20 protein-coding genes and 12 pseudogenes (1 of these 32 running past the window's edge) are annotated in these 42,721 nt (G+C 65.9%); 14 read left to right on the top strand and 18 right to left on the bottom strand.

Going from position 1 to position 42,721, the window contains the following annotated elements; all coding sequences use genetic code 11:
- The 4 genes and pseudogenes from BAY1663_RS04030 to BAY1663_RS04015 all read right to left on the bottom strand — a co-directional run.
- Window positions 1-694: TolC family protein (locus BAY1663_RS04030; protein WP_037038115.1), on the bottom strand; the 694-nt coding region annotated here is incomplete at its 3' end.
- A pseudogene (locus tag BAY1663_RS04025) lies at window positions 691-3,860 on the bottom strand (efflux RND transporter permease subunit). The gene BAY1663_RS04030 and the pseudogene BAY1663_RS04025, both read right to left, overlap by 4 nt.
- A gap of 98 nt (window positions 3,861-3,958) precedes the next feature.
- Window positions 3,959-5,188 carry a multidrug efflux RND transporter periplasmic adaptor subunit MexE gene (gene mexE / locus BAY1663_RS04020; RefSeq protein WP_037038114.1) on the bottom strand — a complete coding sequence of 410 codons (1,230 nt, stop codon included), beginning with the start codon at window positions 5,186-5,188 and terminating at the stop codon, window positions 3,959-3,961.
- Between the two features lie 295 nt (window positions 5,189-5,483).
- Window positions 5,484-6,401, bottom strand: coding sequence for a LysR substrate-binding domain-containing protein (locus tag BAY1663_RS04015; protein ID WP_037038113.1), 918 nt, complete (start codon window positions 6,399-6,401; stop codon window positions 5,484-5,486).
- A 263-nt stretch (window positions 6,402-6,664) separates the two neighbouring features.
- Here BAY1663_RS04015 and BAY1663_RS04010 point away from each other — a divergent pair, with 263 nt between their 5' ends.
- The 4 genes and pseudogenes from BAY1663_RS04010 (at window position 6,665) to ligD (ending at window position 10,562) form a co-directional block, all read left to right on the top strand.
- Window positions 6,665-7,681 (top strand): zinc-dependent alcohol dehydrogenase family protein, encoded by a 1,017-nt coding sequence (locus tag BAY1663_RS04010; protein WP_037038111.1) that lies wholly within the window; start codon window positions 6,665-6,667, stop codon window positions 7,679-7,681.
- Between the two features lie 106 nt (window positions 7,682-7,787).
- Window positions 7,788-8,643 (top strand): annotated as a pseudogene (locus BAY1663_RS04005) (SDR family oxidoreductase).
- A 32-nt stretch (window positions 8,644-8,675) separates the two neighbouring features.
- Window positions 8,676-9,629 (top strand): Ku protein, encoded by a 954-nt coding sequence (locus BAY1663_RS04000; protein ID WP_037038109.1) that lies wholly within the window; start codon window positions 8,676-8,678, stop codon window positions 9,627-9,629.
- Between the two features lie 12 nt (window positions 9,630-9,641).
- On the top strand, window positions 9,642-10,562 hold the full coding sequence (gene ligD, locus BAY1663_RS03995) for a non-homologous end-joining DNA ligase (protein WP_051497065.1): 921 nt from the start codon (window positions 9,642-9,644) through the stop codon (window positions 10,560-10,562).
- Between the two features lie 18 nt (window positions 10,563-10,580).
- On the opposite strand, the gene BAY1663_RS24395 is transcribed toward ligD, so the two are convergent.
- A complete protein-coding gene (locus BAY1663_RS24395) occupies window positions 10,581-10,745 on the bottom strand; it encodes a hypothetical protein (protein WP_164838424.1) in 165 nt (54 codons plus the stop codon).
- A 365-nt stretch (window positions 10,746-11,110) separates the two neighbouring features.
- Between BAY1663_RS24395 and BAY1663_RS03990 the strand changes: the two genes are divergently transcribed.
- The 3 genes and pseudogenes from BAY1663_RS03990 (at window position 11,111) to glgB (ending at window position 18,790) form a co-directional block, all read left to right on the top strand.
- A complete protein-coding gene (locus BAY1663_RS03990) occupies window positions 11,111-13,123 on the top strand; it encodes an alpha-1,4-glucan--maltose-1-phosphate maltosyltransferase (RefSeq protein WP_037038107.1) in 2,013 nt (670 codons plus the stop codon).
- A gap of 134 nt (window positions 13,124-13,257) precedes the next feature.
- Window positions 13,258-16,581: pseudogene (gene treS, locus BAY1663_RS03985) on the top strand (maltose alpha-D-glucosyltransferase).
- On the top strand, window positions 16,574-18,790 hold the full coding sequence (gene glgB, locus BAY1663_RS03980) for a 1,4-alpha-glucan branching protein GlgB (RefSeq protein WP_037038104.1): 2,217 nt from the start codon (window positions 16,574-16,576) through the stop codon (window positions 18,788-18,790). The pseudogene treS and the gene glgB overlap by 8 nt, the downstream one beginning before the upstream one ends.
- A gap of 116 nt (window positions 18,791-18,906) precedes the next feature.
- Here the strand turns inward: glgB and BAY1663_RS03975 are convergent, their stop codons facing one another.
- The 6 genes and pseudogenes from BAY1663_RS03975 to BAY1663_RS03950 all read right to left on the bottom strand — a co-directional run bounded on the left by BAY1663_RS03975 (window position 18,907) and on the right by BAY1663_RS03950 (window position 25,264).
- The gene (locus BAY1663_RS03975) at window positions 18,907-19,824 is read right to left on the bottom strand and encodes a lysylphosphatidylglycerol synthase domain-containing protein (RefSeq protein ID WP_371257580.1); all 918 of its coding nucleotides are present in this window, start codon (window positions 19,822-19,824) and stop codon (window positions 18,907-18,909) included.
- A gap of 73 nt (window positions 19,825-19,897) precedes the next feature.
- Entirely contained in the window at window positions 19,898-21,139 is a 1,242-nt protein-coding gene (gene clsB / locus BAY1663_RS03970) for a cardiolipin synthase ClsB (protein WP_037038102.1), read from the bottom strand.
- Window positions 21,136-21,938: pseudogene (locus BAY1663_RS23270) on the bottom strand (endonuclease/exonuclease/phosphatase family protein). Before BAY1663_RS23270 ends, clsB begins: the two are co-directional and overlap by 4 nt.
- A pseudogene (locus tag BAY1663_RS03960) lies at window positions 21,935-22,854 on the bottom strand (DUF72 domain-containing protein). Before BAY1663_RS03960 ends, BAY1663_RS23270 begins: the two co-directional pseudogenes overlap by 4 nt.
- Window positions 22,855-22,866: 12 nt before the next feature.
- Window positions 22,867-24,121 (bottom strand): annotated as a pseudogene (locus tag BAY1663_RS03955) (zinc-dependent alcohol dehydrogenase).
- Between the two features lie 223 nt (window positions 24,122-24,344).
- Window positions 24,345-25,264 (bottom strand): annotated as a pseudogene (locus BAY1663_RS03950) (LysR substrate-binding domain-containing protein).
- A gap of 104 nt (window positions 25,265-25,368) precedes the next feature.
- On the opposite strand from BAY1663_RS03950, the gene BAY1663_RS03945 reads away from it, so the two are divergent.
- Window positions 25,369-26,196 (top strand): class III extradiol ring-cleavage dioxygenase, encoded by an 828-nt coding sequence (locus BAY1663_RS03945; protein WP_037038098.1) that lies wholly within the window; start codon window positions 25,369-25,371, stop codon window positions 26,194-26,196.
- Between the two features lie 41 nt (window positions 26,197-26,237).
- A complete protein-coding gene (locus tag BAY1663_RS03940) occupies window positions 26,238-26,528 on the top strand; it encodes a DUF2218 domain-containing protein (RefSeq protein WP_037038096.1) in 291 nt (96 codons plus the stop codon).
- A 2-nt stretch (window positions 26,529-26,530) separates the two neighbouring features.
- On the opposite strand, the gene BAY1663_RS03935 is transcribed toward BAY1663_RS03940, so the two are convergent.
- Window positions 26,531-27,376 (bottom strand): M23 family metallopeptidase, encoded by an 846-nt coding sequence (locus BAY1663_RS03935; protein ID WP_037038095.1) that lies wholly within the window; start codon window positions 27,374-27,376, stop codon window positions 26,531-26,533.
- Window positions 27,377-27,634: 258 nt separating this feature from the next.
- Between BAY1663_RS03935 and BAY1663_RS03930 the strand changes: the two genes are divergently transcribed.
- From BAY1663_RS03930 to BAY1663_RS03915, 4 genes are read left to right on the top strand one after another with little or no spacing between them, the layout of a single operon-like run.
- Entirely contained in the window at window positions 27,635-28,243 is a 609-nt protein-coding gene (locus BAY1663_RS03930; RefSeq protein ID WP_037038118.1) for a TetR/AcrR family transcriptional regulator, read from the top strand.
- Window positions 28,240-29,391, top strand: coding sequence for an efflux RND transporter periplasmic adaptor subunit (locus BAY1663_RS03925; RefSeq protein ID WP_037038093.1), 1,152 nt, complete (start codon window positions 28,240-28,242; stop codon window positions 29,389-29,391). The genes BAY1663_RS03930 and BAY1663_RS03925 overlap by 4 nt, the downstream gene beginning before the upstream one ends.
- Window positions 29,388-30,593, top strand: coding sequence for an FtsX-like permease family protein (locus BAY1663_RS03920; RefSeq protein WP_037038091.1), 1,206 nt, complete (start codon window positions 29,388-29,390; stop codon window positions 30,591-30,593). The genes BAY1663_RS03925 and BAY1663_RS03920 overlap by 4 nt, the downstream gene beginning before the upstream one ends.
- A 1-nt stretch (window position 30,594) precedes the next feature.
- The gene (locus tag BAY1663_RS03915) at window positions 30,595-31,305 is read left to right on the top strand and encodes an ABC transporter ATP-binding protein (RefSeq protein WP_037038089.1); all 711 of its coding nucleotides are present in this window, start codon (window positions 30,595-30,597) and stop codon (window positions 31,303-31,305) included.
- A gap of 52 nt (window positions 31,306-31,357) precedes the next feature.
- Here the strand turns inward: BAY1663_RS03915 and glgX are convergent.
- The 6 genes and pseudogenes from glgX to glgA form a co-directional block, all read right to left on the bottom strand.
- Window positions 31,358-33,507: pseudogene (gene glgX, locus BAY1663_RS03910) on the bottom strand (glycogen debranching protein GlgX).
- Window positions 33,508-33,600: 93 nt separating this feature from the next.
- Complete coding sequence (locus BAY1663_RS03905) at window positions 33,601-33,936, bottom strand: DUF2934 domain-containing protein (protein ID WP_037038087.1); 336 nt, start codon at window positions 33,934-33,936, stop codon at window positions 33,601-33,603.
- Window positions 33,933-36,745, bottom strand: a pseudogene (locus tag BAY1663_RS03900) (malto-oligosyltrehalose synthase). Before BAY1663_RS03900 ends, BAY1663_RS03905 begins: the two are co-directional and overlap by 4 nt.
- Window positions 36,745-38,816: pseudogene (gene malQ, locus BAY1663_RS03895) on the bottom strand (4-alpha-glucanotransferase). Before malQ ends, BAY1663_RS03900 begins: the two co-directional pseudogenes overlap by 1 nt.
- A pseudogene (treZ, locus tag BAY1663_RS03890) lies at window positions 38,806-40,580 on the bottom strand (malto-oligosyltrehalose trehalohydrolase). Before treZ ends, malQ begins: the two co-directional pseudogenes overlap by 11 nt.
- 12 nt (window positions 40,581-40,592) lie before the next feature.
- Window positions 40,593-42,145, bottom strand: a pseudogene (gene glgA / locus BAY1663_RS03885) (glycogen synthase GlgA).
- A 298-nt stretch (window positions 42,146-42,443) separates the two neighbouring features.
- On the opposite strand from glgA, the gene BAY1663_RS03880 reads away from it, so the two are divergent.
- Window positions 42,444-42,721 carry the 5' portion of a CinA family protein gene (locus tag BAY1663_RS03880; RefSeq protein ID WP_037038085.1) on the top strand. It continues 214 nt past the right edge of the window, so 278 of the gene's 492 nt are visible here — the first part of the coding sequence; it begins with the start codon at window positions 42,444-42,446; its stop codon lies off the right edge, out of view.

Genomic DNA, 42,721 nt, shown 5'->3' with positions numbered 1-42,721 from the left:
CCTGCAGTTGCGGCAGGCTGGCCTCGGTGGCGGCCAGCCGCGCGTCGGCACGCAGCACGTCCAGCTCGCTGCCCAGGCCGGCGTCGCGCAACTGCTCGGTCAGTTCGTGGGAATCGCGTTGGTTCGCCAGGTTGTCGCGGGCGATGCGTTCGCGCAGCTGGGCGCCGCGCAACTGGCCATAGGCGTCGACCAGCTCGGCGATCAGGCTGACCTGCAGCTGGTAGAGCTCGGCCTCGGCGGCCTCGGCCTGGGCTTCGCTGGCTTCCAGGCGGCGCTGGATGCGGCCGAACAGGTCCAGCTCCCAGGCCATGTCCAGGCCCAGGTCGTAGCGCTCGGCGTTGATGCGCCGCTCGGTGACGCCGGGCTGCTGTGCCTTGCCGATGTCGGCGCTGGCGCCAGCGGTGACCGTGGGGAAGCGATCATTGGCATCGTCGTCGCGAATCGAGCGGGCCGCGCGCAACCTGGCGAAGGCGATGCGCAGCTCGCGGTTTTCCGCCAGTGCCCGACTGACCAGTACATCCAGCGTCGGGTCCTCGAACTGGTGCCACCAGGCCGCTTCGAAGCGCGAACGGTCGTAGTCGCTGCCTTCGGCAAGGGCGATGCGCGCCGGTTCGGGCTGCGGTGCGCGGTAGTCCGGGCCGACGGCGCAGCCGGTCACGGCCAGGGCGAGCAGGGATAGGGCAAAGAACTTCATGCGCGGGCCTCCTTGAATACCGCCTTGCGCGCTTCGCGCTTCTCGACGAAGGCGCGAATCACCAGATAGAACACCGGGGTCAGCAGCAGCCCGAAGAAGGTCACCCCGAGCATCCCGGAAAACACCGCGACGCCCATGGCATGACGCATCTCGGCGCCGGCGCCGCTGGACAGCACCAGCGGCACCACGCCCATGATGAAGGCGAAGCTGGTCATCAGGATCGGCCGCAGGCGCAGGCGGCAGGCTTCCAGCACCGCGGCGAGGCGGTCCATGCCTTCTTCCTGTTTGTCCTTGGCGAATTCCACCAGCAGGATGGCGTTCTTGCAGGCCAGGCCCACCAGCACGATCAGGCCGATCTGGGTGAACACGTTGTTGTCGCTGCCGGCCAGGATCACCCCGGCGATGGCCGAGAGCAGCGTCATCGGCACGATCAGGATCACCGCCAGCGGCAGGCTCCAGCTCTCGTATTGCGCAGCCAGCACCAGGAACGCCAGCAGCACGCAGAGCGGGAAGACGAACACCGCGGTATTGCCGGCGAGGATCTGCTGGTAGGTCAGCTCGGTCCACTCGAAGCTCATGCCGTTGGGCAGTTCGGCGCGCAGCAGGCGTTCCATGGCGGCCTCGGCCTGGCCGGAGCTGTAGCCCGGTGCGGCGGCGCCGTTGATCTCGGCGGTGAGGAAGCCGTTGTAGTGCATCACCCGGTCGGGGCCGGCACTGTCGCTGACCTTGACGAAGGTCGACAACGGCACCATCTCGCCGCGGTTGTTGCGTACCTTCAACTGGCCAATCTGCTCGGGTGCCAGGCGGAACTTCTGGTCGGCCTGGACGTTGACCTGATAGGTACGGCCGAAGCGGTTGAAGTCGTTGGCGTACAGCGAGCCCAGGTAGACCTGCATGGTGTCGAAGATGTCGTCGATGGCCACGCCGTGGGTCTTGGCCTTCTCGCGGTCGATATCGGCATCCACCTGCGGCACGTTGACCTGATAGCTGGTGAACAGGCCGGCCAGCTCCGGATAGTCGGCACTCTTGGCGATGACGTTCTGCACCTGCTTGTACAGCTCCTCGTAGCCGAGGTTGCCGCGGTCCTGCACCTGCACGCGGAAGCCGCCGATGGTGCCCAGGCCCTGTACGGGCGGCGGCGGGAAGATGGCGATGAAGGCATCCTGGATCTGCGCGAACTGGCCGTTCAGGTCCGCTGCGATGGCGTTGGCCGACAGCGCCGGGTCCTTGCGCTCATCGAAGGGCTTGAGCGGGGTGAAGACGATGCCGCTGTTCGGGCTGTTGGTGAAGCCGTTGATCGACAGCCCCGGGAAGGCCACGGTGTTCTCCACGCCCGGGTGCTTGCCGGCGATTTCCGACATGCGCTTGATCACGTCCTCGGTGCGATCCAGGGTGGCGGCGTCCGGCAGTTGGGCGAAGGCGACCAGGTACTGCTTGTCCTGCTGCGGGACGAAGCCGGTCGGGGTGCTGGCGAAGCCCAGGTAACCCAGGCCCACCAGGCCGACATAGACCACCAGCGCCACGGCACTGCCGCGCAGGATGCGCCGCACCACGCCGACGTAGCCGTGGCTGGCACGGTCGAATACGCGGTTGAACGGATGGAACAGCCAGCCACCGAGCAACCGGTCGAGCAGCCGCGAGAAGCCGTCCTTCGGTGCGTCATGCGCCTTGAGCAGGGTGGCCGCCAGGGCCGGCGACAGGGTCAGCGAGTTGAACGCCGAGATCACCGTCGAGATGGCGATGGTCAACGCGAACTGCTGGTAGAACTGCCCGGTCAGGCCGGAGATGAAGGCGGTCGGATGAACACCGCGCAGAGTACCAGGGCGGTGGCGATGATCGGCCCGGTGACTTCCTTCATGGCCTGGCGGGTGGCGTCCACCGGCGACTTGCCGAGGCCGATGTTGCGCTCGACGTTTTCCACCACGACGATGGCGTCGTCCACCACGATGCCGATGGCCAGCACCAGGCCGAACAGCGACAGCGCGTTGAGCGAAAAGCCGAGCAGGTGCATCACCGCGAAGGTGCCGATCAGCGACACCGGCACGGCGGCCAGCGGAATGATCGAGGCGCGCCAGGTCTGCAGGAACAGGATCACCACCAGCACCACCAGCACGATGGCCTCGAGCAGGGTGTGCACCACCGCCTCGATGGAGCCGCGGACGAAGATGGTCGGGTCGTAGACGATCTCGTAGTCCACGCCCTGGGGGAAGTCCTGCTTCAGCTGGGCCATGCGCTCGCGCACCAGGTCGGAGATGGCGATGGCGTTCGAGCCCGGACGCTGGAAGATCGGGATGGCCACCGCCGGCTGGTTGTTGAGCAGCGAACGCAGGGCGTACTGGCTGGAGCCCAGCTCGATGCGGGCAATGTCCTTCAGGCGGGTGATCTCGCCGTCCTCGGCGGCGCGCACCACGATGTTCTCGAACTCCTCCTCGTCGACCAGGCGGCCCTGGGTGTTGATCGACAGCTGGAAGTCGGTGGCGCCCGGCGCCGGCGGCGCGCCCAGGGCACCGGCGGCGACCTGGCGGTTCTGTTCGCGGATGGCGGCGACCACGTCGCTGGCGGTGAGGTTGCGCTGGGCGACCTTGTTCGGGTCGAGCCAGACGCGCAGCGAATAATCGCCCATGCCGAACAGCTGCACGTCGCCCACGCCGTCCAGCCGCGCCAGCTCGTCCTTGACGTTGAGCGCGGCGTAGTTGGACAGGTAGAGCATGTCGTAGCGGTTATCCGGCGAGGTCAGGTGCACCACCATGGTCAGGTCGGGGGAGGCCTTGTCCACGGTCACACCGAGGCGCTGCACCTCGGTGGGCAGCGTCGGCATGGTGCGCGTCACGCGGTTCTGCACCTGCACCTGGGCGTTGTCCAGGTCGGTGCCGAGGGCGAAGGTGATGGTCAGCGTCAGCTTGCCGTCGGCGGTCGCCTGGGACGACATGTAGAGCATGCCCTCGACGCCGGTGATGGCCTGTTCCAGCGGCGAGGCGACGGTTTCGCCGATCACCTTGGGGTTGGCGCCGGGGAAGTTGGCGCGCACCACCACGGTGGGCGGCACCACTTCGGGGTATTCGCTGATCGGCAGCTGGAACAGCGAGATGGCGCCGCCGATGAGGATCACCAGCGACAGCACGGCGGCGAAAATCGGCCGCTTGATGAAGAATTGCGAGAAATTCATGGCGCACTCCGGGGGAGGGCGCGGCGGGCGCGCCCTGGCGGATCGATCGGATGGGCGCGCCTGGCGCGCCGGGGTTCAGGGCTGCTGTCGAGTGATGGTCAGCTGCTCGGGCGCTGGGCCAGCGTGCGCTCGTCCACCTGCGGTTTCATCGCCTCGCTGATCGCGCGGTTCTGCTGCTTCAGCGTGGCCAGCGTCTCGGCGTCGGCCATGGGCACCGATTCCGGCTGCACTGGGCTGCCCGGGCGCACGCGCTGCAAGCCGTTGACCACGATGCGCTCGCCCTTGGCCAGGCCGTTGCGCACGATGCGCAGGCCCTCGAGCTTGGGCCCGAGCTCCACCGGCCGGTAGGCCACGGTGCCGTCCTCGGCCAGGACCAGAACGAACTTCTTACCCAGGTCGGTGCCGACCGCCACGTCCTTGATCAGCACCGCGTCGTAGGTGGCGCTGCCGACCAGCTTGAGCCGCGCATAGAGCCCTGGGGTGAAGCTGCCGTCGCGGTTGTCGAACACCGCCCGGCCGCGGATGGTGCCGGTGCGCGGATCGACCTGGTTGTCGACGAAGTCCATGCGGCCCAGGTGCGGATGACCGTCCTCGCTGGACAGCCCGAGGTACACCGGCGTCGCCTCGCCACGCGCGCCCTCGCGGGCCAGCTCGCGGTACTTCAGGTAGGTGCGCTCGTCGGCCTCGAAGTAGGCGTAGACCTTGTCGGTGGAGACCAGCGTGGTCAGCAGCGCCTCGCCAGCATTGACCAGGTTGCCGGCGGTGATCAGCGCACGGCCGGCGCGACCGTCGATCGGCGCAGTGACGCGGGTGAAGGATAGGTCCAGCTGCGCCTTGTCGAGCTGCGCCTGGATCGCCGCGACCGCCGACTTCGCTTCGCTGGCGGCGCTGATGCGGGCATCGGCCAGTTCGGCGGAAATGGCGTTTTTCTGCCGCAGACGCTCGCCGCGCTCGGCCTCGGCGACGGTGCGCTGCTGGGTGGCGCGCGCCTGTTGCAGCTGTGCCTGAAGGCGCTTGACTTCGGCCTGGAACGGGCGCGGGTCGATCTGGAACAAGAGGTCGCCTTTGTTCACCAGGGCGCCTTCCTCGAAGGCCACCTGGTCGATGAAACCGGAGACGCGCGGGCGGATTTCAACCGATTCCGGCGCTTCCAGGCGGCCGGTGAGCTCGTCCCACTCGGTCACTCGCTGCTCGATCACTTCGGCGACACTGACGGCCGGCGGCGGCATCCCTGACTGGGTGGCCTCCGGCGCCTTGCCACAGGCGGCCGTGATGACGACCGCCAAGGCTATAAGGGGAAAACGCAAGGCGTTGAGGGAACGTTCCATGCTTGACTCCGCAAGTCGGGTTTTATCGAGGTTGTGGAGTCTGCGCGGCTGCCCCGTCCGGCGGAAATCGAATGGGGCGAAGGTGAATATCATTGGCGATGATGATTGCGTATCGATCATCAGCAGCAGGCAATAACGGTAGGGTAGAAAACGACCGCCAGGTCTTTTCCACCGATTCGCGGCGTCGAGCGGCTGCGTCAGCAGGCGGTCAGGGTACTGGGCCGTGAAGTCGAGAAAGGTGTGACGGCGTGCTGGGGCGGGAATACGCGTGGAAAAGGCTGCGCCGTTTTCCACCCTACGGGCTGTCCGGATCGCCGACGAACATCTGGATGCGCGAGCGCAACCAGCGCTCGGCGGGGTCGTTGTCCTGGGCGCCGCGCCAGGCCATGGAGAGTTCGAAGTCCTGGCTGGTCTCGAAGGGCAGCGGTTCGGCCCGCACGCCGCCGTTGGCGGCCAGGGCGGCGGCTGCGTAGTCGGGAACCGTGGCGATGATGTCGGTGCCGGCGAGCAGGCTGGCCAGGCCGTTGAACTGCGGCACCGCCAGCACCACCTTGCGCTTGCAGCCATGCAGCGCCAGCTCCTCGTCGATGTAGCCGTTGAGGTCGCCGGCGAAGGACACCATCGCGTGCGGCCGGGCGCAGTAGTCCTCCATGCTGATGCGCCCGGGAATGCTGTCGGCGCGCAGCAGCATCGGCTTGGGCCGGCGCAGCACCTTGCGCTTGGCGTTGGCTGGCAGCTCCTCGGTGTAGCAGACGCCCACGGAAATCTCGCCCGAGGCCAGCAGCCCGGGCATCAGCAGGTAATTGGCGCGGCGCACCACCAGCACCACGTCCGGCGCCTCGGCGCGCAGGCGGCGCAGCAGCGGCGGCAGCAGGGCGAATTCCACCTCGTCGGTCAGGCCGATGCGAAACACCTGGGTGCTGGTCGCCGGGTCGAAGGTCGAGGCGCGACTGACCGCCGTGGAAATCGAGTCGAGCGCCGGCGACAGCAACTGCGCGATTTCCTGCGCGCGGGCGGTGGGCTCCATGCTCCGTCCGGTGCGCACGAACAGCGGATCGTCGAACAGCGTGCGCAGCCGTGCCAGCGCGGCGCTGATCGCCGGCTGGCCGAGGAACAGCTTTTCCGCGGCGCGGGTGACGCTGCGTTCATGCATCAGCGTTTCGAAGACGATCAGCAGGTTGAGGTCGACGCGGCGAAGGTCGTTGCGATTCATGCCTGGTTCACTTCGGGCCTGGGGCCGGACGAAAGGTGCCCGGCGCTGGAGGTGATCTGCATTCTAGACAGCTTCGCCTGACGGCGGCATGCCCAATTCCGCTTTCAAACTGCACAAACCTGCAATGGGGCCGGCGCGGATACATACGGTTGTCCATCATTCCCGTGCATGGCAACTATCGACCGGAATCCATGCTGCTGGCTGGAGTTGTGACGATACTGACGATAGAGTCCGTTTGCACAGTAGTAAGGCGAGGAGTCGCCATGTCCCGCATCATCCGTTTTCACCACTTCGGCCTGGCCGATGTGCTGCGTTATGAAGAACGCACGATACCCGTTCCCGGCCCCGGCGAGGTGCTCATCGACGTGCACGCCATCGGCGTCAGCTGGAACGACGTGCTCTGGCGGCAGGACTTGGCGCCGCGGCATGCGCGCCTGCCGGCCGGGCTCGGCAGCGAGGTGGCGGGTGAAGTGCTGGCAGTGGGCGAGGGCGTCCAGGGTTTCGACGTCGGCGATCGAGTGGCCGGCTTTCCGGCGCACGACCCGAACCAGTATCCGCTGTACGCCGAGCATGCGCTGCTGCCGCAGCAGGCACTGGTGCATTACCCGGACATGCTCAGCGCCAGCGAGGCGGCGATCCACTACACGCCGATGCTGGTGAGTTATTTCGCGCTGGTCGAACTGGCGCAGCTGGAGCCCGGCCAGTACGTGCTGATCAACCAGGCGGCGCACTGCACCGGCCCGGCGGCGGTACAACTGACCCGGGCGCTGGGTGGGCGGGTCATCGCCACCTGCGATACCGCGGCCGATCGCGACTACCTGCGCGAACTGGGCGCGGATACGGTGATCGTCAGCGAGGAAGAGGATCTGGTTGGCCGCCTGCAGAAGATCACCGAGGGCCGTGGTGTCGAGGTGGTGCTCGATGCCTGCGGCGGTTCGCAGATGAAACTGCTGGGCGACGTGATGGCGCCGCGGGGCAAGCTGATCCTGTATGGCATGAACGGTGGCAACGAGACGGCTCTTCCGGTCTGTGCGGCGTTCAAGAAGAACTTCAAGTTCTTCCTGCATTGCCTGTGCGACTTCACCGGCCAGCCGGAGCTGGGCATCGAGCAGAATCGCGAAGCGGTGGAGCGGGCGCTGCAGCATATCAACCAACTGACGGCCGACCGCCTGATCAAGCCGCAGGTCGATCGCGAATTCCGCTTCGAGCAGGTCGTCGAAGCCCACGAATACGTGGAAAGCGGCATCCCGCGCGGCCGGGTCGTGCTGACCCTGGAGTGATGCCCCGAGGCGTTCGCCAAGCCCCTCTCATCGCGCCATAGAAACTTTTCCCGCGCCCTCCAAGTCCTCCGAAGACAGGTTATCTACCTTGACGGAGGATTCTTGCATGGCCGACGACAACCAGACCCTACCGCCCCAGGAGCAGGCCGAACCCGGCAAGGAAGCTGATGCACCCGCGCCCGGCGTATCGCGGCGAGGACTACAAGGCCGCCGGCAAGCTCGAAGGCAAGGTCGCCATCATCACCGGCGGCGACAGCGGTATCGGTCGCTCCGTGGCGGTGCTGTTCGCCCGTGAGGGTGCCGACGTGGCCATCCTCTATCTCGACCAGCACCAGGATGCCGAGCAGACGCGCAAGGAAGTGGAGCAGCACGGCCGGCGCTGCCTGACCTTCGCCGGCGACGTCGCCGAGCGCGATGTCTGCCGCAAGGTCGTCGACGAGACGCTGGCGCAGTTCGGCAAGCTCGACATCCTGATCAACAACGCCGCCGAGCAGCATCCGCGTGAGCGCTTCGAGGACATTCCGCCGGAGCAATGGGAAAAGACCTTCCGCACCAACATCTTCGGCATGTTCCAGATGACCCAGGTGGCGCTGCCGCACCTGCAGGAGGGCGCGGCCATCGTCAACACCACCTCGGTGACCGCCTACAAGGGCAACCCGATGCTGATCGACTATTCCTCGACCAAGGGCGCCATCGTCGGCTTCACCCGGGCGCTGGCGATGCACCTGGCCGAGCGCGGCATCCGCGTCAACGGCGTGGCGCCGGGGCCGATCTGGACGCCGTTGATCCCATCCACCTTCGATGCCGACAAGGTGGCCGAATTCGGCGCCAACGTGCCGATGAAGCGCCCCGGCCAGCCCGAGGAGGTGGCGCCGGCCTACGTCTACCTGGCCAGCAGCGATGCGGCCTATGTCAGCGGCCAGGTGCTGCACGTCAACGGCGGCACGGTGGTCAACGGCTGAGCGCCCACCGCAACCCACGCTGGAGAACGACCATGCCCCGCACGATCTGGAAAGGTGCCGTCAGTTTCGGCCTGGTACACATCCCGGTGGCGCTGGTGCCGGCCACCACCCGCCAGGGCATCGACTTCGACTGGCTGGACAAGCGCAGCATGGACCGGGTCGGCTACAAGCGCATCAACAAGACCACCGGCAAGGAAATCGACAGCGAGAACATCGTCAAGGGCGTCGAGTACGAGAAGGGCCACTACATCGTGCTCAGCGACGAGGAGATCAAGGCCGCGCATCCCAAGGCGACGCAGACCGTCGATATCGTCGCCTTCGTCGATGCCAGGGACATTTCCTTTCTCTACATCGACACGCCGTACTACCTGACGCCCGACCGCCGTGGCGAAAAGGTCTATGCGCTGTTGCGCGAAACCCTGGTGCGCACCGGCAAGGTCGGCATCGCCAACGTCGTGTTGCGCAACAAGCAGCACCTCGCAGTGGTGATGCCGCTGGGCAAGGCGCTGGTGATGAACACCCTGCGCTGGGCCGACGAGGTGCGCGGGGTCGATTACCTCGGCCTGAAGGACGAGGCGCTCGATCCCGACCTGGCCGAGCGCGAGCTGGACATGGCCCGGCGCCTAGTCGAGGACATGAGCGAGAAGTGGAAGCCGGAGCAGTACAAGGACACCTTCCAAGACCAGATCATGGCATTGGTCGAGCAGAAGGCACACGAAGGCAAGCTCGAAGCGGTTGGCGGGCCGGAGGAGGCGCTGGATCGCCGCTCGGCGGACGTCATCGACCTCACCGAGCTGCTCAAGCGCAGCCTCGCGGCCAAGCCGGGCAAGGCCCGCACGGCGAGCGAGGAGGACGAAGCCGACGAGGCGGAAAAGCCCGTCGCCAAGGGCAAGACGGCCGGCAAGGCCAAGACGGGCAAGAGCACCGCTTCGCGAACGCGCAAGGCGCCAGCGAGCGGCGGCAAATCGAGCAAGAAGGCCAGCTGATCGGGGGTCCCTATGCCAGCACAGCGCAAGAGCGGCAACCGGCCGCTGGTGGCCGGTATCGGCATCAGCAACCCGCAACGGGTGATCGACGCGGCCAGCGGTGCGACCAAGCTGGCGCTCGCCGAATACTACCTGTCGGTGGCCGACTGGCTGGTGCCGCAGCTCGCCGGCCGGCCGCTGTCCATTGTCCGCGCGCCGGAGGGCGTTGCTGGCGAGCGCTTCTTCCAGCGCCATTGCGGCCGGCTGAAGATGCCACACATGCGCGCGCTGCCGAAGGACCTCGATCCGGAGCATGCGCGGCTGATCCAGGCCGACGGCATCGCCGCGGTGATCGAGGCGGTGCAGATGGGTACCGTGGAATTCCACACCTGGAACGCCCGCAGCGACCGGATCGAGCGGCCCGACCGGGTGATCTTCGACCTCGACCCCGATCCAGCGTTGCCCTGGTCGAGCATGCTCGAGGCCACCGGGTTGACGCTGCAACTGCTCGATGCGCTGGGCCTGCAGGCCTTCCTCAAGACCAGTGGCGGGCGCGGCATGCACGTGGTGGTGCCGATCGATCGGCGCCATGGCTGGGAACAGGTCCGCCAGTTCGCCCGCGCCGTCACCGAGCGCCTGGCCCGGCAGACGCCGGCGCTGATCGTCGACAAGATGGGGCCGCAGAATCGTATCGGAAAGATCTTCGTCGACTACCTGCGCAACCAGAAGGGTGCCAGCACGGTGGCGGCCTACTCGGCCAGGGCCCGCCCGGGGCTGGCCGTCTCGGTGCCGATCGGCCACGACGAACTGGAACGGATCGAAGCCGCCGATCAATGGAACATCCACAACCTGCACGAACGCCTGGCCACACTGCCGGGCGATCCCTGGGCGCGCTACGGCGCGACCCGGCAGGGCATCGGCCAGGCGTTGCTCAGGCGCCTGCGCGAAGCCTGACGGGATCGTCGTTCGCCCTCAGCTCTGCTGCTCCTCGTCGGTATCCGCCACGGTCTGGTTGCCGTAGGGCGCGCCGGGCTTGAACTCGTCGAGTTCTTCGGCGCAGGGCACCTGCGGCACGTCGCCGGGTTTGTCGTGGACGATCGGGTCGGGTTGGGGCACATCGGGGCGTGCATGGGGCATCGTCATCCTCCTGCCTGTCCGGGCAACCTGCGGAGTATCGGCTAAGGTTCTGGATTGAGAGGGGACACGCAGGCTTAGTTCCAGCCTGCCGTCGCCTGCGATCGAGTAGGCGACAGCCGGATACGTCCGTCCAGCGGCATCGCGAGCGACGAAAAGCCACATGTCGCCGCGCCTGCAGCCACTCGGGTATCCAGCTGCACGAGCCGCTCCGCGGCTGAACTTTCCCCGGCCCGCTGGCTCGGAAGAAAGAGCCCGATCAAAGCCTCGCCAGGGGGCCGACGACCACCTGAGCCGCATGTTCGACGCCTCCGAAAACGGCCCGGGCAAACCGAGCCTTTTATGCCTGCGCTTCAGGAGCCTGTTCGATGAACGATGCACAGCCCCTTGCAACGATTCACCCTCGCCTCGAAGAAGCCCTGCAGATGCCCCGCATCGCCATCGAATCCACCCAGCCGGTGGTGGATTCCGGCCGTTTCGCGGCCAAGGCGATCATCGGCCAGCCGGTGGTGGTCAGCAGCAAGATCTTCGCCGACGGCCACGATCAGCTCGCCGCCGCGGTGTGCTGGCGCGAGCAGGGCGAAAGCGGCTGGCGGCGGGCACGGCTCAAGCTGCTTGGCAACGACGCCTGGCAAGGCCAGTTCACCCCGACCCAGGTCGCCAGCCACGAGTTCATGATCGAGGCCTGGTGGGACGTGTTCGAAACCTACCGCTACGAGCTGTCGAAGAAGCATGCCGCCGGCGTGCCGGTCCAGCTCGAACTGCAGGAAGGCCGGCTGCTGCTGGAAAAGGCCGTCGCCCGCGCCCAGGGCGAAATACGGGCGATCCTCGACGACCTGCTGCACCGCCTGGGCTCGGCGCACCTGGATGACGAGCGGGTGTCGTTGCTGCTGGCGCAGGAGACGGCGGCAGCGATGGCCGCCGCCGATCCCCGCGAGCATTGCAGCCAGAGCCCGCTGTTCCCGCTGGACGTGGAGCGGCCACTGGCACAGTTCGCCAGCTGGTACGAGCTGTTCCCGCGCTCGGAGACCGACGACCCGAACCGCCACGGCACCTTCCGCGACGTGCACAAGCGCCTGCCGGCGATTCGCGACATGGGCTTCGATGTCCTCTACTTCCCGCCGATCCACCCGATCGGCCGCAAACACCGCAAGGGCCCGAACAACAGCCTGCAGGCCGGGCCGAACGACCCCGGCAGCCCCTACGCCATCGGCAGCGAGGAGGGCGGGCACGATGCCGTGCACCCGCAACTGGGCACGCTGGAGGATTTCCGCGAGCTGGTCGCCGCCGCCGCCGAGCACGGCCTGGAAATCGCCCTGGATTTCGCCATCCAGTGCTCGCAGGACCATCCCTGGCTGGCCGAGCATCCCGGCTGGTTCTCCTGGCGCCCGGACGGCACCATCAAATACGCCGAGAACCCACCGAAGAAATACCAGGACATCGTCAACGTCGACTTCTACGCCGACGACGCCAAGCCCGACCTCTGGCTGGCATTGCGCGACGTGGTCTGGCACTGGGTGGAGCAGGGCGTGAAGATCTTCCGCGTCGACAACCCGCACACCAAGCCGCTGCCGTTCTGGGAATGGCTGATCGCCGACATCCGCGAGCGCGACCGCGACGTGATGTTCCTCTCCGAGGCCTTCACCCGTCCGGCGATGATGGCCCGGCTGGGCAAGGTCGGCTTCAACCAGAGCTACACCTACTTCACCTGGCGCAACACCAAGGCCGAACTCAGCGAATACCTGGTCGAACTGAACGAGCCGCCGCTATGCGACTGCTATCGGCCGAACTTCTTCGTCAATACGCCGGACATCAACCCGTTCTTCCTGCAGGACTCCGGCCGCGCCGGCTTTCTCATCCGCGCCGCGCTGGCCACCATGGGCTCCGGGCTGTGGGGCATGTATTCGGGCTTCGAGCTGTGCGAGGCGGCCGGTATTCCCGGCAAGGAGGAATACCTGGATTCGGAGAAATACCAACTGCGTCCACGCGACTACCACGCCCCCGGCAACATCGTCGCCGAGATCGCCCAGCTCAACCGCATCCGCCGGCAGAACCCGGCGCTGCAGACCCATCTGGGCTTCAAGCCCTATCTGGCCTGGAACGACAACATCCTCTACTTCGGCAAGCGCACCGCGGACCTGAGCAACTTCATCCTGGTCGCCATCAGCCTCGATCCGCACAACGCCCAGGAAGCGCATTTCGAACTGCCGCTGTGGGAACTGGGGCTGCCGGATGACGCCCATACCCAGGGCGAGGACCTGATGAACGGCCATCGCTGGACCTGGTACGGCAAGACCCAGTGGATGCGCATCGAGCCCTGGCACCTGCCGTTCGGGATCTGGCGGCTGACGGCCCAGCAGGTCGATCCAGACCTGAAGTGATTTCTAGAATATAGGTATTTATTTGATAAATATCAGTTAGTTGAGAGAAATAAATAAAGTGCTTTCGAATAGCAGGCAAGCGATCTGAAGCCGCAAAACAGACGGAGCCCCGGCGCCGCAAAAGGAACGAAGAAATGGCAAAACCGCGCAAACCCGCCGCTTTCATCAAGGACCCGCTCTGGTACAAGGATGCGGTGGTCTACCAGGTTCACCTGAAGTCCTTCTTCGACTCCAACAACGATGGGGTCGGCGATTTTCCCGGGCTGATCGCCAAGCTCGACTACATCGCCGACCTCGGCGTGAACACCATCTGGCTGCTGCCGTTCTACCCCTCGCCACGGCGTGACGACGGCTACGACATCGCCGAGTACCGCGCCGTGCACCCGGACTACGGCACCATGGCCGATGCCCGGCGCTTCATCACCGAGGCGCACAAGCGCGGCCTGCGGGTGATCACCGAGCTGGTCATCAACCACACCTCCGACCAGCATCCCTGGTTCCAGCGCGCGCGCAAGGCGAAGAAGGGCTCGGCGGCGCGCAACTTCTATGTCTGGTCCGACACCGACGACAAGTACCAGGCACGCGGATCATCTTCCTCGACACCGAGAAGTCCAACTGGACCTGGGACCCGGTGGCCCAGCAGTATTTCTGGCACCGTTTCTACTCGCACCAGCCGGACCTCAACTTCGACAACCCGCAGGTGATGAAGGCGGTGCTCAGCGTGATGCGCTACTGGCTCGACCTCGGCATCGACGGCCTGCGCCTGGACGCCATTCCCTACCTGGTGGAGCGCGACGGCACCAATAACGAGAACCTGCCCGAGACCCACGCGGTACTCAAGGCGATCCGCGCCGAGATCGACGCCAACTACCCGGACCGCATGCTGCTGGCCGAGGCCAACCAGTGGCCGGAGGACACCCAGCTGTATTTCGGCGGCGAGGACGGCGGGCCGGGCGACGAGTGCCACATGGCCTTCCACTTCCCGCTGATGCCGCGCATGTACATGGCCATCGCCCAGGAGGACCGCTTCCCGATCACCGACATCCTGCGCCAGACGCCGGACATCCCGGACAACTGCCAGTGGGCGATCTTCCTGCGTAACCACGACGAACTGACGCTGGAAATGGTGACCGACCGCGAGCGCGACTACCTGTGGAACTACTACGCCTCGGACACCCGCGCGCGCATCAACCTGGGCATCCGCCGCCGCCTGGCGCCACTGCTGGAACGCGACCGTCGGCGCATCGAACTGCTCAACAGCCTGCTGCTGTCGATGCCGGGTACGCCGGTGATCTACTACGGCGACGAGATCGGCATGGGCGACAACATCTTCCTCGGCGACCGCGACGGCGTGCGCACGCCGATGCAATGGTCGGTGGACCGCAACGGCGGTTTTCCCGCGCCGACCCGCCGAGCCTGGTGCTGCCGCCGATCATGGACCCGCTCTACGGCTACTACACCATCAACGTCGAGGCCCAGCAGCGCGATCCGCATTCGCTGCTCAACTGGACCCGGCGCATGCTCGCCATCCGCAAGCAGTTCAAGGCCTTCGGCCGCGGCACGTTGAAGATGCTGGCGCCGAGCAACCGGCGGATCCTGGCCTACCTGCGCGAATTCACCGGGCCCACCGGCGAGACCGAGATCGTCTTCTGCGTGGCCAACGTCTCGCGCTCGGCCCAGGCGGCGGAGCTGGAGCTGTCGCACCATGCCGGCATGGTACCGGTGGAGATGGTCGGCGGCAGCGCCTTCCCACCCATCGGCCAGTTGCCGTACCTGCTGACCTTGCCGCCGTACGGCTTCTACTGGTTCCAGCTGGCGCCGACCAACCAGATGCCCAGTTGGCACCAGGAGCCGGTGGAAACCATGCCGGACTTCCAGACTTTGGTGCTCAAGCGCCTGGATACGCTCAACGCCGCCTGCAAGCGCATCCTGGAAACCGATGCGCTGCCGGCCTACCTACCCAAGCGGCGCTGGTTCGCGGCCAAGGACGTGCCCATCGACTCGATCCGGATCTGCTACAGCGTGCCCTTCGGCGACCCGCAGCGGCCGGTGCTGCTCTGCGAGCTGTGCGTCGAATCGGCCGGGCGCAGCGACCTCTACCAGCTGCCGCTGGGCTTCCTCGACGAGGCCGACTTCGGCACCGCGCTGCCGCAGCAACTGGCCCTGGCGCGGGTGCGGCGCGGCCCGCGGGTCGGCCTGATGACCGACGCCTTCGCCCTCGAGCAGTTCGTCACCGGGGTCATCCAGGGCCTGCGTGACGAGCTGGTGCTGCCGTGCAACGACGGCGAGATCCGCTTCGTGCCGATGCCGCAGCTCGCCGAGCTGCAACTGCCGGCCGAGATCGAGGTGCGCTATGTCTCGGCGGAGCAATCCAACAGCTCGGCGATCATCAACAACTCGGTGATGATCAAGATGCTCCGTCGCGTGGCAACGGGCATCCACCCCGAACTGGAAATGGGCACCTTCCTCACCGAACGCGGTTTCGGCCATATCTCCGGCATGCTCGGCCAAGTCAGCCGGATCAACAGGCAGGGCGAGCCGGTGGCCTGATGGTGGTGCAGCACTACCTCGACAGCCAGGGCGATGCCTGGGAGTGGACGCTCAACACCCTCGACCGCGCGGTGCGTGACGAACTGGCCGGCGGCGTGTCGCTGCACGAGAACCAGTTCAGCGCCCTCGACGAGCTGGAGGCCTTCAACCGTCTGCTTGGCCAGCGCCTCGGCGAGATGCACATGCTGCTGGCCAGCGATACCGATGATCCGGCCTTCCGTCGCGAGAGCACGGACAAGAAGCAGACCACGGAATGGGCCGCAAGCGTCGCCGAACAGCTGGACCAGGCGCTCCAGCGTCTCGCCGAGCACCGCGGCGACCTCGAGCGCAAGGATGCCGCGGCCCTCGGCCAGCTTCTCGAACGTCGTACCGAGCTGCTCGCACAAGTGAAACGTCTGGCTGCTAGAACCCAGGGTGGACTACGTACCCGCGTGCACGGCGACCTGCACCTGGGGCAGGTACTGGTGGTGCAGGGCGATGCCTATTTCATCGACTTCGAGGGCGAGCCCTCGCGGCCGCTGGACCAGCGGCGTGCCAAGCACAGCCCGTTCAAGGACGTTTCCGGCCTGCTGCGCTCCTTCGAGTACGCCGCGGCCATGACCATCCGCGGTGCGCAGGTCAGCGACAGCTCCGCCGAGGCCGACCAGGCACGGCAGAACATCGCCGCCAATTACCAGCGGAGCGCGCATGGGGTATTCCTCCAGGCCTATCGCGAGGCGACCGCCGAGTTGCCGCATGCCTGGCGCGACGAGCATGGCGCGAATGCTGCAATGCTGTTGTTCAGCCTGGAGAAATGCGCGTATGAAATCGTCTACGAGGCAGAGAACCGCCCGGCCTGGCTGGTTGTCCCGCTGCAGGGGCTGCTGAGCCTGACCCAACAGCTTTTCGATGGAGGCTCCAATGACTGACCGCCCGGTTCTGACGACGCCCGGGGAAAACCTGCTGCCCAGCGATGCCGAGGTCGACGCGCTGGTGCGAGCCGAGCATGGCGACCCGTTTTCCATTCTCGGCCCGCACCCCGACGGTGACGGCATGGTGGTGCGCGCCTACCTGCCCAACGCGCTCGGCGCCGAGGTTCTGGAGCGCAGCAGCGGCCGGGTACTGGCGGCGATGGAGCAGGGCCAGGTACCGGGCTTCTTCTTCGCCCGCCTGAGCAACCTGCAGCCCTATCTGCTGAAGATCCGCTGGGCCGGGGGCGAGCAGATCACCGAAGATCCCTACAGCTTCGGCCCCCAGCTGGGCGAGCTGGACATGCACCTGTTCTCCGAAGGCAATCACCGCGAGATCGGCCGGGTGTTCGGCTCGCAGGTCATGGAGGTCGATGGGGTGCAGGGCGTGCGCTTCGCCGTCTGGGCACCGAACGCGCGGCGCGTCTCGGTGGTCGGCAGCTTCAACGGCTGGGATGGCCGCCGACACCCGATGCGCCTGCGCTTTCCCTCCGGCGTATGGGAACTGTTCATCCCGCGGTTGCAGCCGGGGGACATCTATAAATACGAGATTCTCGGCCCGCACGGCATCCTGCCGCTCAAGGCCGACCCGATCGCGCTGGCCACCGAGCATCCGCCGGGCACCGCTTCGGTGGTCGCGCGGCCGCTGGAATACGAGTGGAAGGACCAGGCCTGGCTGCAGCAGCGCGCCGCGCGCCAGTCGTACCAGGCGCCGATGACCATCTACGAGCTGCACGCCGGTTCCTGGCGGCGCGAGGGCGGGGAAGGCGGGCGCCTGTACGACTGGCATGAGCTGGCCGAGCGGTTGATCCCCTACATCGTCGACCTGGGTTTCACCCATATCGAGCTGATGCCGATCATGGAGCACCCGTTCGGCGGTTCCTGGGGCTACCAGTTGCTCTCGCAGTTCGCCCCCAGTGCCCGCTACGGCACCGCTCACGACTTCGCCGCGTTCGTCGACGCCTGCCACAACGCCGGCATCGGCGTGATCCTCGACTGGGTGCCGGCGCATTTTCCCACCGATGCCCACGGTCTCGGCGAATTCGACGGCACGGCGCTGTACGAATACGCGCACCCGTTCGAGGGTTTCCACCAGGACTGGGACACCTACATCTACAACCTCGGTCGCACCGAAGTGCATGGCTTCATGCTGGCCTCGGCGCTGCACTGGCTGCGCGAGTTCCATGTCGACGCGCTGCGCGTGGATGCGGTGGCTTCGATGCTCTACCGCGACTACTCGCGCAACGAGGGTGAGTGGATTCCCAACCGCCACGGCGGGCGCGAGAACCTCGAGGCGATCGATTTCCTCCAGCACCTGAACGACGTGGTGGCTACCGAGACGCCCGGCGCGCTGGTGATCGCCGAGGAATCCACGGCCTTCCCGGGGGTGAGCAAGCCGACCCGCGATGGCGGGCTGGGCTTCTCCTACAAGTGGAACATGGGCTGGATGCACGACACGCTCAAGTACATCCACGAGGACCCGATCCACCGCCAGTACCACCACGACAAGATGACCTTCGGTCTGATCTATGCCTTCTCCGAGCACTTCGTGCTGCCGATCTCGCATGACGAGGTGGTGCACGGCAAGGGCTCGCTGATCGACAAGATGCCCGGCGACCGCTGGCAGAAATTCGCCAACCTGCGCGCCTACCTGTCGTTCATGTGGTCGCATCCGGGCAAGAAGCTGCTGTTCATGGGCAGCGAGTTCGGCCAGTGGCGCGAATGGAGCCACGACCGCGAGCTGGACTGGTATCTGCTCGACGAGCCGGACCATCGCGGCGTGCAGAATCTGGTGCGCGATCTCAACCGCCTGTATGGCCAGGAGCCCGCGTTGCACGAACTGGACAGCGACCCGCGGGGTTTCCAGTGGCTGATCGGCGACGACCGCGCCAACAGCGTGTTCGCCTGGCTGCGCAAGAGCTCGACCGGGCATCCGTTGCTGGTGGTGGGCAACTTCACCCCGGTGGTGCGCGAGGGCTACCGCATCGGCGTGCCGGTGGATGCCAGGTGGCTGGAAGTGTTCAACAGCGATGCCGAATGCTACGGCGGCTCGAATACCGGCAACGGCGGCGGCATGCTCGCCGAGCCGATCGTCAGCCACGGCGAGAAGTTCTCGCTCCTGCTGACGCTGCCGCCGCTGGGCGTGCTGGTGTTGCGGCCGCAGGTGTAGCAGCAGCGCTGAGCATGCTGTAGCCGGCTTGCCGGCGATCATCGGCGTTGCGGCGGATCGCCCGCAAGCGGGCTCCTACGAGCCCCAGGGGCTTCCCGCTTGGTGCTCCGCGAGGGCTACGCCCCACGCGGCGCCTGGGGCTGGTTGCCGTTGTGGCGCAGCTTCTTGGCCCGCGCTTCCAGTGCCACGTACAGCAGCGTGGCCAACAGCAAAGGAATCAGAAAGTAGACCACCCGGTAACCGATCAGGCCGCCGACGATGGCGGCCTTGCTCATCTCGTCGGCCAGCATGGCGACGAATACCGCCTCGATCACGCCGAGCCCGGCGGGAATATGGGTGACCACGCCGGCGATGCTGCTGATCATCAGGATGCCCAGCACCTCGGGGTAGGCGGCCTGCCGGGAGAGCATGAAATAGACCACCAGGGCCATCAGCGCCCAGTTCGCCGCGCCCAGCAGCATCTGCACCAGCGCCATCCGCAGCGAGGGCAGGTGGATCTCGTGCCTGCGCACCGTCCAGTAGCGCCGCCTGGAGAAGCCGCACAAGCCGAGATACACCAGGCATGCCAGCAGCAGTCCAGCACCCAGCACGCGCAGTGCGGTGAAACCGATCTCCCAGCTCGCCGGCGGCTTTATCCAGCCCATGGCGAAGATCAGCCCGGCCAGCCACATGTAGCCCAGCCAGTTGGTCAGCAGGCTCATGGTGAATACCCGGGTGATCTGCGACGGGCGCAGCCCCAACCGGGAGTAGAGGCGAAAGCGCAGCGCGATGCCGCCGACCCAGGCGCTCAGGTTCAGGTTGAAGGCATAGCAGACGAAGGTCACCGGCAGGATCTGCCGCACCGGCAGGTCATGGCGGGCGTAGCCCTTGCCCAGGACATCGAAGAAGCAGTACACGGCGTAGCTGCCGAATGCCGCCGCACCGGCCATCCACAGCGTTTCGGCGCGGTAGTTGCGCAGCGTGGCGTAGACCTCCTGCCAGTCCAGGTTGCGTGCCAGGCCGATCAACAGGCCGGCCACCAACGCGAAGAACACGTAGGTGAGGATTTTCTTGATCAGCGGCCAGCGCCGCTGCCATCTGCCTGCGCCTTGGCTTCGCTCGGCTGGCTCATCGTTGTTCTCGCTGCATGGGTGAGGGGGCCGGGTCCATGGGCGGGGCATCCGGGTCGAGCAGTTCGAGCCGCGGCCGGTGGCTGGGGAACAGTTCCACCAGGCCGGGAAAATGCCGCAGGAAGTGGAAGATCAGGAACGCCAGCGGCGCACGCCACCAGAAGCCGCGGATGATGCGTTCCAGCGGGATGCGCCGGCAGTCGGTCTGCAACAGGTAGTCGAGCCGCTCGTGCAGATGGCGATTGAACACGTGGTCGCGGATGATCAGGTTGGCTTCCAGGTTGAGCGACAGGCTCAGCGGATCGAGGTTGCTCGAGCCCACGGTCGACCATTCGTAGTCGGCCAGGGCGACCTTGCCGTGCAGCGGCCGGCGGCAGTATTCGTGAATCTCCACACCGTCGCGCATGAGGTAGTTATAGAGCATGCGCGCGCCGAACTTGGCGATCGGCATGTCCGGCTGGCCCTGGAGGATCAGGCGGACCCGCACGCCACGCCGCGCGGCATTGCGTATCTCCCGCAGCACGCGATAACCGGGAAAGAAATAGGCGTTTGCAATCAATAATCTGGAGCGCGCATCTCGAATTGCCTGGAGGTAATGCTGCTCGATGTCATTGCGGTGCTGGTCGTTGTCGCGGATGACGAACAGCGCCCGCGCCTCGCCGCGACTGACACCGCCGTAGCCCGGCGCCTGCGGCCAGGTCCGCCGCTGCCACCAGCGGCGCGTCGGTTTGTCCGGCGCGATCTGGCTCAGCGCGAAATGGTGCAGGTCGTGCACCACCGGGCCTTCCACCTGCAGGGCGTAGTCCTGCTTGGCGCCGGGGCCGAAATCACCCAGGTGGTCGGCGGAGAAATTGATGCCGCCGATGAAGGCGATCTCGCCGTCGACGACGACGATCTTGCGGTGCATGCGGCGGAACACGTTGAGGCGGCGGCCCATCAGGCGCTTGCCGGGGTCGAACATGTGGATGCGGATGCCGGCATGGGTCATCTGCGCAACGAATTCGCCGTGCAGGTCGGCCGAGCCGTAGCCATCGACGGTGACGTCGATGCTGGCACCGTTCGCGGCAGCGGCGATGAGGGCCTTCTGCAATTCGATACCGACCTTGTCCTGGAACAGGATGAAGGTTTCCAGCAATACCTCTTTCTTGGCCTGGGCGATGGCCGTGAACACACGGGGAAAGAATTCTTCGCCGTTCTCCAGCAACTGAAGGCGATTTCCGTCTCTCCAGTGGAATTTCATAGGTGTATCTCCACCGCAAGGGCAGATGATCGGACAAGTGCGTCCAGGGTTTGTTGCCGAGGATCTTCGCGCCGTGGCTGCTGGCATTGCGTATGTAGACGCGATCCAGGCGCAGCAGTGGCCAGCGCGCCGGGAAGGTCTTGGCCACCTGCCCCTGGGAGACGGCGAACGCCTCGTGCAACCCCGCGCAGCGGTCGAGTGTGCGGGTGGCTTTCAGCCGCCAGTCGTTGAAGTCGCCGGCCACCACCACCGGCGCGCCTTCGGGAAGGGTGTCGAGCAGATCGCAGAGCAGTTCGAGCTGCTGCTGGCGGTGGGATTCGCGCAGCCCCAGGTGCACGCAGATCGCGTGGAATTCGTCGTGGCCGGGCACCTGCAGCACGCTGTGCAGCAGCCCGCGGCGTTCCGGCCCGGCGATGGAGATGTCTAGGTTCTCGTAGCGCAGGATGGGGAATTTCGACAGCAGTGCATTGCCGTGGTCGCCGTCGGGATAGACCGCATTGCGCCCGTAGGCGAAGTCGGTCCAGATGCTGTCGGCGAGAAACTCGTACTGCGGTGCCGCCGGCCAGTTGTGAAAGCGCAGTGCGTGCTTCTCGTGGGTGCCGAGCACCTCCTGGAGGAACACCACGTCGGCCGCAACGCTGCGCACCGCCTCGCGCAGTTCCGGCAGGATGAAGCGGCGGTTGAAGGCGGTGAAGCCCTTGTGCGTGTTCACCGTGAGTATGCGCAGCGAGTTGACCGCGGTGGCCATGTGCGCATCGAGATCGATGCTTTCGATGGGGTGGTCTTTATCCAGAGTCAAGCGAATGCTCCTTCTTGCAACTGGCCGGGCGTGGCCTGCAGGCCCTCGTCCAGCCCGAGCCGGCGCAGCAGCTGCCGCGCGTCGTAGGGCGCACGGACCTTCACGTCGTTGTCGAAATAGCAGTACACCTCGCGCGAACGGGCTGGCGACGCCTCGGACGCGGTGATCAGTTGGGCATCCTCGGGCTGCGAGCCGCTGTTCCACAGGCGAATGCGCCGGCACCAGCGTTCCAGGGCCTGGTCGGTATAACCGCTGGTGTAGAGCTCTTCGGCGCCATGCAGGCGGATGTAGACGAAGTCGCTGGTCAGGTCCTCGCGGTAGGGCCACTTGCCGGCGGTATCGGCGACCACCAGCGCCACCCGGTACTGGCGCAGCAGCTCGATGAAGGCGGGGTCGACGAAGCTCGGGTTGCGAATCTCCACGGCATGGCGCATGGGGCGCTTGCGGTCGATGGCGAGATGGCTGCGGCCCTGCATGCGCGCCTCGCAGCCCTTGGCCATTTCCAGCGCGGCGGCGCTGTCGTGGGGCAGCAGGCGCAGGAAGCTCTCGAACAGCGCGGGGTCGAAGCGGAAGGAGGGCGGGAACTGCCAGAGGATCGGCCCGAGTTTTTCCTTGAGCAGGAACAGGCCCGAGGCGAAGAAGTTGGCGATCGGTTTCTCCACCTCGCGCAGACGCAGGATATGGGTGACGTAGCGCGGCGCCTTGACGCTGAAGACGAAGCCGTCCGGGGTATCGGCGTACCAGTCGGCGTAACGCTCGGGCGTCTGCAGTGCGTAGAACGAACCGTTGATCTCGATGCTGTTCACCGCCCGCGAGGCGAAGCGCAGTTCGTTTTTCTGCGCCAGCCCCTTGGGATAGAAATCACCTCGCATGGTGCGTAACGCCAGCCGGATATGCCGATATGGATGGCGGCCATCCTACTCACCTGCTAGCCGGGACTCTGCATCGAGGTCGGATCGCTGGCCGGGAAAGTATCGGCGACCGCATCGTCCACCACCGTTTCCTCGCTGCCACGGCTGTCCCGCCGCTGCGGCTGGAGCTCGACCTTGATCCAGCCGTTCTCGCGCCGATCGAACGCCTCGAAGGCAGCGATCGCGTCGCTCATCGGCTTGATCTGGGTGAGGATCTTCGCCGGATCGATGCGCCGTGCCTGGATCATCTCGATCAGCAGCGGGATGTACTTGCGGTGGTGGCAGTTGCCCATGTTGATGGTGATGTTCTTGTTCATCGCCAGGCCGATGGGGAAGGTCATCGCATCCGGCGGGTAGACGCCGATGATCGACAACGTGCCAGCCTTGGCGAGGCTCTGTACCGCCCACTCCAGCACTTGGGACGGCGCATCGCCGGGCTGCCAGAGGCCCCGGTGGAGGCTTTGGCGGTCGTCCGGCTTGCCGGCGCAGCAGCCGTGGTCGGCATCGATGCCCACGGCATCGATCACGCGGTCGACGCCGATGCCGCCGGTCAGGCGCTTGAGGGTGGCGACCGGGTCCTCGCGGCTGAAATTGATCACTTCCGCGCCTGGTGCTGGGCCATGTGCAAGCGGTCGTTCAACTGGTCGATGGCGAACACCCGGCCGGCACCGAGCAGCTTGGCGCTGGCGATGGCGAACTGGCCGACCGGGCCACAGCCGTACACCGCGACGGTATCGCCACTGCCGACCTCGGCCATCTCGGCCCCGAAGTAGCCGGTGGGGAAGATATCGGAAAGCAGGATCGCCTGGTCGTCGCTGACCTCCGGGGGCAACTTGACCAGGCCGATGTTGGCGAAAGGCACGCGGGCCTTCTCGGCCTGCAGCCCATGGAACGGGCCGGTGGCCGACGGCCCGCCGTAGAAGGCGGTGCCGGCCTCCTTGCCATTGGGGTTGGCGCCGTCGCACTGGGCGAAATAACCGGCGCGGCAGTAGGAGCAGTTGCCGCAGGCGATGGTGGACGGGATCACCACGCGATCGCCGATCTGCAGGTTGCGCACGTCGGGGCCAAGCTCCTCGACGATGCCCACGCCTTCATGGCCGAGAATGGTGCCGGGTTGCATGCCGCTGAAGGTGCCGCGTACGAAGTGCAGGTCGGTGCCGCAGATGGCCGAGGCGGTGATGCGCACGATGCGTCGGTCGGCGCCTCGATGCGCGGCTCGGGCACATCGTCGAGGCGGATATCGCCAACGGCGTGGTAGACAACAGCTTTCATAACGACTCCATATCGCACCCCTTGATCGCACCAGGCGGTGTCAAGGGCGGGTGGTGGGTGGAGCTACAGTCCTGGTCGCTGTAGGCAATATCGAACGCGGGGCTTGTGCTACGGATTCGCCGGTACCGCGACGCAGCCGGACGTGAGGCGATTGGCACCGCGCTCACTTGTTCCGACTTTTTCCGGCTTTGGATGGTTCATCTTTTTTTGTCGCGGCAACGCTTCACGGCGGCGTCAGGCTCCATGGCAGCTCGCCGGAAAAGGCCTCGACCAGATAGTCGATCATCACCCGCACCTTGGCCGGCGGGCGCCGCTCGGGCGGGTAGACGGCATGGATGCCGCCGAGCGCTACGCAGGGCTGGTCCAGCTCCAGCGCAACCAGCTCGCCGCTACGCAGCGCCGGAGCCACGATGAACTGCGGCTGGTAGATTACGCCCTGGCCACCCAGGCCGCCGCCAGCAGCGCCGAGCCGTTATTGGCGACCAGATCGCCGCTGATCGCGACGCGCACCTGCGCATCGCGGCCAAAGGCCCACTGCTTGCTGCCGACCAGCGTCGACAGGCTGTAGCCCAGGCAGTTGTGCTGAGCGAGGTCCGCTACGCGCCGCGGGACACCCCGTTCATCCAGGTAGCGCGGGGCCGCGCAGACCTGCATCGCACAATCGGCAAGGCGCCGGGCCTGCAACGGGCTGTCCTCGAGCTGGCCGATGCGCACCGCCAGGTCCCAACCGCCGTCGAGCAGGTCGACCTGGCTGTCGCTCAGCCCCAGTTCCACCTTCACCGCTGGATGGCGCCGGCTGAAAGCCGGCAGCAGCGGGGCGATGTAGCGTGTGCCGAAGGACAGTGGCGCGTTCAGCCGCAACAGCCCGGTCGCCTCCACCCGTTGCGAGGCTATGCTGGCTTCGGCTTCGTCGATCTCCGGCAGGATACGTTGGCAGGCCTCCAGATAACGGCTGCCGGCTTCGGTGAGGCTCAGGCGTCGGGTGCTGCGGTGAAACAGCTTCACCCCCAGCCGCGCTTCCAGCGCATCGACGTGCTTGGTCGCCATTGCCGGCGACATGCCCAGATGACGCGCCGCAGCCGAGAGACTGCCGGCGCTGGCCGCCCGGACGAATACACGCATGCTGGTGATACGGTCGAGCATCTGGTTTCCTACCCTGGGTATGAAGTGTTCGCGATTCTTGCCGGGTTCTCCCGGGCAGGAGTGTAATTCATGCTGTCGACACGTTCATTGCACGGGTATGGGCCATGGCCACATCGAACACTTCATCCCTCGAACAGCGCATGCCGACCCTGTTCGTTCCGCATGGTGCCGGGCCGTGTTTCTTCATGGACTGGAACCCGCCAACCGCCTGGAACGCCATGGCCGAATTCCTCAAGGGCGTGGCCGCCAGCCTGCCGGCGAAGCCGAAGGCCATTGTGCTGGTATCCGGGCACTGGCTGCAGCCGGCATTCGGCGTCACCAGCGCTGCACGCCCGGGGCTGATCTACGACTACCATGGCTTTCCGCCGCATACCTACGAACTGCGTTATCCCGCGCCGGGGCAGCCGGAGCTGGCCCGGCACGTCACCGAGCTGCTTGGCCAGGCCTCGCTGGCGGCCCGCGAGGAGCCGCAGCGCGGGTTCGACCATGGCATGTTCATCCCGCTGAAGCTGATGTTCCCCGGCGCGGATATTCCGGTGGTGCAGCTGTCGCTGCGCAGCGATCTCGACCCACTCGCGCATATCGAGGCGGGCCGCGCGCTGCAACCCCTGCGGGACGAGGGCGTTCTGATCGTCGGCAGCGGAATGAGCTTCCACAACATGCGCGGCTACGGCGATCCACGTTTCGGGCCGATTTCCGACACCTTCGATCGCTGGCTGACAGCCGCGGTCGAGGCTGCCCCGGCAGAGCGCGATGATCGGCTGCAGCACTGGGAGCAGGCACCCGCGGCGCGGCTCTGTCATCCTCCGCGCGCCGAGGAGCATCTGCTGCCGCTGCTGGTCGCTGCCGGAGCGGGAGCGACGTCGAGCGGTCGGAAGGTATTCGCCGATCGCGTTATGGAAACCACCTTGTCAGCCTATCGATTCGGCTGAACGAATACCCGACCAGGGCTGCAATCCTCAGGAGAAACCCAATGCACACATCCCATGCGCAGGTTGCCACGGCGAACCCGGCACGACTGATCAAACGCCTGTGCAATCACTGGCGGCACAAGTTTCCGGTGCAGGTGGACGAGCAGGGCGGCGAGATCGAGCTGCCGCTCGGCCAGTGCAGCCTGCAGGTATCGCCGGCCGGCCTGCAAGCGCGATTGCAGTCTCCCGATCCGGAGCAGCTGCAACGCATGCAAACGGTGGTGGCCGATCACCTGCAGCGCATGGCCGGCGACGAATCGCTGGGCATCGCCTGGCTTTCCGGCCCCGCCTGACCTCACTGGCGGCTCAGGGTGAAGTTGGGCAGTGACTCCACCGGCTGGGTGAACCGGAAAGGGATCGACAGCATGCGCTTGCCGTAGGGCTTCTGCACCACGAAATGCAGATGCGGCCCGGTGCTGCGGCCGGTACTGCCCGATTTGCCGAGCAGCGTACCGACCTTCACCGGCTGGCCCGGCTGTACCCGCACCGAGCCACGACGCAGGTGCAGATAGGCGCTGTGCGTGCCGTCCTCATGCTCGATACGCACGTAGTTGCCGGCCGGGTCGGGCAGGCGGCCGCCCTGGCCGTTGCGTACCTTCACCACGGTGCCCGCCCGTGCAGCCACGATCGGCGTACCCACCGGCATGGCGATATCCACCGCGTAGCGGCCGCTTGGCGAGTTGTGGCTGAAGTCGCCCCCGGCCCCCTGGGATATGCGAAAAGGCCCGCCTTGCCAGGGCAGCGCATAGGCCGGCCCGGCGACCGATCCAGGCTGGTCCGGCTCCGGCGAAAAGACCAGCGCATAGCTGAACGAATGCTTGAACATGATCGGCCCACCGGGCTGGCGCTTGCTCAGCGTGGCCACGCGCACTCGGCTGTTGGCGGGCACCGTCTTGCGGATCGGCCCCTTGCCGACACCGGCCACATTCACCCTGCGGGTGAGCCGCAACGTCACTTCCACCGGTACATCCAGGGTATTGCTGACATCCATCACCTTGCCGCTGCCGGCACGGTTGATGAACAGGCGCACGCTCCCGGGCTTGCCGGTGGCGTTCGTTTGATTGCTGGTAGCCAGGACGGGCAGGGGCGCAAGGCCCAGCAGTAATAGCAGCGGATAGACGAGTGGGCGCAAAGGGTGCATGGCGTGATCCTTCACGGAAGGGACAACCTGCCGACGCGGCGACGGGCAGGACGAATCCGTCGGTTCGTTGGAGATGGCCGCGTTCGTTTTGGGACTTGGCTCACAGGCCTGGGTTCATGACCGCACGTCGGTATTCCAATTGGTGATCGGCTGAAGCGGCATAGGACGGCATGAATTCGACTCCGGTATGGAGGCTTGCTTGCATTGTTCTCCGGTCGAGATAAGATAGTAATCAATTACTATCTTTTGGGCGTCACCATGGACAAACACTCCAAACACCTCTCAGCTAGCGAACGCCGGGCTGTAACGGTCGAATCGGTAGTCGAGCTAGCCGGATCGAAGAACCCCAGCGAGATCACGACTGCGGCGATCGCCAAGCACATGCACGTGACCCAAGGCGCGTTGTTTCGGCATTTCGCGAACAAGGACGCTATCTGGCAAGCAACGATGGAATGGGTGGCCGAGCGCCTGCTCGCGCGGGTCGATCGCTCCGCTCAGGGCATCGAATCCGCTCTGGGGGCAATGGAGGCGATGTTCATGAGCCATGTCGAATTCGTCGCCGAGCACCCCGGGGTGCCACGTATGATCTTCGGTGAGCTGCAGCGTGCCGAGTCGACGGCGGCCAAGCGGATGGTACAGACGTTGATCCAGCGCTACGGGGAGCGTCTGCATCGACTCATCGAACGAGGCAAGTCGAGTGGCGAATTGTCCGCCTCGCTGGATAGCGAGGCGGCGGCGATGCTTTTCATCGGAACGATCCAGGGCTTGGTGATGCAATCGCTGCTGGATGGAGACGTAGAACGAATCCGCCGCGACGCACCTCGAGCCTTCGCGATCTATCGGCGCGGCATCGAGACTTCATCATGAAACGGCCTACGCTAAACCGTCGCGCCCTTGCGATGCTTGCGATAGTCGTACCGCTGGTTGTGCTGTTCGGATACGTCGGCCTGCGCTCGGGGCCGCTCGCGCCAGTCGCGGTGACGACCGTGCCGGTGGCGTCACGGTCGGTTGCGCCGGCACTGTTCGGTATCGGTACGGTAGAGGTGCGCTACACCTACAAAATCGGCCCAACCTCGACCGGGCGCCTCCGGCATCTCGATGTGCATGTCGGAGATCGGGTCATGGCGGGGCAACTGCTCGGAGAAATGGATCCCATCGATCTCCACGAGCGGATGCGCGCGCAGGAATCAACCGTCAGAAGTGCCGAGGCGAGCCTGCATGAGGCAGAACTCAAGCAGGCCTACGCCAGTACCCAGGCCCGGCGTTATGCGCAACTGTTCGCGGCTCGCGCAACCAGCGAAGAAATCGCCGTGACGAAGCGACATGAGCTGCAGCTCGCCGATGCCGCGCTGGCTTCTGCTTCCGGCCAACTCGCCCGGGCACGCGCCGACCTGGAGGTCCTGTTGGCGCAGTATCAGGATTTGCGCCTGATTGCTCCGGTGGACGGCATGGTGGCCATGCGCGATGCGGATCCGGGATCGACGGTTGTAGCCGGGCAGGCAGTCGTGGAGATCATCGATCCCGGTAGCTATTGGATCAATGTACGCTTCGATCAGGTCGGCGCGACAGGGCTCGCCGAGGGGCTGCCAGCTCGTATTGTGCTGCGCTCGCGGGCTGGCGAAGCACTGCCGGGGCGTATTTTGCGGATAGAACCCAAGGCCGATGCGGTGACGGAGGAACTGCTGGCCAAGGTAGTCTTCGATACGCCCCTCGAACCTCTGCCACCAGTGGGTGAACTGGCGGAAGTGACGATCGAAATGCCGGCGCTTCCGGCCGCGCTGGCCATCCCCAATGGCGCCGTCAGGCGTGACCGCGACACCATTGGCGTCTGGCGAATACTGAATGGGAAATTGCATTTCACTCCGGTCCAACTCGGGGCTGCCGACCTTACGGGTTATGTACAGGTGACCAGAGGGCTCGAGAGCGGGGATCAGGTTGTTCTGTACAGCGAGTCTGCCCTCGCGGCGCACAACCGTATTCATGTCGTCACGCAGATTCCGGGCGTAGCGAGATGATCAGCCTAGCTGGCCGAGACATCCTGCATGCGTGGGGCAAGTTCCTCTTCACCGGTATTGGGCTGGGCTTGCTGATCGGTGTCACGCTGGTCATGGCTGGGCTGTACCGCGGCATGGTGGACGACGGCAAGGTCCTGCTCGACAACAGCGGTGCGGATCTCTGGGTGGTGCAACGGGATACGCTGGGCCCCTACGCCGAGTCGTCCAGCATCAACGACGATCTGTATCGCACGATTCTGGCCATGCCGGGGGTTTCGCAGGCGGCGAACGTCACCTATCTGACCATGCAGGTACGCAAGGAAACCAGCGACGTGCGTGCCATGGTGGTCGGCATGGCACCTGGCGAGCTGGGGGATACACCAGGCTGGCCCAGCTATTTGATCGCCGGACGCCAGATCACCCGCGGTCACTACGAAGCGGTAGCCGATATCGCCACCGGGTTTCAGCTGGGGGATCGGCTCGTCATTCGCCGCAACCAGTACACGGTTGTCGGATTGACCCGGCGAATGGTGTCGTCGAGTGGCGACCCGATGGTGTTCATTGCGCTCAAGGATGCCCAGCAGGCGCAGTTCCTCAAGGACAACGACGCCATCTGGCAAGGTCGGCGCCGAACGGCCGCCAATCCCGTATTCGATCGTCCCGACGTGCCCGGGCTGCTGGAGGCCGTCACTGCTGACCAGGCTGCCAATCCATACGTCAACGCCGTCTTGGTCAGGTTGAAACCAGGCCATTCGGCAGATGCAGTGGCCGAATCCATCCGCCGCTGGAAGCGGCTGACGGTCTACACCCGCGATCAGATGGAGCAGATTCTCGTCGGCAAGTTGATCGCCACCTCAGCCAAGCAGATCGGTATGTTCCTGGTAATCCTGGCCATCGTCAGCGCCGCCATTGTCGCGTTCATCATCTACTCCCTGACGATGGACAAGATCCGCGAAATCGCCGTGCTGAAGCTCATCGGCACGCGAAACCGCACCATCGCCGCAATGATCATGCAGCAGGCGCTCGCCCTCGGGCTGATCGGCTTTGCCGTGGGCAAGATTGCGGCCACGTACTCCGCACCGCTGTTTCCCAAGTACGTACTGCTGATGCCGCTCGACTCCGTCGCTGGATTCCTTGCCGTGCTGGTTATCTGTGTGCTGGCCAGCATCGTTGCCATTCGCATCGCGCTCAAGGTCGATCCGGCAGAAGCCATCGGAGGCTGAAATGACTGGGAAAGGCATTCATATCGAAAACCTGAGCAAGCGTTATGGTGAGGGCGATACAGCCGTTTTCGCCCTGAAGAACGTGAACATGCACGTCGCCCCCGGCGAAGTGGTGGGGCTGATCGGTCCCTCGGGGTCGGGAAAGAGCACACTACTCAAGTGCCTTGGTGCCGTTATCGAACCAACGGCCGGGCGTATGACGCTGGGCAACGAGCTGATCTACGACGATGGCTGGAATGTTCGAGACCTGCGTGCCTTGCGCCGAGACAAGATCGGCTTCGTATTTCAGGCGCCGTATCTGATCCCGTTTCTCGACGTCATCGACAACGTTGCGCTGCTGCCGATGCTTGCCAAGATGCCCAACACCGAGGCCCGCCGTACTGCACTCGACCTGTTGCGTGCACTGGATGTCCAGCACCGCGCCACGGCGATGCCGTCGCAGTTGTCTGGCGGCGAGCAACAGCGCGTGGCTATTGCGCGTGGCTTGGTCAATCGTCCCCCTGTCATCCTGGCTGATGAACCCACCGCACCGCTCGACAGCGAGCGTGCCATGGCCGTTATTCGCATCCTCAATGACATGGCGCGCAAATTCGAGACCGCGATCGTTGTCGTCACCCACGACGAAAAAATCATTCCCACGTTCAAACGCCTCTATCACATCCGCGATGGCGTGACCCACGAAGAGGCAGGCGAGGGGCGATCATTCGAATGAGGCCGGAGCGAAGAGGGCGCCATGAAAGTTAGTAGTGCTCCACTCCCGGGCCTCATTCCTCTTCCTTGATCAACTCCAACAGCAGCAATGAGCGGCCGGTCACGGCGTATTCGTCGTTGAAGTCGAAGCGTTCCGGTCGTGCGGTGGGGTTGTTGGAGTCCGCCAGACGGTTCCAGAACACACCCTGGGGGACTTCGGGGAGGATGAAGTTGACCAGGTCGTGATGCGCGTTGACGATGATCAGCAGCGTCGCGTCGGAGCCGGCGCGCCTGATGCCGGTGGGCTGGGCGCGACCGTCGAGGAGCATGCCCATGCAGCGGTTGTGGCCGTCCTCCCATTGTTCGATGCTCATTTCCTCGGCATTCGGTGCCAGCCAGGTCACGTCCTTCACGCCCAGCTCTTCGTTGTAGGCACCGACCAGGAAGCGCCCGCGGCGCAGCATCGGGAAGCGCTGGCGCAGGCGGATCAGCTTGCGCACGAAGGCCAGCAGGCCGTAGCTGTCCTCGCTGATGTCCCAGTTCACCCAGCCGATTTCGCTGTCCTGGCAGTAGGCGTTGTTGTTGCCGTGCTGGGTGCGGGCGAATTCATCGCCGGCGACCATCATCGGCGTGCCCTGGGAGAACAGCAGGGTGGCGAAGAAGTTGCGCATCTGCCGGTAGCGCAGGGCGTTGATCTCCGGATCGTCGCTGGGGCCCTCGACGCCGTGGTTCCAGGACAGGTTGTTGTCGCTGCCGTCGCGGTTGTCCTCGTCGTTGTCTTCGTTGTGCTTGTGGTTGTAGGAGACCAGGTCCTTGAGGGTGAAACCGTCGTGGGCGGTGACGAAGTTGACCGAGCTGAACGGCCGCCGGCCGCGCTGGTTGAACAGGTCGCCGGAGCCGGTGAGGCGGCTGGCGAAGTCGGCGAGTTGCCCGTCGTCGCCTTTCCAGAAGGCCCGCACGGTATCGCGGAACTGGTCGTTCCACTCCGCCCAGCCCGGCGGGAAGCGACCGACCTGGTAGCCACCGGGGCCGCAGTCCCAGGGCTCGGCGATCAGCTTGGTCTTGGCCAGCACCGGGTCCTGGCGGCAGGCGACGAGGAAGCCGTGGCGTTCGTCGAAACCCTCGTGCTCGCGGCCAAGGATGGTCGCCAGGTCGAAGCGGAAGCCGTCCACGTGCATCTCGGTGGCCCAGTAGCGCAGCGAGTCGGTGACCATCTGCAGCACGCAGGGATGGCTCATGTCGAGGGTGTTGCCGGTGCCGGAATCGTTGATGTAATAGCGCTTGTCGTCGGGCATCAGCCGGTAGTAGGAGGCATTGTCGATGCCGCGCATGGAGAGCGTCGGGCCCAGCTCGTTGCCTTCGGCGGTGTGGTTGTAGACCACGTCGAGGATCACCTCGAGATCGGCATTATGCAGGTGCGCGACCGTTTCCTTGAACTCGCTGATCTTGCCGCTGGCCAGGTATTTCGGGTGCGGCGCGAAGAAGGCGATGCTGTTGTAGCCCCAGTAGTTGCTCATGCCTTTCTCCAGCAGGTGCTGGTCCTGGACGAAGGCATGGATGGGCAGGAATTCGATCGACGAGACGCCGAGCTTGCGGATGTAGTCGATCACTTCCGGCGTCTTGAAGCCGGCGAAGGTGCCACGAAGCTCGTCCGCCACCGCCGGGTGGCGCATGGTGTAGCCGCGTACATGGGTCTCGTAGATGATCGTCTTGTCCCAGGGTACCTGCACCGGATGGTCGCGGCCCCAGGTGAAGGCCGGTCGATGATCTTGCTCTTGGGCACGAAGGGCGCGCTGTCGCGCTCGTCGTAGCTGAGGTCGCCATCGGCATGGCCGATCGTGTAGCCGAACAGTGCCTCGGACCAGCGCAGTTCGCCGACCAGTTGCTTGGCGTAGGGATCGATCAGCAGCTTGTTGGGGTTGAAGCGGTGGCCGGCGTCCGGTTCGTAGGGGCCATACACGCGATAGCCGTAGATTTGCCCCGGGTGCGCGTCGGGCAGGTAGCCGTGCCAGATCTCGTCGGTGTATTCGGGCAGTTCGATGCGCTCGATTTCGTTCTCGCCACCGGCATCGAACAGGCACAGCTCCACCTTGGTGGCATGGGCGGAGAAGATCGCGAAATTGACGCCCAAACCATCCCAGGTGGCTCCAAGGGGGAAGGGCAGGCCTTCGCGAATCCGGGATGGGGTCATGACCTGCGGCGCTTGGGGCTTTTTCTTGCTCATGATGTCTCCACTAACGGATTCTCGAAGGCGAACGGGACTGCCGGCATGGGCGATCATTCGACCGGCCCGATGCCGACAAGGTGCCGCCGCCGGTCAGCTCTCCTTCTTGACGCGCGGCGCGCGGGGCTTCTTGACGGTTGCCGCCGGGCTCGGGATAGCCGGGGTTTCCGCCTTCGGCGCGGCGCGCGAGGTGCGTGGCTTGCTGGCCGGGGCCGCCTTGGCCTTCGCTGCGGTTTTCGGTGTGGCGTCGGTGGGCTTGGTGGCGGTCTTGCGGGCACGGCTGGCAGGTTTGGCGGTGGGGATGCCGTTTTCCGCCTCGACCAGTTTGCACGCCATCGTCCAATGGCGCGCGTCCTGGCCATGCGGACAGCCTTCGGATTGCCAGATCTGGTAGGCGAACTCGCGGATACGTTGCTCTTCTGACTTCATTGTTGGGATTCTCCTGTGGGACTGATAGACGTATGCAGGACGGCCACCGACAGGCTGTCCAGAACCCGCGCAGCATCGAGCCTCGCTTGTCTGGATGTGACTGCCGTTCCGTCGAAAAGTCGCTTGAATTCACTACCGTCCAGCGCCTCGGGGAGTACTACCCGGGTATCACCCCAGCGCTGGTGGGGAACCACCGGCAGCGGACTGTCCGCCAGCAGGCCGGCGACCAGTCGAGGCACCACTACAACCAGCCATTCACCACCGCATTCGCGGGCGAAGGCGAGCAGGTGGGCCGCCTGCTCGCCCTCCACCGCGAGCGGCAGATAGCGTCCCTCGCTGAACAACCGTGGATAGCGGCGGCGAAGCTGCAGGGTACGGTTGATCAGCAACTGCTTGATGCGACCATCGTGCCAGCTGCCCAGCAACTGGTCGGGGCTCGCCTGGTCGTCCAGCGAAGCCCGGCGCGCGGTAAAATCCACCGGCCGCCGGTTATCCGGATCGACCAGGCTGAAGTCCCAGTATTCGGCGCCCTGGTAGAGGTCCGGCACCCCGGGCGTGGTCATGCGCAACAGGCTCTGCGCCAGGCTGTTGAGCGCACCGACCGGTGCCAGTTCGGCGGCCGCGGCGGCGATCTCGCCACGCAGCGGCGCCCCTTCCGGACTCAGCAACAGGTATTCGACATAGCGTCGGCAGGCGCTTTCGTAAGCGTCGTTCGGATCGCTCCAGGTGCTGCGCAACTTGGCCTCGCGCACCGCCTTTTCCTGCCACTGCAGGATGCGTGCGCAATAGTCGTGCATGCCCTGCTCGTCGTCCGGGCCCAATGCCAGCGGCCAGCTGCCGAGCAGGATCTGGAACAGCATCAGCTCGTCGCCGGGCGCGGGGGCCGGCCCGTCATCCAGCACCTGCAACTGCGCGCGCGCCAGTTCGCGCCAGCGCCGCACCCGGGCGGCGAACCACTCGGCCCGTTCGCTGAGCACGGCGATACGGGCACGGGTGTCCTCGCCACGCTTGTGGTCGTGCGTGGCGGTGGTCAGCAGGTTGCGCGGATAGTGTGCGGCTCGCCAGCGGCATTCCTCGTGGAAGGCTTGCGGTGGTGCGCTGAAGCGCTGCGGGTCGAAGCCCACATCGTTGCGTGAGAGCAGGATGCCGGAGCGATAGCAGGCGGTGTCTTCCACGGCCTTGGCGGCGGCGGGCGAGGTCAGCTGCTGGAAACGGATGCAGGCCTGGCGGCGCAACTTGCGCAGCGGGCCACGTGGCAGATCGCGCAGGCTTTCGCCGCCGAGCCAGCGCCCGAGGTGCTCGAGCAATGGCCAGTCGCTTCGCCCAGGGTGCTACGGGCGCCTTCCAGGGCCTGCTGGAAGAACGGCTCGTCGAGGCGGCGGCGTCCCGGTGCCGCGATGTAGGTGCGGTACACCGGGAAATGAATGATGAGTTCGAGCAGCGCCCGGCGGATCGCGCCGAGGGTGATGTCGCGGGTCATCACGTCGCCGCGGGCCACCTGCAGCAGGGCCTGGGCGACGCTCTCGAAGTCGCCGGCCAGTGGCCCGGTCAGCACCAGTTGGCGCGCCTGGCGCGCTTCTTCGAGAAAGTCGGCGCCACGCCCGCTGCTATCGCTCCAGAGCGCGCAGAGCAATGCTTCGCCGGCCGGATCGTGCTGCAGCAGCGACACCTGGTTCATGAATTCGTAGCCGGTGGTGCCATCCACGCCCCAATCGTCGTGCAGGCGTTCGCCGGCGGCGAGAATCTTCTCCACGTAGATGGGGACGTGGTCCTGCAGCGCTTGCGGCGGGCGGCCGGCATTCAGCCGGTCGACACGCCGGCGCAGGCGGCGGCAATAGCCGCGTGGGTCGGCCAGGCCGTCGATATGGTCGATGCGCAGGCCGTCCACCAGGCCGTCGGCGATCAGCTGGAAGATCTTCGCGTGGGTTTCCTCGAACACCACTGGCCGTTCGACGCGCAGGCCGCCGAGTTCGTTGATGTCGAAAAAGCGCCGCCAGTTGATGTCATCGGCCGCGGTACGCCAGCTGGCCAGCCGGTAGTGCTGGCGTTCCAGCAGCCCATGCAGGCGCTGGAAGCCTTCTGCGCTGGTGCCATCGTAGAGCTTCAGCGCTTGCTCCAGCGCCTGCCGCGTGCCGGCGTCCTCCAGTTGCTGCGCCAGTTCGCTGCGCAGCAGCCGCGCAGTCTGATAGGGAGCGGGCTCGGTCTTCAAGGCATCGAAGTGTTGCGCCAGGGCGCGCAGCTGCGGGTGGTCGGCGGCGCGCAGCACCTCGCCATAGCTGGGTGGCGTGATGGGGAAGCGGTGCTCGTAATGCTCGGCATAGAGCGAGCCGTTGTCCGCATCCAGCGTCAGCACGACCTTGCCCTGCTGCAGGGCCTCGCCGTAGTCGCTGCCGAGGAAGGGCACCAGCAGCTGGCCTTCGAGCAGCGGGTCGGGTGAGTTCCATTCGATATCGAAGAACAGCGCGTAGGGGCTGCGTCGGCCCCACTCCAGCACATCGAGCCACCAGGCGTTGCCGGCGCCGCCGACCGCCATGTGGTTGGACACGATGTCCAGGATCAGGCCCATGCCTTTTTCGCGCAGGGCCGCGACCAGCCGGCGCAACGCGGGCTCGCCGCCCAGTTCCGGATTGATGCGGGTCGGGTCGATCACGTCGTAGCCATGCATGGAGCCGGGGCGGGCGGTCAGCAGCGGCGAGGCGTAGAGATGGCTGATGCCCAGTTCGGCGAAGTAATCGACCAGAGCGGTGGCGTCGTCCAGGGTGAAGCCCCGGTGGAACTGCAGGCGCAGGGTGGCGCTGAGCTCTTTCATCATGGTGCCTCGTGCAATGCGTGCCGCGCCTCGACCAGGCACCTGAGGCGGCGGCTGCAGACTGGATCGTCGAGCAGCGTGGCACTGTCGGCAGGGTAGCGGCGGCGCCAGTTGGGATGCGTTTCGACTATGCCGGGCATGTTGGTCTGCTCCTCGAGGCCGAGGGCGTCTTCCACCGGGACCAGCACCAGCGGCGCCGGGGTATGGCCGATGAAGCAGACGCTGGCATCCACCGCCGCCGCCGGCTCCAGCAATTCCTCGCCGGGTTGCCCGGCGTCCTCGCGCAGGGCCCGGTTGAGGCCGGCGCGTTCGCGCGCGCGCCCGGCGAGCTGTTCATCGCGGGTGTGTTCGGCGTACTGCCCGACGCGAATCCGCCAGTCGATGTCGTGGCCCTGCCACCAGCCGCTGACCGTCGGGATGTCGTGGGTGGTGGTGGTGGCCAGCGCATGCCGGGACCAGTGCGCCGCCGGCAGGAAATTCGAGGCGCCATCGCGCTCGAAGAGCAGCACGCGCATGCCGAGGATGCCGCGGGCGGCGAGTTTGTCGCGTAATCCCGCCGGAATCGTGCCGAGATCCTCGCCGAGAATCACCGCCTTGTGCCGCCAGGCCTCGAGCGTCAGCAGGCGCAGCATGTCGTCGAGCGGGTAGTTGAGATAGACCCCATGGTCCGGCCCGGCCCCGATGGGGATCACCCACAGGCGCATCAGCCCCATCACATGGTCGATGCGCATACCGCCGGAGTGCGCCAGGTTGGCGCGCAGCATCTCGATGAAGGCGCGATAGCCATGCTCCTTCAACCCCCAGGGCGAGAATGCGCAGATGCCCCAGCTCTGCCCGTCGCGGTTGAGGATGTCCGGCGGCGCGCCGACGGTGAGGTCGGCCAGCACCTCGCCCTGGCGGCTCCAGGCCTGGCTGCCGCCGCCATCGGCGCCAACCGCCAGGTCGCTGATCAGGCCGATGCGCATGCCCGAGCTGCGCGCGGCTACCTGGGCCCGTTCCAGCCCGCGCGCCATCAGCCACTGGGCGAAGGCATGGAAGCTGACGGCATCGGCCTGTTCTTCGGCGAAGCGCTGCACCGCCGGGTTCTGCGGGTCGCGGTACGGCTCCGGCCAGTCGCGCCAGTGTTGCGGATGGCCTTGTGGCGAGCGCAGCGCGGCATGCAGGGCTTCGAAGCGGCAGTGGTTCTCCAGCGCTTCGCCGCCGGCCTTGCGAAAGCTCTCGAAGTCCTGCTGCAAGGCGTTGCCTCCGGTGCCGAAGTCATGGAACAAGGCCCGCAGCAGGCGCTGGCGAGCCTCGGCCACCGCCGGCCAATCGACCAGTTCGAGCTGCTCCAGGCGCCGCAGCTCGTCGCCCAGGCCGCAGCGCTCCACCGCCTGGTGCAGCGGATGATCGCCGAGAATGCTGCCCGGCGCGCTGTGCAGCACGTTGTAGAACAGCCGGCTGGAGGGCGAGTAGGGGCTGTACTGGTTCAGGTGTTCGCTGAACATCGCATGCACCGGGCTGATACCCAGGCGTCGGCGCCGTGGGCGGCGGCATTGCGTGCCATGCTTTCCAGCGCCTGGGTATCGCCGATACCGCCATCGCCCGGACGGCGCAGGCTGTAGAGCTGCACGGTGAGCCCCCAGGCGCCTTCGCCGGCGAGCTCGTTCACGGTTGGGCAGGAGGGTGGGGCGATGGCCAGGGTCACCTGGCGATCATCGATTTCCAGGCGGTGATAACCGGGGACCTCGATGGCCGGCAGTTGTGCATCGCCATCCAGCGCCGCATCGCGGTATTCGCCATTCTCGAACTGGAGGCTGAACCGCGTTGCCGGGGGGAAATAGGCGGATAGGTCCAGCCCCCGCCCCTGATCGCCCGTCAGCAGGGGCGGCAGGCTGGCGTTGCGGTTGTTCAGGTGCAGTTTCTCCAGGCTGGCGTCGATGTCCGCGGCGGTTTCGGCCGCCAGGCCCAGGCCGGCGAGCACGGCGCGCAATACCTCCGGCCGGGCGCGTTGGTCGCGACCATCGGCATCCACCCAGTCGATGGACAGACCTGCCGCTTCGGCCAGGTGGATAAGGCGTTCATCGCTCATGGGCATTCTCCAGATACAACCGGGCGCTGCGGGCCGGCAGCTGCCCGCGCGAGTCATCGGCCTCGCGGCTGTCGAACAGCAGGCGCGCCGCGGCCGGGGCGGCAGGCAGCGGAACCGCCGCCGCGCCAAGGTTCAGCTCCAGGCGCAGCGTGCTGTGGTCGCCAAGCCGCCAGTGCGCCAGGACCGCAGCGTCACCGAGCACCTGGGTGCCGCGAAATCGCGCACCGTCCAGACGCGGGATGATTTCGCGGTGGCGAACCTGCAGCAGCCGGCGATACAGCGCCGACCACTCGGCGTGCCCCGGCTCCCGGTGGCTGCTGAAATCGGGGCGGGAGTCCTCGAAGGTGGACAGGGCATTCGGGTCGGGAATGTGCTCGCGGACGTTTTCGTCGGCGAATTGGGCGAACTCGGCGAACTCGGCACGCCGGCCCTCGCGCACCGCGTCGGCCAGCTCGCCATGGTGGCTGGTGAAGAACAGGAATGGCTGGCGGGCGCCCCATTCCTCGCCCATGAACAGCAGCGGGACCATCGGCGACAGTAGCAGAACCGCGGTAGCCGCCCTGAGCGCCTCGGCATCGGCGAGGCTGACCAGGCGCTCGCCGAATGCGCGGTTGCCGGTCTGGTCGTGGTTCTGCAGGAACAGGACGAACGCCGTCGGCGGCAGGTGCGCGCTGGGCTCGCCGCGCGATTCGCCACGGCGGTTGTTCTGCCCCTGATAGATGAACCCTTCGCCGAGGAAGCGCGCCAGCTTGCCGGTCGCGTCTCGATGGTAGTCGGCATAGTAGCCTGGTTCTCGCCGGTCAGCAGGCAATGCAGGACGTTGTGGCCGTCGTCGTTCCACTGTGCAGTGAAGCCCTGGGTCAACAGGCTGGCCCGGTTGTCTTCGTTCTCCAGCACCAGGTGCACGTGGCGCCCGGGTTCGACCGTGGCATGCACGCGCTCGGCCAGCTCGGTGAGGAAGCTGCGGTCGGGAATGGCGTGCACCGCATCCAGGCGCAGGCCGTCGAAGCGGTAGTCGAGCAGCCACATCAGCGCGTTATCGATGAAGAAGTCCCGTACTTCGCGGCGGCGGAAGTCGATGGCATCGCCCCAGGGGGTCTGCTGGTCATGCCGGAAGAAGTGCCGAGCGTAGCGCCCCAGGTAGTTGCCGTCCGGGCCGAAGTGGTTGTAGACCACATCGAGAAACACCATCAGGCCCAGGCCGTGGGCCGTGTCGACCAGGTGCTTGAGCTCTTCCGGGCTGCCGTAGGCGGCTTCCGGCGCGTAGGGCAGGACGCCGTCGTAGCCCCAGTTGCGGTCGCCGGGAAATTCGGCGATAGGCATCAGTTCGATGGCGGTGACGCCCAGCTCGACGAGCCCGGCCAGGTGCTGCTCCACTGCGGCGAATCCGCCATAGAGGCCGGCATGCAGCTCGTAGAGCACCGTCTCGTGCCAGGGCCGGCCGCGCCACTCGGCGTTGCGCCAGCGGTAACCGGCGTGATCGACCACCACGCTCGGGGCATGCACGTCGCCGGCCTGGGCACGCGAAGCGGGGTCGGGCACCTCCAGCTCGTCGTCGATCAGGAAGCGGTACAGCGTGCCGGCGCCATACGGCACGTCGATGCTGTACCAGCCGTCTTTCTCGGCGCTCATCGGCAACGTTTGCGCACCCACTACGCTCAGGCTGACCTTCTGCGCATCCGGGGCCCAGAGCCTGAAACGGGTGGTCCTGCTATCCAGTATCGCCGGACCGTGCCGCCCGGCATGGGCACGTTGCCTCTGCATGGATCACCCTCGTCAGAATAGGGAAATACGGACCTCGCGGCGTTCGCCGAGCAGTTGCTGATAGAGCGCGTCATAAGGCCGATGGCGTGGCGCCAGAAGAAGCCGGCGGCCATCGCCCGACAGCGCATGGCGCTCAGCAACTGCGGGCGCTTGTGGATTTCCAGGGCGCGCTCCACGGCATGCCGGTAGCTGTCGACGCTGGGCTCGTCGAACAACAGGCCGGTGACGCCATCCTCGATGGAGTCCGCCAGGCCGCCGGTGCGACGGGCAATCGGCAACGAGGCGTAGCGCTGGGCGTACATCTGGCTCAGGCCACAGGGTTCGTAGCGTGAGGGCATCAGCAGGAAGTCGCTGCCGGCGAACAACCGCCGGGCATCGGTCTCGTTGAAACCGATATGCGCCGCGACCCGCCCCGGATAGCGCAGCGCGAGCTGGCGCACGTCCTCTTCGATATGGGGTTCGCCGCGGCCGAGAATGGCCAGCTGGCCGCCGCCCGCGACGATGCTGTGTGCCACATCGAGGGTCAGGTCCACGCCTTTCTGGTGTACCAGCCGCGATACCACGGCAAACAGCGGGGCATCGGAAGGGGCGAGGCCGAAGGTCTCGCGGATATAGGACGCGTTGTCCACCTTGCCGTCCCAGTAGCGGGCACTGAAGCCGCGCACCAGATGGGGATCGCTTTCCGGTTCCCAGCTCTCGTCGATGCCATTGAGCAGGCCGCTGAGCAGCCCCTGCCGTGCCTTCATGCGCAGGAAGCCTTCCATGCCGCAGCCGAATTCGGGCGTGGTGATTTCCTCGGCGTAGGTGGCGCTGACCGTGGTCACGCGGCTGGCGTAGGCGATGCCGGCCTTGAGCAACGAGAGTTTGCCGTAGAACTCCATGCGTTCGGGGTCGCAGGCCTCGACCGGAATTCCCAGCGGGCGCCGCAGGCTCATGTCGATGTTGCCCTGATAAGCCAGATTGTGAATGGTGAAGACGCTCGGGACGTTCAGGCCACGCCAGTGCATGTACGCCGGCGCCAGGCCCGCCGGCCAGTCATGGGCGTGAACCAGCTCCGGAGCCCAGCTGATGCAGGCGCTGCCGCCGGCGATCTCCGCGGCGGCCAGGCCCAGGCGGGCGAAACGCAGCGGATTGTCCGGCCAGTCGTTGCCGTGCTCGTCGCCGTAGGGCAGGCCTTCGCGTTCGTAGAGTTCAGGGCAGATCAGCACGTAGATGATCAGGCCGTCGGGCATGTCCATCCGGCCGATGCGGCAGCCCGGTATGTCGGCGTACGGCCCGAGCGCGCCAACGACGCGGATGGGCTGGCCGCAGTTCATCACTTGTGAATAGCCGGGAATCAATACCCGTACATCGTGCAGCCCGCCCAAGGCGCGGGGCAGGGCGGCGGAAACGTCGGCGAGGCCACCGGTCTTGACCAGGTCGGTCAGTTCGGAGGTGACGAAGAGGATTCTTCGTTTGTCGTCATGGCTACTGCGAATCTGCAATCTGGGGCGCATTGCCCGAGGTAGAACAGGTGTGGTTCTGAGCAGGCTGAAAGGCCGGGCGTTCACAGCGGCAATACTCATCATGATCTCCCCAGAGAGCTCCGGCTTCCAGGTGCCGGCGCCAGCTACGAGCATATTTCTCCCATGCAACGATCTGATGACCGTCACACACCATGAACACGACAAGGCTGAAATCTTGTTCGGAGCAGCCGCGAAGGCAGTAGAGCTGCGTTGGCCCTACCAAAAACCAGACATGACGTCGCGGTAGAAGTTCTTAAAATCAGACCAAAAAACCGCAGCTGGAACTCGTACCCTGGCAATCCGCTCCGAACATAAAGGCCGAAACGACTGTGGCCTGTAATGGGCTGGAGCAAAAAGCATGCAAGAGATCGAGCGTATCGTTGCGTTTCTTCAGCGCGAAGAGCTCAGGCTGGTCACCGCGGAGTCTTGCACCTGCGGGCTGATGGCCTCGCTGCTCGGTGATATTCCCGGCTGCGGCCAGGTACTGGATAGCGGTTTCGTGGTGTATTCGCCCAAGGCGAAGAACCGCCTGCTCAACGTGGATTTCGAGACCATCGAGCGATTCGGCCTCACCAGCGAGGAGGTCGCCAGCGAGATGGCCATCGGCGCCCTCAATGTCAGCGGCGCGACGCTGGC

This window comes from Pseudomonas sp. BAY1663 (assembly GCF_000582595.1).
Taxonomy (GTDB): domain Bacteria; phylum Pseudomonadota; class Gammaproteobacteria; order Pseudomonadales; family Pseudomonadaceae; genus Stutzerimonas; species Stutzerimonas stutzeri_AF.
This window is presented reverse-complemented; position numbering and strand designations above follow the sequence as displayed.

Coding starts and splice junctions, on each gene's coding strand:
- BAY1663_RS24395 (WP_164838424.1), bottom strand. CDS start 10,745: ATGCCCCATGCACGCCCCGATGTGCCCCAACCCGACCCGATCGTCCAC.
- BAY1663_RS03915 (WP_037038089.1), top strand. CDS start 30,595: ATGACTGGGAAAGGCATTCATATCGAAAACCTGAGCAAGCGTTATGGT.
- BAY1663_RS04015 (WP_037038113.1), bottom strand. CDS start 6,401: ATGAATCGCAACGACCTTCGCCGCGTCGACCTCAACCTGCTGATCGTC.
- BAY1663_RS03935 (WP_037038095.1), bottom strand. CDS start 27,376: ATGCACCCTTTGCGCCCACTCGTCTATCCGCTGCTATTACTGCTGGGC.
- ligD (WP_051497065.1), top strand. CDS start 9,642: ATGCCAGCACAGCGCAAGAGCGGCAACCGGCCGCTGGTGGCCGGTATC.
- BAY1663_RS03930 (WP_037038118.1), top strand. CDS start 27,635: ATGGACAAACACTCCAAACACCTCTCAGCTAGCGAACGCCGGGCTGTA.
- BAY1663_RS04010 (WP_037038111.1), top strand. CDS start 6,665: ATGTCCCGCATCATCCGTTTTCACCACTTCGGCCTGGCCGATGTGCTG.
- BAY1663_RS03925 (WP_037038093.1), top strand. CDS start 28,240: ATGAAACGGCCTACGCTAAACCGTCGCGCCCTTGCGATGCTTGCGATA.
- BAY1663_RS03990 (WP_037038107.1), top strand. CDS start 11,111: ATGAACGATGCACAGCCCCTTGCAACGATTCACCCTCGCCTCGAAGAA.
- clsB (WP_037038102.1), bottom strand. CDS start 21,139: ATGAAATTCCACTGGAGAGACGGAAATCGCCTTCAGTTGCTGGAGAAC.
- BAY1663_RS03940 (WP_037038096.1), top strand. CDS start 26,238: ATGCACACATCCCATGCGCAGGTTGCCACGGCGAACCCGGCACGACTG.
- mexE (WP_037038114.1), bottom strand. CDS start 5,188: ATGGAACGTTCCCTCAACGCCTTGCGTTTTCCCCTTATAGCCTTGGCG.
- BAY1663_RS03905 (WP_037038087.1), bottom strand. CDS start 33,936: ATGAAGTCAGAAGAGCAACGTATCCGCGAGTTCGCCTACCAGATCTGG.
- BAY1663_RS03920 (WP_037038091.1), top strand. CDS start 29,388: ATGATCAGCCTAGCTGGCCGAGACATCCTGCATGCGTGGGGCAAGTTC.
- BAY1663_RS04000 (WP_037038109.1), top strand. CDS start 8,676: ATGCCCCGCACGATCTGGAAAGGTGCCGTCAGTTTCGGCCTGGTACAC.
- glgB (WP_037038104.1), top strand. CDS start 16,574: ATGACTGACCGCCCGGTTCTGACGACGCCCGGGGAAAACCTGCTGCCC.
- BAY1663_RS03945 (WP_037038098.1), top strand. CDS start 25,369: ATGGCCACATCGAACACTTCATCCCTCGAACAGCGCATGCCGACCCTG.